General features: G+C 68.8%; 58 protein-coding genes and 2 pseudogenes (2 of these 60 running past the window's edge). 41 read left to right on the plus strand and 19 right to left on the minus strand.

The annotated features are described in order from the left end of the window. From ACZ5BU_RS21315 to ACZ5BU_RS21355, 9 genes are all read left to right on the plus strand, one after another. Window positions 1-847, plus strand: partial view of an ADP-ribosylglycohydrolase family protein gene (locus tag ACZ5BU_RS21315; protein WP_465701310.1) — the 3' portion only. 290 nt of this gene lie to the left of the window's left edge; the window shows 847 of its 1,137 coding nt (coding positions 291-1,137); its start codon lies off the left edge, out of view; the stop codon is at window positions 845-847. Beyond that, entirely contained in the window at window positions 844-2,142 is a 1,299-nt protein-coding gene (locus tag ACZ5BU_RS21320) for an ADP-ribosylglycohydrolase family protein (RefSeq protein WP_465701312.1), read from the plus strand. Before ACZ5BU_RS21315 ends, ACZ5BU_RS21320 begins: the two co-directional genes overlap by 4 nt. Further along, window positions 2,132-3,025, plus strand: coding sequence for a ribokinase (locus ACZ5BU_RS21325; RefSeq protein WP_465701314.1), 894 nt, complete (start codon window positions 2,132-2,134; stop codon window positions 3,023-3,025). The genes ACZ5BU_RS21320 and ACZ5BU_RS21325 overlap by 11 nt, the downstream gene beginning before the upstream one ends. Then, window positions 3,022-5,010, plus strand: a complete 1,989-nt coding sequence (locus ACZ5BU_RS21330; protein ID WP_465701316.1) for an SUMF1/EgtB/PvdO family nonheme iron enzyme — start codon at window positions 3,022-3,024, stop codon at window positions 5,008-5,010. Before ACZ5BU_RS21325 ends, ACZ5BU_RS21330 begins: the two co-directional genes overlap by 4 nt. Beyond that, entirely contained in the window at window positions 5,007-6,194 is a 1,188-nt protein-coding gene (locus tag ACZ5BU_RS21335; RefSeq protein WP_465701318.1) for a CaiB/BaiF CoA transferase family protein, read from the plus strand. Before ACZ5BU_RS21330 ends, ACZ5BU_RS21335 begins: the two co-directional genes overlap by 4 nt. Before the next feature lie 14 nt (window positions 6,195-6,208). Continuing rightward, a complete protein-coding gene (locus ACZ5BU_RS21340; RefSeq protein ID WP_465701320.1) occupies window positions 6,209-7,036 on the plus strand; it encodes an HpcH/HpaI aldolase/citrate lyase family protein in 828 nt (275 codons plus the stop codon). Between the two features lie 10 nt (window positions 7,037-7,046). Beyond that, complete coding sequence (locus tag ACZ5BU_RS21345; protein WP_465701322.1) at window positions 7,047-8,639, plus strand: phytoene desaturase family protein; 1,593 nt, start codon at window positions 7,047-7,049, stop codon at window positions 8,637-8,639. Next, complete coding sequence (locus ACZ5BU_RS21350) at window positions 8,636-9,043, plus strand: TIGR03668 family PPOX class F420-dependent oxidoreductase (RefSeq protein WP_465701324.1); 408 nt, start codon at window positions 8,636-8,638, stop codon at window positions 9,041-9,043. Before ACZ5BU_RS21345 ends, ACZ5BU_RS21350 begins: the two co-directional genes overlap by 4 nt. Window positions 9,044-9,158: 115 nt before the next feature. Then, complete coding sequence (locus ACZ5BU_RS21355) at window positions 9,159-10,391, plus strand: RNA polymerase sigma factor (RefSeq protein WP_465701326.1); 1,233 nt, start codon at window positions 9,159-9,161, stop codon at window positions 10,389-10,391. Here the strand turns inward: ACZ5BU_RS21355 and ACZ5BU_RS21360 are convergent. Then, complete coding sequence (locus ACZ5BU_RS21360; protein ID WP_465701328.1) at window positions 10,381-11,442, minus strand: class I SAM-dependent methyltransferase; 1,062 nt, start codon at window positions 11,440-11,442, stop codon at window positions 10,381-10,383. The genes ACZ5BU_RS21355 and ACZ5BU_RS21360 overlap by 11 nt on opposite strands. 104 nt (window positions 11,443-11,546) lie before the next feature. On the opposite strand from ACZ5BU_RS21360, the gene ACZ5BU_RS21365 reads away from it, so the two are divergent. After that, the gene (locus tag ACZ5BU_RS21365; RefSeq protein WP_465701330.1) at window positions 11,547-12,851 is read left to right on the plus strand and encodes an acyl-CoA dehydrogenase family protein; all 1,305 of its coding nucleotides are present in this window, start codon (window positions 11,547-11,549) and stop codon (window positions 12,849-12,851) included. Then, on the plus strand, window positions 12,851-14,053 hold the full coding sequence (locus ACZ5BU_RS21370) for an acyl-CoA dehydrogenase family protein (RefSeq protein ID WP_465701331.1): 1,203 nt from the start codon (window positions 12,851-12,853) through the stop codon (window positions 14,051-14,053). Before ACZ5BU_RS21365 ends, ACZ5BU_RS21370 begins: the two co-directional genes overlap by 1 nt. Window positions 14,054-14,092: 39 nt before the next feature. Here the strand turns inward: ACZ5BU_RS21370 and ACZ5BU_RS21375 are convergent, their stop codons facing one another. Then, window positions 14,093-14,929 (minus strand): tyrosine-type recombinase/integrase, encoded by an 837-nt coding sequence (locus ACZ5BU_RS21375; RefSeq protein WP_465701333.1) that lies wholly within the window; start codon window positions 14,927-14,929, stop codon window positions 14,093-14,095. Between the two features lie 444 nt (window positions 14,930-15,373). Here ACZ5BU_RS21375 and ACZ5BU_RS21380 point away from each other — a divergent pair. Then, window positions 15,374-15,595: pseudogene (locus ACZ5BU_RS21380) on the plus strand (fumarylacetoacetate hydrolase family protein); the annotation flags it as partial. Between the two features lie 60 nt (window positions 15,596-15,655). On the opposite strand, the gene ACZ5BU_RS21385 reads toward ACZ5BU_RS21380, so the two are convergent. The 3 genes from ACZ5BU_RS21385 to ACZ5BU_RS21395 form a co-directional block, all read right to left on the minus strand. Continuing rightward, window positions 15,656-16,270 (minus strand): TetR/AcrR family transcriptional regulator, encoded by a 615-nt coding sequence (locus tag ACZ5BU_RS21385; RefSeq protein ID WP_465701334.1) that lies wholly within the window; start codon window positions 16,268-16,270, stop codon window positions 15,656-15,658. 108 nt (window positions 16,271-16,378) lie between these two features. Continuing rightward, complete coding sequence (locus ACZ5BU_RS21390; protein ID WP_465701336.1) at window positions 16,379-17,239, minus strand: short-chain dehydrogenase/reductase; 861 nt, start codon at window positions 17,237-17,239, stop codon at window positions 16,379-16,381. A 37-nt stretch (window positions 17,240-17,276) separates the two neighbouring features. Further along, on the minus strand, window positions 17,277-18,170 hold the full coding sequence (locus tag ACZ5BU_RS21395; protein WP_465701337.1) for an alpha/beta hydrolase: 894 nt from the start codon (window positions 18,168-18,170) through the stop codon (window positions 17,277-17,279). A gap of 271 nt (window positions 18,171-18,441) precedes the next feature. On the opposite strand from ACZ5BU_RS21395, the gene ACZ5BU_RS21400 reads away from it, so the two are divergent. The 3 genes from ACZ5BU_RS21400 to ACZ5BU_RS21410 are packed head-to-tail and all read left to right on the plus strand — an operon-like array spanning window position 18,442 to window position 20,616. Next, window positions 18,442-19,149, plus strand: coding sequence for an SDR family NAD(P)-dependent oxidoreductase (locus tag ACZ5BU_RS21400; protein ID WP_465701338.1), 708 nt, complete (start codon window positions 18,442-18,444; stop codon window positions 19,147-19,149). A 5-nt stretch (window positions 19,150-19,154) separates the two neighbouring features. Continuing rightward, a complete protein-coding gene (locus ACZ5BU_RS21405) occupies window positions 19,155-19,994 on the plus strand; it encodes an NAD(P)-dependent oxidoreductase (protein WP_465701340.1) in 840 nt (279 codons plus the stop codon). A gap of 22 nt (window positions 19,995-20,016) precedes the next feature. Then, window positions 20,017-20,616, plus strand: a complete 600-nt coding sequence (locus tag ACZ5BU_RS21410; protein WP_465701342.1) for a TetR/AcrR family transcriptional regulator — start codon at window positions 20,017-20,019, stop codon at window positions 20,614-20,616. A gap of 59 nt (window positions 20,617-20,675) precedes the next feature. Here the strand turns inward: ACZ5BU_RS21410 and ACZ5BU_RS21415 are convergent, their stop codons facing one another. The 3 genes from ACZ5BU_RS21415 to ACZ5BU_RS21425 all read right to left on the minus strand — a co-directional run bounded on the left by ACZ5BU_RS21415 (window position 20,676) and on the right by ACZ5BU_RS21425 (window position 23,258). Then, a complete protein-coding gene (locus ACZ5BU_RS21415; RefSeq protein WP_465701343.1) occupies window positions 20,676-21,074 on the minus strand; it encodes an ATP-dependent DNA ligase in 399 nt (132 codons plus the stop codon). A 153-nt stretch (window positions 21,075-21,227) separates the two neighbouring features. Continuing rightward, window positions 21,228-22,601: a hypothetical protein gene (locus ACZ5BU_RS21420; RefSeq protein ID WP_465701344.1), complete on the minus strand. Its 1,374-nt coding sequence runs from the start codon at window positions 22,599-22,601 to the stop codon at window positions 21,228-21,230. Between the two features lie 441 nt (window positions 22,602-23,042). Then, window positions 23,043-23,258 carry a hypothetical protein gene (locus tag ACZ5BU_RS21425; RefSeq protein ID WP_465701345.1) on the minus strand — a complete coding sequence of 72 codons (216 nt, stop codon included), beginning with the start codon at window positions 23,256-23,258 and terminating at the stop codon, window positions 23,043-23,045. A 159-nt stretch (window positions 23,259-23,417) separates the two neighbouring features. On the opposite strand from ACZ5BU_RS21425, the gene ACZ5BU_RS21430 reads away from it, so the two are divergent. Beyond that, entirely contained in the window at window positions 23,418-23,693 is a 276-nt protein-coding gene (locus ACZ5BU_RS21430) for a DUF1876 domain-containing protein (protein ID WP_465701347.1), read from the plus strand. Between the two features lie 27 nt (window positions 23,694-23,720). On the opposite strand, the gene ACZ5BU_RS21435 is transcribed toward ACZ5BU_RS21430, so the two are convergent. The 3 genes from ACZ5BU_RS21435 to ACZ5BU_RS21445 are packed head-to-tail and all read right to left on the minus strand — an operon-like array spanning window position 23,721 to window position 26,955. Then, a complete protein-coding gene (locus tag ACZ5BU_RS21435) occupies window positions 23,721-26,267 on the minus strand; it encodes a cation-translocating P-type ATPase (protein ID WP_465701348.1) in 2,547 nt (848 codons plus the stop codon). Next, window positions 26,264-26,617 carry a hypothetical protein gene (locus tag ACZ5BU_RS21440; RefSeq protein ID WP_465701349.1) on the minus strand — a complete coding sequence of 118 codons (354 nt, stop codon included), beginning with the start codon at window positions 26,615-26,617 and terminating at the stop codon, window positions 26,264-26,266. The genes ACZ5BU_RS21435 and ACZ5BU_RS21440 overlap by 4 nt, the downstream gene beginning before the upstream one ends. A gap of 5 nt (window positions 26,618-26,622) precedes the next feature. Then, entirely contained in the window at window positions 26,623-26,955 is a 333-nt protein-coding gene (locus ACZ5BU_RS21445; RefSeq protein ID WP_465701351.1) for a hypothetical protein, read from the minus strand. A gap of 330 nt (window positions 26,956-27,285) precedes the next feature. Here ACZ5BU_RS21445 and ACZ5BU_RS21450 point away from each other — a divergent pair, with 330 nt between their 5' ends. From ACZ5BU_RS21450 to ACZ5BU_RS21465, 4 genes are read left to right on the plus strand one after another with little or no spacing between them, the layout of a single operon-like run. Further along, the gene (locus ACZ5BU_RS21450) at window positions 27,286-27,711 is read left to right on the plus strand and encodes an Hsp20/alpha crystallin family protein (protein WP_465701353.1); all 426 of its coding nucleotides are present in this window, start codon (window positions 27,286-27,288) and stop codon (window positions 27,709-27,711) included. A 57-nt stretch (window positions 27,712-27,768) separates the two neighbouring features. Next, window positions 27,769-29,007 (plus strand): type III sulfide quinone reductase, selenoprotein subtype, encoded by a 1,239-nt coding sequence (gene sqr, locus ACZ5BU_RS21455; RefSeq protein WP_465701354.1) that lies wholly within the window; start codon window positions 27,769-27,771, stop codon window positions 29,005-29,007. Then, window positions 29,004-29,297: a TusE/DsrC/DsvC family sulfur relay protein gene (locus tag ACZ5BU_RS21460; RefSeq protein ID WP_465701356.1), complete on the plus strand. Its 294-nt coding sequence runs from the start codon at window positions 29,004-29,006 to the stop codon at window positions 29,295-29,297. Before sqr ends, ACZ5BU_RS21460 begins: the two co-directional genes overlap by 4 nt. 13 nt (window positions 29,298-29,310) lie before the next feature. After that, window positions 29,311-29,820 (plus strand): DsrE/DsrF/DrsH-like family protein, encoded by a 510-nt coding sequence (locus ACZ5BU_RS21465; RefSeq protein ID WP_465701358.1) that lies wholly within the window; start codon window positions 29,311-29,313, stop codon window positions 29,818-29,820. Between the two features lie 198 nt (window positions 29,821-30,018). On the opposite strand, the gene ACZ5BU_RS21470 is transcribed toward ACZ5BU_RS21465, so the two are convergent. Next, window positions 30,019-30,216 carry a hypothetical protein gene (locus ACZ5BU_RS21470; RefSeq protein WP_465701359.1) on the minus strand — a complete coding sequence of 66 codons (198 nt, stop codon included), beginning with the start codon at window positions 30,214-30,216 and terminating at the stop codon, window positions 30,019-30,021. Window positions 30,217-30,445: 229 nt separating this feature from the next. Between ACZ5BU_RS21470 and ACZ5BU_RS21475 the strand changes: the two genes are divergently transcribed. The 6 genes from ACZ5BU_RS21475 to ACZ5BU_RS21500 all read left to right on the plus strand — a co-directional run bounded on the left by ACZ5BU_RS21475 (window position 30,446) and on the right by ACZ5BU_RS21500 (window position 35,976). Next, entirely contained in the window at window positions 30,446-31,969 is a 1,524-nt protein-coding gene (locus tag ACZ5BU_RS21475; protein ID WP_465702666.1) for an aldehyde dehydrogenase family protein, read from the plus strand. 4 nt (window positions 31,970-31,973) lie between these two features. Further along, window positions 31,974-32,357, plus strand: a complete 384-nt coding sequence (locus tag ACZ5BU_RS21480; protein ID WP_465701361.1) for a DUF779 domain-containing protein — start codon at window positions 31,974-31,976, stop codon at window positions 32,355-32,357. Continuing rightward, window positions 32,357-33,439, plus strand: a complete 1,083-nt coding sequence (locus ACZ5BU_RS21485) for an NAD(P) transhydrogenase subunit alpha (RefSeq protein WP_465701362.1) — start codon at window positions 32,357-32,359, stop codon at window positions 33,437-33,439. Before ACZ5BU_RS21480 ends, ACZ5BU_RS21485 begins: the two co-directional genes overlap by 1 nt. Beyond that, entirely contained in the window at window positions 33,436-33,732 is a 297-nt protein-coding gene (locus tag ACZ5BU_RS21490; protein WP_465701364.1) for an NAD(P) transhydrogenase subunit alpha part 2, read from the plus strand. The genes ACZ5BU_RS21485 and ACZ5BU_RS21490 overlap by 4 nt, the downstream gene beginning before the upstream one ends. Further along, entirely contained in the window at window positions 33,729-35,126 is a 1,398-nt protein-coding gene (locus ACZ5BU_RS21495) for an NAD(P)(+) transhydrogenase (Re/Si-specific) subunit beta (protein ID WP_465701366.1), read from the plus strand. The genes ACZ5BU_RS21490 and ACZ5BU_RS21495 overlap by 4 nt, the downstream gene beginning before the upstream one ends. Before the next feature lie 235 nt (window positions 35,127-35,361). After that, a complete protein-coding gene (locus tag ACZ5BU_RS21500) occupies window positions 35,362-35,976 on the plus strand; it encodes an Rv1733c family protein (RefSeq protein WP_465701368.1) in 615 nt (204 codons plus the stop codon). A gap of 36 nt (window positions 35,977-36,012) precedes the next feature. Here the strand turns inward: ACZ5BU_RS21500 and ACZ5BU_RS21505 are convergent, their stop codons facing one another. Further along, window positions 36,013-36,327 (minus strand): 2TM domain-containing protein, encoded by a 315-nt coding sequence (locus ACZ5BU_RS21505; RefSeq protein ID WP_465701370.1) that lies wholly within the window; start codon window positions 36,325-36,327, stop codon window positions 36,013-36,015. Between the two features lie 157 nt (window positions 36,328-36,484). Here ACZ5BU_RS21505 and gap point away from each other — a divergent pair, with 157 nt between their 5' ends. From gap to ACZ5BU_RS21570, 13 genes are all read left to right on the plus strand, one after another. Further along, on the plus strand, window positions 36,485-37,495 hold the full coding sequence (gene gap / locus ACZ5BU_RS21510; protein ID WP_465701372.1) for a type I glyceraldehyde-3-phosphate dehydrogenase: 1,011 nt from the start codon (window positions 36,485-36,487) through the stop codon (window positions 37,493-37,495). A gap of 112 nt (window positions 37,496-37,607) precedes the next feature. Further along, window positions 37,608-38,177, plus strand: coding sequence for a 2-oxoacid:acceptor oxidoreductase family protein (locus tag ACZ5BU_RS21515; protein ID WP_465701374.1), 570 nt, complete (start codon window positions 37,608-37,610; stop codon window positions 38,175-38,177). Beyond that, entirely contained in the window at window positions 38,161-39,321 is a 1,161-nt protein-coding gene (locus ACZ5BU_RS21520) for a transketolase C-terminal domain-containing protein (protein ID WP_465701376.1), read from the plus strand. The genes ACZ5BU_RS21515 and ACZ5BU_RS21520 overlap by 17 nt, the downstream gene beginning before the upstream one ends. A gap of 2 nt (window positions 39,322-39,323) precedes the next feature. After that, window positions 39,324-40,298: a thiamine pyrophosphate-dependent enzyme gene (locus ACZ5BU_RS21525; RefSeq protein WP_465701377.1), complete on the plus strand. Its 975-nt coding sequence runs from the start codon at window positions 39,324-39,326 to the stop codon at window positions 40,296-40,298. Further along, on the plus strand, window positions 40,291-41,925 hold the full coding sequence (locus ACZ5BU_RS21530; RefSeq protein WP_465701379.1) for an NAD(P)-binding protein: 1,635 nt from the start codon (window positions 40,291-40,293) through the stop codon (window positions 41,923-41,925). Before ACZ5BU_RS21525 ends, ACZ5BU_RS21530 begins: the two co-directional genes overlap by 8 nt. Window positions 41,926-41,945: 20 nt before the next feature. Continuing rightward, complete coding sequence (locus ACZ5BU_RS21535; RefSeq protein WP_465702668.1) at window positions 41,946-42,008, plus strand: hypothetical protein; 63 nt, start codon at window positions 41,946-41,948, stop codon at window positions 42,006-42,008. Window positions 42,009-42,082: 74 nt separating this feature from the next. Next, window positions 42,083-43,045, plus strand: coding sequence for a DUF2157 domain-containing protein (locus ACZ5BU_RS21540; protein WP_465701381.1), 963 nt, complete (start codon window positions 42,083-42,085; stop codon window positions 43,043-43,045). Further along, entirely contained in the window at window positions 43,042-43,869 is an 828-nt protein-coding gene (locus ACZ5BU_RS21545; protein ID WP_465701383.1) for a hypothetical protein, read from the plus strand. Before ACZ5BU_RS21540 ends, ACZ5BU_RS21545 begins: the two co-directional genes overlap by 4 nt. Before the next feature lie 100 nt (window positions 43,870-43,969). Further along, on the plus strand, window positions 43,970-44,863 hold the full coding sequence (locus ACZ5BU_RS21550; RefSeq protein WP_465701385.1) for a class I fructose-bisphosphate aldolase: 894 nt from the start codon (window positions 43,970-43,972) through the stop codon (window positions 44,861-44,863). 11 nt (window positions 44,864-44,874) lie between these two features. Continuing rightward, window positions 44,875-45,726, plus strand: a complete 852-nt coding sequence (locus ACZ5BU_RS21555; protein ID WP_465701387.1) for a universal stress protein — start codon at window positions 44,875-44,877, stop codon at window positions 45,724-45,726. Continuing rightward, the gene (locus ACZ5BU_RS21560) at window positions 45,723-46,394 is read left to right on the plus strand and encodes a CBS domain-containing protein (protein ID WP_465701389.1); all 672 of its coding nucleotides are present in this window, start codon (window positions 45,723-45,725) and stop codon (window positions 46,392-46,394) included. The genes ACZ5BU_RS21555 and ACZ5BU_RS21560 overlap by 4 nt, the downstream gene beginning before the upstream one ends. Window positions 46,395-46,464: 70 nt before the next feature. Further along, window positions 46,465-47,076: a DedA family protein gene (locus tag ACZ5BU_RS21565; RefSeq protein WP_465701391.1), complete on the plus strand. Its 612-nt coding sequence runs from the start codon at window positions 46,465-46,467 to the stop codon at window positions 47,074-47,076. Window positions 47,077-47,174: 98 nt separating this feature from the next. Further along, window positions 47,175-47,666, plus strand: coding sequence for a DUF2231 domain-containing protein (locus tag ACZ5BU_RS21570; protein ID WP_465701393.1), 492 nt, complete (start codon window positions 47,175-47,177; stop codon window positions 47,664-47,666). 66 nt (window positions 47,667-47,732) lie between these two features. Here ACZ5BU_RS21570 and ACZ5BU_RS21575 read toward each other — a convergent pair whose 3' ends face one another. Beyond that, the gene (locus ACZ5BU_RS21575; protein WP_465701395.1) at window positions 47,733-48,536 is read right to left on the minus strand and encodes an ABC transporter permease subunit; all 804 of its coding nucleotides are present in this window, start codon (window positions 48,534-48,536) and stop codon (window positions 47,733-47,735) included. Between the two features lie 4 nt (window positions 48,537-48,540). Beyond that, on the minus strand, window positions 48,541-49,425 hold the full coding sequence (locus ACZ5BU_RS21580) for an ABC transporter ATP-binding protein (RefSeq protein WP_465701397.1): 885 nt from the start codon (window positions 49,423-49,425) through the stop codon (window positions 48,541-48,543). A 303-nt stretch (window positions 49,426-49,728) separates the two neighbouring features. Here ACZ5BU_RS21580 and ACZ5BU_RS21585 point away from each other — a divergent pair, with 303 nt between their 5' ends. Continuing rightward, window positions 49,729-50,382 carry a response regulator gene (locus tag ACZ5BU_RS21585; RefSeq protein ID WP_465701399.1) on the plus strand — a complete coding sequence of 218 codons (654 nt, stop codon included), beginning with the start codon at window positions 49,729-49,731 and terminating at the stop codon, window positions 50,380-50,382. 49 nt (window positions 50,383-50,431) lie between these two features. Here ACZ5BU_RS21585 and ACZ5BU_RS21590 read toward each other — a convergent pair whose 3' ends face one another. The 4 genes and pseudogenes from ACZ5BU_RS21590 to ACZ5BU_RS21605 form a co-directional block, all read right to left on the minus strand. After that, window positions 50,432-51,250: a universal stress protein gene (locus tag ACZ5BU_RS21590; RefSeq protein ID WP_465702669.1), complete on the minus strand. Its 819-nt coding sequence runs from the start codon at window positions 51,248-51,250 to the stop codon at window positions 50,432-50,434. A 25-nt stretch (window positions 51,251-51,275) separates the two neighbouring features. Further along, window positions 51,276-51,698: an MBL fold metallo-hydrolase RNA specificity domain-containing protein gene (locus ACZ5BU_RS21595; RefSeq protein ID WP_465702670.1), complete on the minus strand. Its 423-nt coding sequence runs from the start codon at window positions 51,696-51,698 to the stop codon at window positions 51,276-51,278. After that, window positions 51,593-52,639: pseudogene (locus tag ACZ5BU_RS21600) on the minus strand (MBL fold metallo-hydrolase); the annotation flags it as partial. The gene ACZ5BU_RS21595 and the pseudogene ACZ5BU_RS21600, both read right to left, overlap by 106 nt. Continuing rightward, window positions 52,636-52,794 carry a hypothetical protein gene (locus tag ACZ5BU_RS21605; protein WP_465701401.1) on the minus strand — a complete coding sequence of 53 codons (159 nt, stop codon included), beginning with the start codon at window positions 52,792-52,794 and terminating at the stop codon, window positions 52,636-52,638. The pseudogene ACZ5BU_RS21600 and the gene ACZ5BU_RS21605, both read right to left, overlap by 4 nt. Window positions 52,795-52,955: 161 nt before the next feature. On the opposite strand from ACZ5BU_RS21605, the gene ACZ5BU_RS21610 reads away from it, so the two are divergent. Next, a protein-coding gene (locus ACZ5BU_RS21610) for a CBS domain-containing protein (protein ID WP_465701403.1) crosses the window boundary here: on the plus strand, window positions 52,956-53,599 show its 5' portion. It continues 52 nt past the right edge of the window; only the first 644 of its 696 coding nucleotides appear in the window; its start codon is at window positions 52,956-52,958; its stop codon lies off the right edge, out of view.

Raw genomic sequence — 53,599 nt, forward strand, 5'->3', positions numbered from 1 at the left:
GCTGGTGCCGAAGATGCTGAACGGGACCCGCTGGGTCCCGGAGCTCGAGGCGGACGCGTTGCTGCTGCAGCGGGTGTTCCTGGCCGAGAAGTGGCTGGTCGCCCGCCTGCACTACGGGCACGTCGACCCGCGCGAGGCCGGCGTCGGCAACATCGTGAACTGCGGCGCCGCGATGTACATGGCGCCGGTCGGGATCGCCAACGCGGGCGATCCCGAGGGTGCGTACGCCGAGGCGCTCGACGTCGCGGGTGCGCACCAGTCGAGCTACGGGCGGGAGGCGGCCGGCGTGTTCGCGGCCGCCGTCGCCGCCGCGATGGCGCCCGGCGCGACGCCCGCGTCCGCGGTCGAGGCGGGGCTGCGGCTGGCCAAGGACGGCACTCGGAGGGCCGTCGAGGCGGTCGCCGAAGCAGCTGGCGGCATCACTGACTGGGAGCAGGCGATTCCGGTACTGCGGAAGGCGATCGAGCCGTACGACACCGTGGGGCCGAACTACCGCGAGCTGTCGATGGACGCGCGACGACCGAGCCGGACGAAGGCGATCGAGGAGCTGCCGGTCGCGCTCGGGTTCGTACTGGTCTCCGAGGGTGACGTACGGCGGGCCGTCCTGGGCGGGACGAACTACGGGCGGGACGCGGACTCGATCGCGTCCATGGCCGGCGCGATTGCCGGCGCGTTGAACGGACTGCGTGGCGTGCCCGAGGAATGGGTAACAGATATTGCTGAGGCGAGCAGAACGGATCTCGTCCAACCGGGGCGGGTGATGGCGGGGGTCGCGCGGGACATCCATGCTGCAGACGCCGAACGCTGGGCCCGACGGAGCGAAGTACTGGAGAAGTTGACGCGATGAGATTGACGTGGGTGCAGCCGGAGGATCTGTTGCCGCATCAGTTGGTGCAGGCGCGGTCCGAGGGGATCGACGTCACCGACGTGCAGGCGCGCTGGATCGCCGCCGGCGGTACGACGGATGCGCCGGTCTCGGGCGCGTCCGACGAGCCGGCGCCACCCGCGCTGCGGGCGCTCGCCAAGGAGCTGCTGGAGGTGCTCGACGCCAGGGCAGGGGGCTGGCGTGCGCCCACCATCCCTGAGCTCCCGTCACTCGGCGAGCCGGCAGATCTTGAGGCCCGTACGTTGAACGCGTGGCTCGGGCGCTGCGCCGGCAACCTGCTCGGCAAGCCGGTCGAGAAGATCCCGCGCGAGGGCATCCGGGAGATTCTGGTCAGCTCGGACCAGTGGCCGTTGACGCAGTACATCACCGCCGTCGGCGTACCGGACGAGGTCCAGCAGCGCTGGCCGTGGAACCGGCGCTCCAAGCCGACCAGCCTGCGTGAGGTCATCGACGGGATGCCCGAGGACGACGACATCAACTTCGCGATCCTCGCGCTGCTGATGATGGAGCGCTTCGGTCCCGCGATGACCACCGAGGACGTCGCAGAGAGCTGGCTCGCAGACCTGCCGGCCGGTCGCGTGTTCACCGCCGAACGTGTTGCCTACCGCAACCTTCTCGAAGGGGTCGAGCCGGCCCGCGCGGCCGTGGTCGGGAACCCGTTCCGGGAGTGGATCGGCGCGCAGATCCGCACCGACGCGTACGGCTGGGCGCATCCCGGTGACCGTACGGCGGCCGCTCGCCTCGCGCTGGTCGACGCCCGGTTGAGCCACACCGGCGCGGGCGTCGACGGTGCCCTCTGGGTCGCCGCGATGTCGGCCGCGGCCCTCGTCCTCGACGACCCGGTCGAGGCCGCGACCGCCGGTCTGGCGGTGGTCGACGAGCAGAGCGCGATCGCCCGCGCGGTCCGGTTCGGGCTGACGTTGGCCGACGCGAAGCTCGACGAGGCGCTCGACGCCTTGCACGCGGAGTACGGCGATCTGCACTGGGTGCACGCGGTGAACAACACGGCGCTGACCGCCTATGCGCTGACGGCTCTGGATTTCGGTGCCGCGATCGGCCGGGCCGTGATGGGCGGCTGGGACACCGACTCGGCCGGTGCCACCGTGGGCGCGGTTTTTGGCGCGACGCGCGGGGTTCCGGCAGAGTGGTCCACACCACTGGACAACCGGGTGACCACGAGTCTCCCGGGGATGAACCAGATCGCGATCGACGAGCTGGCGCGGCGGACTGTGGAGGTGGCCCGGGGTGGAGCCTGAGGTTGTAGTAGTAGGTAGCGCGAACGTGGACCTGGTCCTGCCGGTCCAGCGGATCCCGCGTCCGGGCGAGACGGTCCTGGCCGGCCCGATGACTCGCGGCCCGGGCGGCAAGGGCGCGAACCAGGCGGTCGCTTCCGCCCGCGCGGGCGCCCGTACGGCGATGGTCGTTGCGCTGGGCGACGACGAGGGCGGCGCTCTGTTGCGCGAGGCGCTCGACGGCGTCGACCTGTCGCTCGCGACCACCAGCGACGCCCCGACCGGTACGGCGATCATCACGGTGGAGGAGAGCGGCGAGAACTCGATCGTCGTCGCGCCCGGCGCCAACGGCGAGCTGACCTTGGCCGCGGACTCCCTGGCCGCCATCGGGCAAGCGAAAGTCGTACTTTCCCAACTGGAGATCCCGTTCGCGACCGTGCAAGCCGCGGCGGAAGCCTCGGCGTACTTCATCCTGAACGCAGCACCGGCCGCTGAGCTCCCGGACGAACTGCTCGCCGAGGTCGACCTGCTGGTGGTGAACGAGACCGAGGCCGAGGCGATCGCCGGGCCGGACCGGTCCGCGCTGCTGAAGAAGGTGCCGGCCGCGGTGGTGACGCTGGGCGGGGCCGGTGCGGTGATCCTCACGCGAGACGCCGAAGAGATCGAGGTTCCCGGCGTACTGGTAGACGTGGTGGACACGACCGCCGCGGGGGACACATTCTGTGGAGTACTGGCGGCGACTCTCGTTGCCGCGTCAGCTAACGACTCGATCACGGCAAGCGACCTGACGAACGCGGTCCGACGCGCTAACGTTGCTGCTTCATTGAGTGTTCAGGCGGCGGGGGCGATTCCTTCGGTGCCTCACGGGGATGTCATCGACGCGCGTTATGCGGAGGTATACCTGTGAATCCGCTCGAACCGCGGCCCATCGACCTTCCGGCGACGGTCGAACTCGGGCTCGGGGCCGACCTGTCCTTCCTGGACGACGCCAAGATCCTCGGCGCTCCGGAGGACCCGGCCGAGCTGCCACGCTGGCGCGCCCGGCTGGCCGAGTGGCGGTACGGCGCCTTCGAACGGACCCGGTACGACGGCTCGCACTACGACGAGCCCGGTCGTGAGTGGACTCAGACCGCGTACTCGGTGGCGCTCGTCTGGCTCTGGGACGACCTGCTCTACAACGTTGAGACCGGCAGGTTCACGCCGGAGAGGTTCGTCGAGCACGGGGTCGCGGAGTTCGGCGGGTACGACGCGATCGTGCTCTGGCACGCGTACCCGGTGATCGGGATCGACGACCGGAACCAGTTCGACTTCTACCGCGACGTACCGGGTCTGCGTGCGTTGATCGACGACCTGCACCGGCTCGGCCTGAAGGTGTTCTTCGACTACAACCCGTGGGACGTCGGCACCCGCCGGGCGGCGCGTTCGGACGCGGACGAGTTCGCCGCCCTCGTCACCGACTACGCGGTCGACGGCGTGTTCCTGGACACCCTGAAGGAAGGCGATCCGGCCTTCACCCGGGCGATCCGGCAGGCGAATCCGGCGATCGCGCTCGAAGGCGAGTCGCGGTTGCCGATGGCAAGGATCGGCGACCACGCGCTGTCCTGGGCGCAGTGGTTCGCGGACACACACGCTCCCGGCGTACTGCGGGCGCACCTGTTCGAACGCCGGCACATGATGCACCACACCCGCCGCTGGAACCGCGACCACAGCGACGAGCTGCAGTCCGCCTGGGTGAACGGCGTCGGCATGCTGGTCTGGGAGTCGGTGTTCTCGGCCTGGGTCGGCTGGAACGCCCGCGACCGCGCGACGCTGCGCCGGATGGTCGCCGCCCAGCGTGCTTTCGCGCCGGTACTGATCGACGGCGACTGGATCCAGCTGACGCCGGAGATCCCGGAGAAGGCCCGCGACCACGGCGTGTACGGGTCCCGCTTCGACCTCGCCGACATCACGTTCTGGACGTTGATCAACCGCGACGAGGAGGACTTCGAGGGCATCGTGCTGCGCTCGGAGGACCAGGTCGGGGACTGGTACGACGTGACGTCAGGCGTCCCGATCACCGCGGACGACGACGGCGTGCATCTGGTCGTACCGGGTCGTGGCGTCGCCGGGATCGTCCGGGTCGGCGCGACCGCCGGCGGGTCCTGCCGGACTACGGCCCGGCGGCTCGGAACGATGCCGCGGGCACACGTCGCCGAGTCGGCGTTCCCGATGCTCCCGGCGTCGCTGGTCGCCGTACCGCCGGTCTCGGGCGACGCACAGATCGGCCCGGTCGTTGAGGTGCCTGCGGGCGAGCGCACGTTGACGGTGAAGCATCGGCGGCGTGAGACGGGGTTGTACGACACCGCGCCGTACGTCGAGGAGTGGAAGCCGCTGCCGCCCCGCCTGCACGACCTCCAGACGGTGACGCGTGAGGTGTCGCTGCCGGGGATCTCCGTGGCTGTTGCCGAGGTCACCAACGCGGAGTACTACGAGTTTGTGACGGCGACTGGGTACCAACCGTTGGTGGCGAACCGGTTCCTCGAGCACTGGGTCGACGGCGCGCCCGCACCCGGGACGGAGGACCAGCCGGTGACGTACGTCGACCTGCCGGACGCACGGGCCTACGCCGCCTGGCGTGGGGGTCGGCTGCCGACCGAGGACGAGTGGCAGGTCGCGGCCTCGGCCGAGGGGTTCGTACGGCGTGAGCCGTTGGTGTGGAACCTGACCGAGAGCGAGTACCGCGACGGCCGCAGCCGGTTCTGCATCCTCAAGGGCGGTTCGCACTACAAGGCTGAGGGGTCGGACTGGTACGCCGACGGGGGGCCGCAGGAGCCGGACGTCAGCTTCAAACTGGTTCTCACCGGCGGCGGCCTGGACCGCTCGGCGAACATCGGCTTCAGGTGTGCCGGATGAGACCTGCCGCCCTTGAGGGTGTGAGGGTGCTGGAGGCGGCGACGCTGTTCGCGGGGCCGCTGGCGGCGACCTTCCTCGGTGACTTCGGTGCCGACGTGACGAAGATCGAGCACCCGTCCCGGCCGGATGCGGCGCGCACGCACGGTACCTCGAAGGACGGGGTCGGGCTGTGGTTCAAAACCCTCGGCCGTAACAAGCGGCTCGCGACGCTGGACCTGTCGCGGGGGCGCGACGTGTTCCTCTCCTTGGTCGCGCAGAACGACGTACTGGTGGAGAACTTCCGGCCGGGGACGCTCGAGCGCTGGGGTCTCGGGCCTGACGTCTTGCTCGCGGCGAACCCGCGGCTGGTGATCGCGCGGGTGACGGCGTTCGGTCAGGTCGGGCCGTGGTCCCGGCGTCCCGGGTTCGGCTCGCTGGCCGAGGCGATGAGCGGTTTCGCCGCCGTCACCGGTGAGCCGGACGGTCCGCCGACGCTGCCGCCGTTCGGACTCGCGGACGGGATCACCGCACTCGCCACCGCGTACGCCGTCCTGGTCGCGCTGCGCGAACGGGACCGCTCCGGGGCGGGCCAGGTGATCGACATGGCGATCATCGAGCCGATCCTGATGATGCTCGGCGGCGGCATCACCGCGTACCAGCAGACCGGGTACGTGCAGCCGCGGCTCGGGAACCGGTCGTCGAACAACGCGCCGCGGAACGTGTACAAGACTCTCGACGGCCGGTGGGTGGCGGTGTCGACGAGTTCGCAGAGCATCGCCGAGCGGGTGGTGACGCTGGTCGGGCGCGCGGACCTGGTCGCACAGCCGTGGTTCGCGACCGGCCGGGAGCGGGCCCAGCACGCCGACGAGCTGGACGAGGCGGTCGGGTCGTGGATCGCGGCGCGGCCGTTGGAGCTTGTGATGGCAGAGTTCGAGAAGGCGGAGGCCGCGGTCGGGCCGGTGCACGATATCCGCGGGATCGTCAGCGATCCGCAGTACGCCGCGCTCGGGACGATCGTCAGCGTGGACGACGACGAGCTCGGCGGACCGGTCGAGATGCAGAACGTGTTGTTCCGGCTGTCGGAGTCGCCGGGGGAGATCAAGTGGGCCGGGCGGCCGCACGGCGCGAACACCGACGAGGTGCTCGCCGAGATCGGGGTCACCCCTGACCAGCTCGCGGCGCTGCGGGCAGCAGGAGTTGTCTGAGGGGGAGGTCTGAGGTGCTGACCGCACTGTACGTGCCGGCGAATCGGCCGGACCGGTTCGCGAAGGCTGTTGCCGCGGGCCCTGATCTGGTGGTGTTCGACCTGGAGGACGCGGTACCGGTCGCCGACAAGGCAGATGCCCGGAGCTGGGCGGTGGCGTGGGTGGCCGCGAACGCGTCGGGTCCGGTCGAGGTTCGGGTGAACGCGTTGGGGTCGCCGTGGATCGCGGACGACCTGGCCGCGATCTCTGTCGTACCTTCCGTCCGGTTGCGGGTGCCGAAGGTGGAGAGCGCCGCCGACGTGCACGCCGTACTGGAGAAGGTGCCGTCGGCAAGGATCACGGCGCTGATCGAGTCGCCGCTGGGAGTGGAGCGCGCCTTCGAGATCGCGACCGCGGATCCGCGGGTGATCGCGGTCGCCCTCGGCGAGGCGGACCTGTCCAGCGCACTGGGAGTCGACGGCCCGGAAGGCCTCGCCTGGTCGCGCGCACGGCTCGTGTCCGCATCCCGCGCCGCGGGCCTGGGCGCGCCGATGATGTCGGTCTACCCCAACGTGCACGATCTCGACGGTCTTCGTCGCACTTCCGCCGAGGGGCGCGCGCTGGGGTTCGTCGGGCGTACGGCGATCCATCCGCGGCAGCTGTCGACGATCGTCAAGGCATTCACGCCGGGCGCTGCCGAGGTCGCGGCGGCGGAGGAGTTGCTAGAGGCGGTCGAAAAGGCCGACGTGACGAACGGCGGGGTACTGGTGCTGCCGGACGGCCGGATGGTCGACCCTGCGATGATCGGCCGCGCCCGCGAGGTCACGGCCCTGATGCGGGAGATCGAGTCCAAGCAGAGCTAAGGTCGTAGGCATGCTGCCGCGCAGTGTTGATGCCGTGGTGATCGGTTCGGGGCCGAACGGGCTGGTGAGCGCGATCACGCTCGCGGACGCCGGCTGGGACGTGCTGGTCCTGGAGGCCGCCGAGACGTTCGGGGGTGCTGTCCGGTCGACCGAGGACGGCGGCTGGATCAGCGATCGTTTCAGTTCGAACTACCCGCTCGGTGTGGCGTCGCCGGTGATCCGCGCGCTGGAGCTGGAGAAGTTCGGGCTGACGTGGTCGAACGCCTCGCTCCCGCTGGTGCATCTGCTCGACGAGGACGGCGCCGCGGCCGCGATCCACCCGGATCCGGAGGACACCGCGAAGTCGCTCGGCGCGGAGCATCCTGGCGACGGTGACGCGTGGTTGCGGCTGTACCAGCAGTACGTGGCGGTCCGTGAGCCGTTGCTGAACGCGCTGCTGACCAGTTGGCCGCCGGTCGTTCCGGGGCTGAAGCTGGCGCGGAAGCTCGGGTCGGCGGGGGAGTTGCTGCGGTTCGCGCGGTTCATGGCGATGCCGATGCACCGGATGGGCCAGGAGCTGTTCGACGGGCGGCACGGGCCCGCGATCCTCGCCGGCAACGCGTTGCACGCCGACGCGTCGTTGTCGGGCAGCGTGAGCGGCACGATGGGCTGGCTGCTCGCGATGATGGCGCAGGACGTCGGGTACCCGGTCGCGACCGGCGGCTCGTCCGCATTCTCGGGCGCCCTGGTACGGCGGGCCGAGCGAGCCGGGGCGCTCCTGGTGCCGGGCATGCCGGTCACCGGCGTCGACGTGTCCGGCGGCCGCGTGACCGGTGTACGGACCGCATCCGGCGAGGTCGTGACGGTGGAACGGGCCGTGATCGCGGATACGTCCGCCCCGGCGTTGTACGGCGAACTGTTGCCGGAGGCACTCGTTCCGGCCGGGCTGCGGCGGGACCTGGACGAGCGGTTCGAGTGGGACTACCCGACGGTCAAGCTGAACTTCCGGCTGAGCGGGCCGATCCCGTGGAAGGCGGTCGAGGCGCGCTCGGCGGGCGTCGTACACCTCGGTGGTACGGCGGACGAGCTGGTGCACCTGTCCGCGGACCTGGACACCGGGCGGGTGCCGTCGCAGCCGTTCCTGCTGATCGGGCAGACCACCAAGTCGGACCCGTCGCGGTCGCCGGCCGGCACCGAGGCGGTCTGGGCGTATGCGCACCTGCCCCGCGGGATCGCGGACGACGCGTCGGCGGAGAAACTGGCCGGCCGGATGGAGCGCGCGATCGAGCGGTTCGCGCCCGGGTTCGGCGACCTCGTCGTCGACCGCGACCTGCAGCGGCCGTCGTCGCTGGAATCCGGGAACGCCGCGCTCGGTCTCGGCGCTCTGGGCGGCGGGACGATGCAGCTGCACCAGCAGCTGGTGTTCCGGCCGACGATCGGGCTGGGCAGCGCCCGTACGTTCGTCGACGGCCTGTACCTCGGCAGCTCGGCGATCCACCCCGGCGGCGGCGTCCACGGTGCCTGCGGTCACCTCGCCGCCCGTACTGCGCTGCGCGACGCCTCTCTGCTCGGTCCGTTGACCCGCAAGCTGCCGACCGCGGCCCTTCGCCACCTGCAGCGGTGAGGCTCGACGAGGCGGCGTGCAGGGCCCGGGTGGCGGCCGCCCGAGTCGGACGGTTGGCGACGGTCGGGGCTGATCTGCGGCCGCATCTCGTGCCGGTGACGTACGCCGTACACGGTGACGAGCTGTTCGTCGCCGTCGACCAGAAGCCGAAGTCGACGACCGCGCTGAAGCGGCTACGGAACATCGAGGCGCACCCGGACGTCGCGCTACTCGTGGACGAGTACGACGAGGACTGGACGCATCTGTGGTGGGTCCGTGTGGACGGGGCGGCGCACGTGGTGCCGGAGCACGCGGCGGCGATCGGGCTGCTGGTGGGGAAGTACCCGCAGTACGAGGCGGATCCGCCGCAGGGGCCTGTGATTGTGATCCGGGCCGGTGGGTGGTCGGGGTGGTCGTTCAGATGACTGCAGCTCGACAGGAGGTGTCGGGTCCGCGCGGCTTCACGCACGCTCGGGGCTCCGGCCGATCGGTGCCGGTGGGCGTATACGTCCTGTCGAGCTGCAGATTAGGGTGGGCCGGGTGAACGTGGAGGCGCTGCTGCGGGAGCTCGCGCCGCAGGTGCTGGGGTTCCTGGCGCGGCGGCACGGGCAGTTCGACCTGTGCGAGGACGCCGTACAGGAGGCGTTGCTGGCGGCGGCGACGCAGTGGCCGGTGGACGGCGTACCGGCGAATCCCCGCGGGTGGCTGATCACGGTCGCGACGCGGCGGCTGACGGACGTGTTCCGGAGCGAGAGTGCGCGGCGGCGGCGCGAGGACAACCTGGCGGCGATGGCCGGGCCGGACGAACTGGTTGCCCCGGGCGCCGATGTGGACGAGGCACCGGACGCCGACGACACGTTGACGCTGCTGTTCCTGTGCTGTCATCCCGCGGTCACGCCGGCATCCCAGGTGGCGTTGACGTTGCGGGCCGTCGGCGGTCTGACGACGGCCGAGATCGCGGCGGCGTTCATGGTGCCGGAGGCAACGATGGCGCCGCGGATCAGCCGGGCGAAGAAGAGCATCAAGGCGGCCGGCAGCCGGTTCGAGCTGCCGCCCGCCGCGGAGCAGGCCGACCGGCTGCGCGTTGTGTTGCAGGTGCTCTACCTGATCTTCAACGAGGGGTACACGGCCAGCTCGGGGGAGGAGCTGCAGCGCGTCGAGCTGACCGCGGAGGCGATCCGGCTGGCCCGGATGTTGCGTACGGCGCTACCGGACGACGGCGAGGTCGCGGGCCTGCTCGCGTTGATGCTGCTGACCGATTCGCGCCGGGCCGCCCGGACGACGGCCGACGGCGGGCTGGTCCCGATCGACGAGCAGGACCGCTCGCTGTGGGACCGCGCGCAGATCACGGAAGGCGCCGAGCTGATCCTGCGCACCTTGCAGCAAGGCACGGTCGGCCCGTACCAGTTGCAGGCTGCGATCGCCGCCGTCCATGCCGAGGCCGCCAGCGCGGACGAGACCGACTGGCGGCAGATCCACGCGCTGTACGTCGTCCTCGAGAAGTTCGCCCCGAACCCGATGGTCACGCTCAACCGCGCGATCGCCCTCGCCCAGGTGGAGGGCCCGCAGGCCGGCCTCGACCTGCTGGACACGATCGCCGACGACAAGAACATCAGCGAAACCCACCGCCTCGACGCCGTCCGCGCCCACCTCTACGAACGGCTCGGCGAACCCTCGAAGGCCCAACAGCACTACCTGGCCGCAGCCCGCCGCACTACCAGCCTCCCCGAACAGCGTTACCTCCAGGCGAAGGCCGACGCGATCACGGGATGAGCCGGTAGAACGCGAACAGCGGCGTACGGAACGGGAGTACCTGCGTCTCGGTGAAGCCCGCCTCGGTGGCGAAGCCGCGCAGCATGTCCGGGCGCATCACGGCACCCACCGCGGCTGACTCCGGATCGCCCATCGCCTCGGGCAGACAGGACATCAGGCTCCAGCCGTAGTGGTACTGCTCCAGCTGGGATGCCGGAGCGGTGAACTTCTCCTCGACCAGTTCGTCGATGACCAGCACCGAACCGCCGTCGGCCAGCATGCCGCGGGCGGTCTTCAAGGCCTCGACGGGCCGCGACATGTCGTGCAGAGCTTCGAGGACGGTCACCAGGTCGAACTGGCCCGCCTGCGGTGCGGATGCGTTGGCGACGGAGAAGGTGACCCGATCGGCCAGGCCTGCCTCGGTGGCGTGCTGAGTTGCGGCGGCGATGGCGTCCTCGTCGAGGTCGACGCCGTGGACGGTGATGTTCGGGTACGACTGCGCCATCGCGATCGACGACCAGCCGGTGCCGCAGGCGAAGTCGGCGACCCGGGCCGGCGGATCCGCCCGGAGGCGTTCGTCGACCTCCGGGATACTCGGCAGCCACTCCTTGCCGAGCCGGTTCAGGTACGTCGCCCGGTTGAACTCGGCCCGTCCTTCCGGTTCCCACGGTTGCGGCGGCGGCGCGTCGCCGGTGCGGTACGCCTCGACCAGGTCCGGCAGCATCCGGATTGCCCGCGCGAGCTCGACGCCTTTGTACGCCTGGTAGTTCACGTCGTCGTCGTCCGCGAGGACCGGGATGTGTTCGGCCGGGAGGTGGTACCGGCGTACGGTCGGCGCGTCGTCGGCGTCGTCGACCTCGATCAGCCCGCTGACGGCTTGCTGCTCGAGCCATTCGCGGGCGTACCGCTCGTTGAGCCGCGCCAGTTCGGCCAGCTCGGCCGACGTCGCCGGGCCGTGCTCGACCAGCGACCGGTACAGACCGAGTCGGTCGCCGAGGTAGACGGAGCAGAGTTCGAGCGCCGCACCGGCGTCCCGGAAGAGTCGTTCGACGAGGGCGTTGGTTCGATCCATGGTGCTGATGCTACGAAGTGCTGACGACCCCACCGTGCCCGGTTGCGTCAGGTTGTCGGCGCGAACGCGTGACCTGGGTTGTAACTTCGGTTTACAGTAGCGGCATGAGTGTTCAGGAGCGGACCAGGGGACGGCGGGACGCGATCGGCGTCGGCGTCGCCCTGCTGAACCGGCTGGCCCAGTGGCGGGCGATCGACCGGCTGAGGCTGCGGAAACCGGCCGAGCGGGCGGTGTTCGAGGCGACCAAGACCGGATTCCGGACGGCCGGTGCGCTGTCCCGGCGGTTCACCGCCGCGTCCAAGCTGGCGTCCCCGTCCCGGCTGCCCGCCGCCCGGGGGACCGGGCGGTTCGACCTGACGCCGACCGAGGACCAGCAGCTGATGGTCGAGGTGGTCCGCGAGTTCGCCGCCGACGTACTGCGACCCGCTGCCGCCGCGGCCGACACCGCCTGTACGACGGACGCCAAGATCCTCGACGCGTCCGCGGAACTCGGGCTGAGCCTGATCGAAGTACCGGAGGAACTCGGCGGCATCGTCACCGAGCGTTCCGCGATGACCGGCGTCCTCGTCGCCGAGGCCCTTGCGCACGGCGACCTGGGCCAGGCGGTCGCGTGCCTCGCGCCGTCCGCGGTCAGTACGGCGATCTCGTTGTGGGGTGACGAGACCCAGCAGGCGACGTACCTGCCGGCTTTCACCGGTTCGTCCGTTCCGGCCGCCGCGTTGGCGCTGCTCGAACCGCGGGCGCTGTTCGACCCGTTCGAGCTGCGGACGCGGTCCACGGGCGGGCTGCTGAACGGCGTGAAGTCGCTGGTACCGCGAGCCGCCGAGGCGGAGCTGTTCGTGATCGGCGCGCAGACCGACGCCGGGCCGCGGTTGTTCGTCGTCGAGCCGGACCATCCGGGTGTGACGATCGAGGCCGAACCGTCGATGGGGTTGCGGGCGGCATCGCTCAGCCGGGTGATCCTGACCGACGTACCGGCGGTGCCGTTGGGGAGCGTGGACGACTATCGCGAGTGCGTGCGGCTGTCGCGGCTGGGGTGGTGTGCGTTGGCCCTGGGTACGGCGCGGGCGGTGCTCGACTACGTCACGCCGTACGTGAACTCTCGGGAAGCTTTCGGTGAGCCGATCAGCCATCGGCAGTCGGTGGCGTTCATGATCGCGAACATCGGGATCGAGCTCGAGGGCATGAAGCTGGTGACGTACCGGGCCGGATCGCGTGCATCCCAAGGGCTTCCGTTTGCGCGCGAGGTGGCGCTCGCGCGGCGGCTGTGCGCGGAGAAGGGCATGCAGATCGGGACGGACGGCGTACAACTGCTCGGCGGGCACGGGTTCGTGAAGGAACATCCGGTCGAACGCTGGTACCGCGACCTGCGGGCCATCGGCATCATGGAAGGCGTGGTACTGGTCTGATGATCAACCTCGAGACGCCCCGCAAGTTCCGGGCCTTCGTCAACCAGGCCCATCAGGTCGCCGCCGAGATGCTCCGGCCGAACTCGCGCCGCTACGACCTGGCCGAGCACGAGTACCCGGTCGAGCTCGACATGCTCGCCGCGATGGTCGACGGGTTAGGGGCCTCAGGCACCGGTTCGGGCGCGGGCGCGGGCGGTGTACGCCGTACCGCTGCTTCGGAGGACGGAGTGGTGAACGGGTCGAACCTGTCGTCCGTACTGTCGATCATGGAGATGTGCTGGGGCGACGTCGGCCTGCTGCTGTCGATGCCCCGCCAGGGCCTCGGCAACTCGGCGATCGCCTCGGTCGCGTCCGACGAACAACTGAAGCGCTTCGAGGGTGTCTGGGCCGCGATGGCGATCACCGAACCCGGCTGCGGCTCGGACTCCGCCAACATCCAGACCACCGCCCGCCTCGACGGCGACGCCTACGTACTGAACGGCGAGAAGATCTTCGTCACCGCCGGCGGCCGCTGCGACGCGGTCGTCGTCTGGGCCACCCTCGACAAGTCCCTGGGCCGCGCCGCGATCAAGTCCTTCGTGGTCATGAAGGACACGCCCGGCATGACGGTTGAGCGCCTGGAACACAAACTCGGCATCCGCGCCTCGGACACCGCCACCATCCGTTTCGACAACTGCCGCGTCCCGGTGTCGAACCTCTTGGGCACAGCCGACATCGACAAAGGCTTCGCCGGCGTCATGCAAACCTTCGACAACACCCGCCCCCTGGTAGCCGCGATGGCCGTCGGGTGCGCTCGGGCCTCGCTGGAACTGACCCGGGACCTGCTCGCCGAAGCCGGCGTACAAGTCGACTATGACCGCCCCGCTCACCAGCAATCCGCCGCAGCCGCCAGCTACCTGGCGATGGAAGCCGACTGGGAGGCCGCCTACCTCCTGACCCTCCAAGCAGCCTGGATGGCGGACAACGCCCAACCCAACTCCCTCCAAGCCTCCATGGCCAAAGCCAAAGCCGGCCGCTCCGCCAACGAAATAACCCTCCGCTGCGTAGAACTGACCAGCACCCTCGGCTACTCCGAACACCACCTCTTAGAGAAATGGTCCCGAGACAGCAAAATCCTCGACATCTTCGAAGGCACCCAGCAAATCCAACAGCTGATCGTCGCGCGGCGCCTACTGGGAAAGACGTCTGCGGAGCTCAAATAGCCTTGATTGAAAGGGCTTGCGCCATTCCTCGACCTGCGGCTAGAGCAATCCAGGGCTGGCGTCCGGAGGCTCGTGCTCTGGCCCGATTTCGCTCCTGGTCCGTGACTGGTCCGTCAGCCGCTGCGTGAGTCGCGTCAGCCGCCGATCGACGGCCTGCCGAGCACGGTCGTAAGACGACGGCAGCATATGGGTGTACATCTGCAGCGTGAAGCCCGGATCGTGGTGCCCGAGATACTCGGACAGCTCTTTGATGTTGACCCCGTCCGCGAGCGTGATGCTGGCGAAGTAGTGACGTAACGCGTGCACTCCGGTCGTGCGGTCGGTCTTGAACCGCCGGCGGCCACGGCTGTCTTTGTACGGCGGCGGAATCACGCCGGCCGCCGCAAGCGCAGGCTTCCAGACAAGCTCGTCATGCAGGCGCGCATTGAGGTGCCGGCCGTCCGGCCAGCTGAAGATGAGCGCGTGCTCCTGAACCTCGCCGTTGAGGCGCTCCCACGGCAGCGAGACGGCAGTAGTCCCGAAACGCTCGATGTGGCTCTGGACCACTTTCGCCAGCACGGGTGCCATCGGCACGAAACGCTCCTTGTCGTTCTTTGGCAGCGCGAACACGAACTCCTTACCGAGCCGCTCCACCGTGTCGTCCGACCAGGCAACGACCTGGGAGAACCGTCTACTGGGCTTCTTGACGATCTTCGACTGCCCTGGGTTGCGCTTGATGAGCTCGTCGGCCACCGCGAGTTCAAGGCACCCGTTGAGCACGAGGAACGCGCTCCTGGCCGTCGATGGCCCATACGCCCCCATGATGTCGGTCAGCCAGACCGCAACCTCCGACGGCAGGATGCTCTTGACCATCCGCCGCCCGAACACCGGCTCCACGTGAAGCCGCCACTTCGACTCGTACTGAATCTCGCTCGCAGGATCGATGGTCCGAGACCCCATCCACGTCGCCCTGCCGGACAGGGCGCCCTCTGTCGACAACGCGGTCGCGGCGGTCCCGCCGTACTGGAGGCTGTCAAGGCCTCGGTACGGCGGGCCGAGGTGCGTCCGCTCGACGAGGTGCGGCTGCTCGCGCCGCTCAGCCGGTTCAACCGCGACGTGCTCTGCACGGGGTGGAACTACTGGGACCATTTCGAGCAGTCGAAGGGCAAACGCGAGGGGCAGGACCCGGCGCGCCGACGTTGTTCACCAAGGGACCGGACACGGTGATCGGTCCGTACGACGACATCGCATACGACCCGGCCGTGTCGCAGAAATGGGACTACGAGGCCGAGGTTGCGATCGTGATCGGCCGCGACGGGCGCTCGATCCCGGAGGAAGCGCGCGCTCGAGCACGTACTCGGCTACTGCGTGGCGAACGATGTCTCGCAGCGGGATCTGCAGCGGCGACACGGTGGCCAGGTCGCGTTCACCTTCGAGTGGATCATCGCCGAGCTGAGCTGGGGCATGACGGTGCGCGCCGGAGACATCATCCGCACCGGCACCCCGAGCGGAATCGGGAACGCCCGCGACCCGCAGATCTTCCTCTCCGACGGCGACCGCGTCGTGACCCGCGTTGTTCACAGATGCCCGCCGGGCTCATGGAGGGCACGGGCCGAACGGACCTCAGCGGGCGAGCAGTCCGCTGAAAACCACCCTTTCCACAGCTGCGACGAGTTCCGTCAAATGGGAGGCGTCAGCCCGGAGTCGGTCCGCGCGCCAGGAGAGGCCGAGCACGCCGTTCATGGCAGCCCACAACGCGGTGGCGGTGGTGACGGGATCGAGGTCGGCGGCGAGCGAGCCATCGGCCACCCCGTCGGCCAGGGCGGCGGCGAGTTTGGCGTTCTGCTCGTCGACAAGCGCGGCGACCCGTTCCAGGGCCGCGGGTTCGTCCGGCGGCTCGGCCAGCAGGCGGAACTGGTGCGGGCGCTCGGCGGCGAAGCGGACGTACGCGGCCGAGGCGGCCCTGATGCGTTCCACCGGGGTGCCGGGGGCAGCATAGGCGTCGTCCATGTAGGTCCGGTTGTCCTCGAGCGCCCGCTCGGCAACCGCGATGAGAACGGCCGCGCGGCCGCCCACGCGGTTGTACACCGTCTGCACGGCGACATCCGCGCGTTCGGCGATGCCTTCCAAGGTGATCGCGTCGGGGCCTCCGGAGGCCAGCAGATCCTCGGCGGCGTCGACGATGGCCGCACGGGTTGCGGCGGCCCGACGTGTCGTGCGTGTGACCTTGATTGTCATGGTCACCGCAACTCTACGAGGTGCTCGAACGGCCGGACCCCCTGGGCCGCTTCCTTCAGCCCGGAGTTCAGCGGGGAACCGGGCTGCCCGGCGGGGTGCGCGGCCACGTCATGCCTCCTGGGCGGGGGCTGGTGATCGGTCGTCGATTCGGCGGAGCAGATTCTGCATCCGCTTGTGCCGGTCGATGAGTGCGTCGGAGGCAATGCCGAACGCCCCGCGCGCGACGAAGAACGGAACCCAGAGGCGCGGTGCGATGACCCGCGGCCTGCGCTTCTCGATGCCACGCACGACGGCGGCCGCGATCACCTCGGGCGAAACAGGCTTGCCGAGGATTCCTGGGCTACCGAGGCGAATGAGCTCCTTGGTGACCTCGTCGTCGTGGGATGCCCGAATGATGGGAGTGTCGACCCAACCCGGGAACAGGACGCCGGCGGTGGTGCCGGTGCCGGCGAGTTCGCCGCGCAGGGAGCGGCCGAATGCCTCGACACCAGCCTTCGATGCCGCGTACGGGGCGTTGCCGCTCCCGTTGTAGAACGCGTACACGGAAGCGGTCATGAGGATGTGGCCCCGGGCTTCGGTGACGGCGGGCAGGCAAGCCCGTACGGTGCGCCACACGCCAAGAAGATCCACCTCGACGATGCGTTCGAACTCCTCAACGCTGCTGCCCTTGATCGTGGCCGGCTTCTTTGCCGCGATGCCCGCGTTCGCGAAGCACACATCGAGGGCACCGAACCGGTCCACGACCTTGGCCACCACGGTGTGCATGGCGGCAAGGTCAGTGACGTCGGCGGCCACCGGGAATGCGCGGGAGCCGAGCTCGGAAGCAACAGCATCAACGGCTTCCTGGCGGAGGTCGACGAGCGCAACGTTGGCGCCTGCCTTGATGAGGGCTCGGGTCGTAGCTGCGCCGATACCGGATGCTGCACCGGTCACAAGGACGGTCGCGCCTGCGAGGTTCAGGGTGGGCATGGTGTCTCCTGGTGGGCTTGTTGTCGGTCGGGAGTGGTCAGCCGGCGATCGGGACGTGGGCGGCCAGGAATGCCAGCTGGTCGTGGAGGACGCGCTCGAAGGGCTCACCGCGGTAGATGTCGAAGTGACCGTCCGGATAGCGACGGATCTCGCCGCGGGGCGCCTTGCGGGCATACCTGAGCGTCGGCCCCGATGGGGCCACGCTGTCCGTCTCGCACACGCAGAACAGCACCGGGCAGACGATTCCCCGGGTCCTGCGACCGGGCCGGTACCGGACGATGTCGAGCGCGAAACGCGCTGCCACCCGGTTCTCGAACGGGACATCGCCGGGCACGAGAGCGAGGTAACCCGGCTCGGCGTCCGGTGCGGTCATCAGCGCCGCCGAGCCGGGGCGTGCGGCGGTCGCGACCAGGACGGGTGCACGCCCCAGACACATGCCGGCGACATCGCGTACTGCGCGAGCCATGACCTTCACCGAGCTGATCGGACGCATTGCGAGAGCGGACGCCACACCGTCGGTGAACGGCCCCTGAGTGATGACCGCGGCGACATCCGCGTCCTGCGCGGCGGTCGTGAGGACATGGCCTCCGCTGAAGGACGTGCCCCACAGGACCACGCGCCGGGGATCGGACTCCGGCCGGGAGCGCGCGTACGCCACGGCGGCCCGCCAATCCTGGAGCTGTCGTCTGATGCTCAGGAGCTGTCGCGGCTGACCTCCACTGGCCCCGAAGTGCCGGTAGTCGAACACCAGGCATGCGTAGCCGACGGCAGCGAAACGCTCGGCGTAGGCGTCCAGCCGCATCTCGCGGATCCCACCGAGACCGTGTGCCATGACCACCACGGGACGCCGACCTCCGCCCTCGGGCAGGTACAGCCAGGCGTGGCACTCGTCCGGCCCCGAAGGAAACGTCACGTTCAATCGGTCGGTCATCGGACCTCCGTAACACGGCTCGCATCGTTGGGTTCGCGGAAACTTGGAACTGCTTCCAATGTTGGAAGTTAATCCAATATTGCGAGGGTGTAAAGCAGTCGACGGCAACGAGCCCGTCACGTCTCCGCCCCGCGGCGGAAGGCGGATCGGCAGCGCTGTCTGGGGTGGTGCCCGCCCGGCTCCCTACTAAGTAACTAACTATTGACTTAAGTCCTGGACCGCGCCATGCTGTATATATCCAGTTAGTTACTTCCTTCGAGGAGAGAGCATCATGTCCACAGTCCTGATCACCGGCGCGAACAAGGGCATCGGCTACGAGACCGCCCGGCAGCTTGTCGCCGCCGGCCACACCGTGTACGTCGGAGCGCGCGACGCCGACCGTGGTCGCGCCGCCGCCGACACGCTGGGCGCCCGCTTCGTCCAGCTCGACGTCTCCGACGACGCCTCGGTCGAGGCCGCGGCCAAGGCCATCGAGGCCGACGGCGGCCTGGACGTCCTGGTCAACAACGCCGGTGTCGAGCCGCGCGCGGCCGACGGCGGCTTCGTCCCGGTCGCCGAGGTCACCGCGGACAGCATGCGCAGCGTGTTCGAGACCAACGTGTTCGGCCAGATCCGCACCCTGCACGCGTTTCTGCCGCTCCTGCAGCGCTCCGAGGCGCCGGTCGTGGTCAACGTCAGCAGTGGCCTGTCGCTGGTGCGGGGGATTGCCGATCCGGAGTCCCCGGCCCGCTTCTACCCGGCCGTCGAGTACCCGGCGTCGAAGGCGGCAGTCAACGTAATCACCGTGCAGTACGCGAAGGCGTACCCGGGTGTCCGGATCAACGCGGCCGACCCTGGTTTCACCAAGACCGACCTGAACCACAACTCCGGGACGCAGACCGTCGAGGAGGGCGCGGAGGTCATCGTCCGGCTGGCACAGCTCGGCCCGGACGGACCGACCGGCCAGTTCTTCGACGCCGCCGGCCGGCTGGCGTGGTGACCGTCATGTCCGATACCAAGCCCAGGGTCGGTTTCATCGGCCTCGGTGACCAGGGCGCCCCGATCGCCCAAGCGATCGCTGACGGCGGCTACCCGCTGCACGTCTGGGCCCGGCGCCCCGAGTCGCTGGCTGTCCTCGACGGCAATGCCTTCACCGCCCAGCCGAGCATCGCCGAACTGGCCGCCGCCGTCGACATCGTCGGACTCTGTCTGCGCCATGACGCCGACAATCTGCAGGTCGCGGTCGACGGCGGCCTGCTGGCGAACCTGCGACGCGGCTCGGTGCTGGTCAATCACGGCACCGGCCTGCCAAAGGCCGCGCGCGAGCTGGCCCGGCTCGCCGAGCCGTACGGCGTCGAGGTGGTGGATGCCCCGGTCAGCGGCGGCCACGCGGTCGCCCTGGCCCGGCAGCTGACCACGATCGCCGGCGGCGACGCGCGGGTCGTCGAGCGGCTCACGCCGATCTTCCGGACCTTCTCCAAGGAGGTCATCCACGTCGGCCCGGCCGGATCGGGTCAGTACGGCAAGCTGTTCAACAACACCCTGATGATGATGAACCACCGGAACGTCCTCGAGGTGATGCACTTGGCGCAGGCGCTGGAGTTGCCGATCCAGCCGCTGCTCGACGTACTGCGCTCCGGGTCGGCGAGCAGCTTCGCGTTGCAGGCGATCGGGCCGTCGATCACGTCCGCGAACGTGCATCACCTGCAGCCGCTGGAGCTCATCGACATGCAGCTGTTCAGCGGAGCGGTCGACGCGCTGGGCGACCAGGCGCACGAGGTGATCGAGCGGGCCGTGGGCGGCGCGCGGGGGCTGGACGAGCTGACCGCGATCGTCGGTGCGTGACAGAGATGAGAAGGTGAACGGCATGGCCGAGCCGACCGCTGAGCGTAAACGGCGTCCCCGCGATTCCGAGGCGACCAAAGCGCTGCTGCTGCAAGCCGCGACCGAGGAATTCGCGGAGTACGGACTCGCCGGTGCCCGAATCGACCGCATCGCCGAGCGCGCGGGAGCCAACAAGAGGCTCATCTACGTGTACTTCGGGGACAAGGACGCGCTGTTCGACGCGGTCGTGGACGAGCAGGCGCGTACAGTGGTCAAGGCCATTCCGCTGGGCGAAGGGGATCTGACCGCGTTCGCGGCCAGCCGGTTCGACTACGTCCTGGCCAATCCGGCGGCTCGGCGGATCGCCATCTGGCGTGGGTTCGAACGAGCCGAGCCGACCGAGGCGGAGTTGGCGAGTTATCGCGAGCGGGTCGAGCTGGTCGAGACCGCGCAGCGCGAAGGGCGGCTGCGGGCCGACATCCGGGCGGTGGACCTGTTCGCGATCGTGCTGCGGATGACCGAGAGCTGGTTGAGTGCGCCGGCGGGTCTGCGGGCGGTGGCCGGCGAGGACACCGATCGCCTGAGTGAGCATCGGGCCGCACTGCTGGCCGCCGTTCGGAGTGTGGTCGAGCCGCGTGGGTGACAAGAGTGTCACGGCCGGCTGACGGCAACTCGCCCAGGGTGTCACCATCGGCTACCTGGTCAGCCGCGGCCTGGCCAAGTCCGGCAGCCGCCACTCGGACTACTGGTCCGGCTGCAATCCTGCGCCGGGGCAGGCGACCGGTGAGGCGTCAGGACCTGCCGCGCCGGGCACCGCCGAAGCCCGCGCAGGTCGACCCCGCCGATCGGGAGCAGACCGAACGGGATGTACCCCGCCGGTACGGCGGCGACCAGCTGCCTGGCCTTGGCCGGCGAGGTGACCAGGCGGCGCTGCAGTGCGTCGAAGCTGAGTCGCCCGTCGACCATGATCACCAGCTCGCCGTCGAGTACACAGTCGACCTCGATCTGCGCCGCGATCGCTGCTTGGACGTCGGGGAACTTCGCCGTGAAGTCCTTGCCGTTGCGCGACCACAGCCGCACCTCGCCGGCCACGTGCACCACGCCGGCCCGGTTAGTTGGCTGAACTCTTCAGCGCACCAATTGGCGCGACGAGATTTGGCTCGAGGATGGTCGGTCTTGCAGGTGGCTCGGTAGCGCGGTGCGAGTTATGACTACCGACACTTGGCTTCGCCCCCTTGTACCGACTCACCGCTGTCAGGTCGCGAGGCGACGGGTGAGAGTGGCCTCGGTGTTGGCACTCAGATCAGTCCAGGAATCGAGTGCAGTCCGATAGGACGTCGGGTCGTTGGTGAGGCGTCCGCGGGCGCGGGCAAGGCAGGCAGCTACCCATTTGTTGTGTTCGGCAGCTTCGGCCGCGATCGTCAGCCGTGGGGCGGCATCGGGCAGGTTGGCCATGACGGCGAGTTCAGCGCCGGCCGCGCGGGCGTACGGGATGGGCCAACCGAAGACGTAGTCGTCGAAGGCGCGGTCGACCAAGTCGGAGGCGTTGTCGAGGGAGCGAGTGTGGACAGCGGCCAGCGCCTCCGCGAAGGCGAGTGCGGCCAGCCGGTCGGTTCCGGCGAGCTCGATCAGCGTGTCCTTCCAACGGCGAGCGCCGACGGCGTCACCCAGCAGCCGGCTGGCCAGGAAGGCCATCGCGAAGACCGGTGGCAGCAAGCCACTTGGAGTCCGTCCGGAGCGTTGCCAGGTAGCGATGACCCGCTCGGCCCCGCTCAGCGCGGTTGACAGCTCGCCGGTCAGTACGAGTGGCGCGATCTCCAGACCCGTTGCAACGTACGAGCCCGCGCCGTACAGGCCGCCCACCGGCAGCGCTCGGGCCGCTGCCAGTGCAGCTGGGAGGTCGCCGGTGAACATCATGTCGACGCACCGGCTGAGGTAGATGTCACCGATCTCCGCGGCGGACCGCGGGTCATTGGGGTCCAGAACACCGACCAACGAAGAGCGCTCACGATTCCACTCGACGGCCTCGGTAGTACGGCCGGTCCGGTGCAGTTCGTATCCGACCGCGTCGATCGCCGAGCTGATCAGGACCGGATCTCCCGATCGGCGCGCGACGGCCAACGCGGTGCGGGCGCGCTCGGCGGGGTCGATCCAGGCGCCGGCCACCGCGACCGCGGCGTTCAGTTCTGAATCATCGGACGCCGATGCATACGCGACGGCTTCGCCATACGCGGCAAGGACCTGCGGGTCGATGATCCCGTCGCTTCGGACCACTTGGTGACGGCCAGCGGACTCGACCGCACGAGACAGGGCCAGGATCCGTGTCCGGGCATCGCGGGCTCGCTCAGCGGCGGACAACAGCAACTGATGCGCATCACCTCCGGAGGCTGCGCCGACGAAAGCGCAGTCCGCGGCCGACATCAGATGTTCTGCGGCGTGCTCGGGCGCCAACTGAGCAGCGGCCCGGAAGTGATCAGCCGCCTCTCGCAAGAACCGTCGCCGGAAAGTCAGACGCCCTAGCGAGACGACAAGGTCGTACGACGCGGATCCGTACCCCGCGGCGGCCCGCAGATCGGCCGCGACCGTGTCGAAGTCCAGGTGAGATGCGCCCTCCAGGTGCCGGCTCACTGCGGTTGCCCACCGCAAGCGCCTAGCCAGCTGAGGGTTGGTCGATGTCCGCGGCGGTGCGAGGCCGTGGTCCTATTGACCAGGTCCGTCACTGGTCCGTGGAGTGCTGCGAACTGTCGATTAGAGGCGGGTGTCGATGAGCAGCGAATCCCCAGGTCAGACGCCATCTGGGCGCACTCTGGCCGCTCGTGGCGCTGAGCGCCACAGAGATCCTCGACATCTTCGAAGGCACCCAACAAATCCAGCAGTTGATCGTCGCCCGAAGGTTGTTGGGCAAGACGTCAGCTGAACTCAAATAGCCTTACCTACAAGGCATCCGAGCTGTTTCGCGTGACTGAACGGCTCGCGGACTGCCTGATCGTGGTGCCGGTGGGTCAACGGAGCAGGTGCAGGACGGTCAGCGCGAGTCTGCCTGTACATCTGCAGCTGCCTAGGCGGAAGTCAGTGATCGGTCGAGTCGTCTGGCGACGGTTCCCCCTTGGGGTCGTCGTGGCCCACAGGCCCGTGCTGGTTCTCTGTTCGATGCTGTTCGCGGTACAGCTGGATGCCGAGGTGGCGCAGGATCGCCTGCTCGGGTGCTGTCGAGCCGCCGGTACGACGGCGCGCGACGGTGCGTTGTGCGTCTTTCTGGATGCGGCTCTTGTCGAGGTCGCTCATGGCCGACTCCCTTCTTACGTCTACAGCACACGCTCTGTCGTGTGTGCCCGGCAGGGTAGAAGTTCCCGCTCTTCGGGGTCCGGACGGCCCTGGTCCATGGCCGGCGGAACTCGGACGATGGCAGCGACAGCGGACAAGTCGTGCGAAAGGACGAGACCCATGATCACCAGCAGGCGGTGGCGCGTCGACGTGTACGTCGATGAGCACGACGACGACCGGACCACGCATGCGGAGGCCCGGCTGCACACCAGCGACAAGACTGAGCTGGTCGGCCAGGGCTCCGCGCACCGGAATCCCGACGACGCCGAGATCGCCGAGATCGGCGACGAGTTGGCCGTGGCACGGGCCTTGTCGGATCTCGCGCACAAGCTGCTGCACGCCGCAGCGTCGGACATCGAGGCGATCACCCATCAGCGCGTCCACCTGCACAGCTGAGCGACGTCAGGCGACCAGCGCCGGCGTCTAGCGCAATCTCCGGCGGGTCCGCCTGCCGAGCCGGCCGACCGCTGTGACCAGGCCTGGCACCGAGGCCAGTGCGAGCGCGCACAGGACCTCGGTGCCGGTCATGGCTTGCAGGCCGAGAAGATCGCGCAGTGGAGCAAGCGCGAGCGGGAGCACTTGGGCGGCCAGCGCCCCGGCTACGGCGAGGTCGAGGAACCGGATGCGCCGACCGTACCGCGGGTCCGGTCGGCGGAGCGCCAGCGCGACACCGAGCTGGGCAAGACCCAGTATCAGGTACGTCATGCTCTGCCACGGTGCTCCGACGCTTTGCGCCCAAGCTGCAGCCGCCAAGGTCACGGCCGCGATCAAGGTGCCGGTGCCGGCGATTCGTTGCCAGAGGCCCGCACCGAGGATCTGCTCCTGTGGTGAGCGCGGTGGTTGCTGCATGGTCTTCGGGTCGGCCGGTTCGGCGCCGATGGCGACGCCGGGAAGGCCGTGGGTGAGCATGTTGATCCAGAGAATCTGACCGGGCAGCAGCGGTACGGCGAACCCCAGCAGCGGACCGATCAGCATCACCAGGATTTCGGCGAGGCCGCCGCTCAGGGCGTACCGGAGGAAGGTGCGGATGTTGGTGTAGATCCGGCGGCCTTCCTCGATGGCGGCCGCGACGGTGCCGAGGTTGTCGTCGGTCAGGACGAGATCGGCGGCCTGACGTGCGACTTCGGTACCGCCCTGGCCCATCGCGACGCCGATGTCGGCGCGACGCAGTGCGGGGGCGTCGTTCACGCCGTCGCCGGTCATCGCGACGACGTGACCGGCGTCCTGCCAGGTGCGGACGATGTCGAGCTTCTGCGCGGGGTGGATGCGGGCGAACACGTGCGCGGTGGTCGGGTCGCGGCCGTTGTCGATGTCGGCGCCGGTGACGACGGTGCCGTCGCGGAGTCCGATCCGGTGCGCGACCGCGAGCGCGGTACCCGGTGCGTCGCCGGTGATCAGCAGCAGACCGACACCTGCTCGGCCGAACGAGGACACGACGTCGACGGCGTTGCGCCGGATCGGGTCGGTGATCGCGACCAGGCCGGCGAGTCGCAGACCGTTCTCGGTGCGAGGTGCGCTCGGCGGCAGGAGGGTGTCGGCCACGGCCAGTACGCGGTACCCGGCGGCCGACAGTTCGGCGGCGATGGCCTTCGCGTGGTCGATGTCGCCGTACGGCGTGACGTCCCGAGTGAGCATGATCTCGGGCGCGCCCTTGCCGATGACGAGGACTTCGTCACGGCCGGGTTGTTCGTGGAAGGTGGTCATGCGTTTGCGGGTGCTGTCGAAGGGCAGTTCGTGGATCCGTGGGTACGCTGCCCGTACGTAGTCGGGGTCGACCGATCCGCGGTGAGCGAGTGTGAGCAGCGCAGCCTCGGTCGGATCGCCGATCGCCTGCCAGACCGGGTCGTCGTCGGTAGGTGCGCGCAGCGCCGCATCGTTGCACAGGGCAACGTCACGCAGCAGCCGCCGGACATCGGCCGAGGTGGACGGGGAGGCGGCGGGTGCCGAGGTCGAGCGGGTCTCGAGACTCCCGGCGGGGTCGTATCCGGTGCCAGTGGCCTGCGCCCAGCCGGACTCGGTCCACAAGCGTTCGGCCTGCATGATGCCCTCGGTGAGGGTGCCGGTCTTGTCGGTGGCGACCATGGTGACCGCGCCGAGCGTCTCGACCGCGGGCAGCTTGCGGACGACCGCGGAGCGTTGTGCCATCCGGTGGGCTCCGATCGCGAGGGCGAGCGTCACGACCGCGGGGAGCGACTCGGGTACGGCGGCCACCGTCAGGCTGACCGCGGTCACGATCATGCTGGGCAATGGCAGCCCGCGGACCAGACCGGCGACGGCGACGATCCCGGAGACGGCCACGGCGATGATGCTCAGCATTCGGCTGAGTACGCCGAGCCTGCGCTGCAGCGGTGTGGCTCGTGGTCGCTGGCCGGACAGCAGCGCGGCGATCTTCCCGAGCGCACTGCGCGATCCGGTTCGCGTAACGACGGCAGTCCCGCGACCACGGGTGACAACGGTTCCGGCGTACAGCTCGTCCGTTGTCTCCTTCTCGACCGGTACGGACTCGCCGGTCAGCGCGGACTCGTCAGCCTGTAGGCGGATGGCGTCGAACAATCGCAGATCGGCGGGTACGACGTCGCCGGCCTGGAGCAGTACGACGTCGTCCGGGACCACGTCGGCCGATGGGATGACGGTCGTGCGCTCGCCACGTCGTACGGTCGCGTGCGGCGCCGCCAACCGGTTCAGCGCAGCCAGTGCGTGCTCCGCCCGGATCTCCTGGGCGACGCCGACGGTCGTGTTGAGTACGACGACGACCAGGATGACCGTGAGGTCGGTCAGGTCACGCAGGCTCGCGGTGAGTACGGCGGCCGCGATCAGCAGCAGGATCATCGGATCCCGCAGTTGGACCAGGACCCGCCGCCAGGCAGACGGCGGACGCGGAGCTGGGATTGTGTTCGGCCCATGCTCGAGCAGCGCGAGCGCGGCATGCTCCGTGGAGAGTCCTCGCGGAGTTGTCTGTTGAACGGTCATGGGTGAGAGCGGTCTCGTTCGAGTAGGTCAAGAGCGAAGACGAGCATCAGGCTGCAGATGAACGCGGCGAGCAGGAGTTCGGCTGCGGCGGTCTCGGCGAGGGCGACGCTCAGGACATACAGGACCAGGGCGAGCGCCGCGGAACCGCCCTCGGCCCGTCCGAGTCGCATCGGGCGCCCGCCGCCCCGGATCACCCAGAAGGCCACTGCGCCGAGGAAGAACCCGGTGGAGGCCATGGCACGTGGTTCCTGGATCAGCGGCATGTCCCCGTTGATCAGGTAGCCGACGTACGGCACCAGAACCGCGAGGAGCAGCAGCAACGCCAAGACGTCGCGGACGCGGAGTCGCATCGTGCTCACTTCCGGCCGGACGGCCTCGACCGAGGGATCGAGATCAGCATCCAGAAGGTGGTGAACAGCACCACGAGCGTGATCCGGAGACCCTCGGACCAGCCGCTGTTCCAGACGGTCGTGGCCAGCACCCACGGGAAGAACACAAGCCAGACCAGGATCTCGACCAGCACCGGTAGGTCGCGGATCCAGGCCGCGAGATCGTCCAGCCGGCCTTGGTGCATGAGGACGAAGAAGGCGATCCAGAGTCCGGTCATCCAGACGAACCAGCCGTTCCCCGTCCTGGCGGATCGACGCACCTCCTCGGGTGCGGCGCTACCCAGCGGCGACTTGGACATGACGACTCCCTTCGACAGACTTCCCGGCGGCAGCCGCGCGGGACGACGCCGTCCTCAGTTCGAGCATCTGTCGCGCCGCGGCTCAGCGCACGGGCCGTTGGCCCTGCTTGGCCTGGGCCGTTGCGCTCCCGACTTCGAGAGCCACCGCGGTCATCAGCCAGATCGGCCCCTCCCAGCGGTCGCACCGCCTCCCTGCTGCACCATCGCCCTGCCGATCGGCGCGCGGACAGGGCCGAAGGTCCATGCAGAGCGGTGCGTTGGCCCCTCCTGCGCTGACCGGGCGCGAGGTCTGGTGGAGGTGCAAGGGAAGGACGACAGGAAGGAGAAGCGATGGCGAGCACGCTGCAGCACCGGGACAGCCGGCGGCAGTGGGTGGACTTGTTCGACTGGGCCGAAGGCCTGCCGAGCCTGTTCACGACGCCGGCCGCGATGCGCGGTGTCCGGATCGAGGAGTTCACCGACGCGGACAAGTACGTCGTACGGGCGGAGCTGCCGGGTCTGGATCCGGAGAAGGACGTCAAGGTCGAGGTCGCGAACGGGATGCTGACCATCTCCGCGACCCGTCAGCAGGAGGAGCACGACGGTGCCCGCTCCGAGTTCCACTACGGCACCCTCGCCCGTCGGGTGTTGCTGCCGGACGGAGCCGACGAGCAGGCGGTCGTCGCGAAGTACGCGGCCGGGATCCTCGAGGTGACCGTGCCGATCTCGGCGAAGGCGGCCGAGGCACGCACGATCCCGATCGAGCACACCGACTGAACACCCTGGCCCGGCCGGGCCTCATCCGGCCGGGCCATGTCCTGGAAGGACACGAAGATGAAGCGGTTGGTGATCCTGGGTGGCGGCACGGCCGGCACGATGGTGGCCAACAAACTGCGGCGCCGGCTGCCGCTGAGCGAGTGGCGGATCACGGTCATCGACCGCGACAGTCAGCACCTGTACCAGCCGGGCCTGTTGTTCGTCCCGTTCGGCGGCCGCGAAGACCTGCTGAAACCGCGTCGTAGGCTCTTGCGCAACGGCATCCAGTTGCTGACGGGCGACATTGCGACGGTCGACCCGGAACGGAAGACCGTCCGACTGGCCGACGGTGATGTCGTGGGATACGACTACCTGGTCATTGCCACGGGCACCAGTCCGCGGCCGGACCAGACCCCAGGGATGCTCGGGTCCGAGTGGCACAGTGTGGCACCCGGGGGCATTCACGACTTCTACACCTACGACGGTGCCTTCGCTCTCCGGGAGGCGCTGCAGGGCTTCACCGGCGGCCGGCTTGTCGTTCACGTGGTGGAGCAGCCGATCAAGTGCCCGGTCGCGCCGCTGGAGTTCACCTTCCTGGCGGAGTCGTTCTTCCGCCGCCGGGAGATGCGCGACCAGGTCGAGCTCGTGTACGTCACACCGCTGGACGGAGCGTTCACCAAACCGATCGCGTCGCGGTACCTCGGCCGGTTGCTCGACGAGCGGAAGATCGCGGTCGAGACGGACTTCCTGGTCGAGCGGATCGACGCGGAGCGCAAGATGCTGGTCAGCTACGACGAACGCGAGATCGGCTACGACCTGCTGGTCACGGTGCCGCTGAACATGGGCGCCGATTTCGTCGCGGCGTCCGGTCTTGGCGACGAGCTGAACTACGTGCCGGTCGACAAACACACGCTGCAGTCGACGGCGTACCCGGACATCTTTGCCGTTGGGGACGCCAACGACCTACCGACCTCGAAGGCCGGCTCGGTGGCGCACTTCTCCAGCGAGGTGTTCGTCGAGAACTTCCTGCAGTACATCGACGGCCGGGCGATGACGCACCGCTTCGACGGGCACGCGAACTGCTTCGTCGAGACCGGCGACGGCAAGGGCCTGTTGATCGACTTCAACTACGACACCGAACCGCTGCCCGGACGCTTCCCGCTCGGTCGGCTCGGTCCGCTGTCCCTGCTCCGGCCGACGAAGGCGAACCACTGGGGCAAGGTCGCGTTCCGCTGGATCTACTGGAACCTGCTGCTGCCGGGCCGCCGTCTTCCGGTGCCCACCCGGATGTCGATGAGAGGAAAGGTGCAACCATGACGACCGTTCAGGTCGACGCCGAAGGTTTCATGACCGAGTACGGCGAATGGACCGAAGAGCTCGCGGTGGAGCTCGCGGCCCGGATCGGGATCGAGCTCACCGACGAGCACTGGAAGGCGATCCGGTTCCTGCGCGCCGACTACCCGACGCACGGCGAGACCGCCACGCTGCGCCGGGTCTCGACGCTGGCCGGAATCCCGGTCAAGCAGTTGTTCGTCCTGTTCCCCGGCAAGCCGGCCAAGAAGATGGCGTACGTCGCCGGCCTGCCGAAACCCCGCGGTTGTGTGTGAGAGAGGCACCGAAATGACCACCACGATGCCACTGACCGTCCCCGACTTCGGCGACGAGGCAACGGAAGGCCGCAAGCTGGCCATCATCTGCTCGAAGGGCAACCTGGACATGGCCTACCCGGGCCTGATCCTGGCCAATGCCGCCCTGGGCGAAGGTGTGGAGACGCACCTGTTCTTCACGTTCTGGGGTTTCGACATGATCACCAAGTCGCGGATGCACGACCTGAAGTTCACCATGCTCGGCAACACCGCCACGCATCTGCCGCAGGGCCTCGGCGGCCTGCCCGGGATGACCGCGATGGCCACCCACCAGATGAAGAAGCAGATCGAGGAGATCGGCGTCCCCGACGTACCCGACTTCCTCGAGCAGATCGTCGCCTCCGGCGGCCACCTGTGGGCGTGCCGAATGTCCGCCGACATGATGCACCTCGACGAGTCCGACCTCTACGAGGAAGTCGAAGCCATCATCAGCGCCGCCGACTTCATCGAAAAGACCGAAGGAGCCCAACTCCTCTTCATCTGATCCGTGGCGCCGGGGGGCTTCTCGCAGGAGCGCGGTGCGGCGCCGACAACCGGGCCAGTCGGCCTCCAGGCCGACTGCCCGAATCGGCCGATCGGTCCGCTCGACCCAGAACCTTGAGCCCGCTCCGTCAGTTGCGGCGCGGGCGAAGATCTCGTGCGGGAGAGATTGATTGCTCCGGGGGTCGGCTCTTGGCGGTGGTCAGCTTCCGAAGGGGTGGGTGGAGACGTGTTGGTGGTCTCCGGGTTCGTAGTGCGCTGCGGTTTCGCCGCTGCCGTGGCGTCGGGTCGAGCGGGCGAAGGTGATCCCTTCGACAACGACGACGTACAGACTCCACAGCGCGAAGGCGAGCGAAACCAGGACGATGGTGATCAGCGGAATTGCGATGACGGCACCCATGGCGAACCTCCAAATCGGTTCCTGTCGTCACGAGCATCCGTCCCCGGTGTGTCGCTGGGCAGAGACGGAAGGCCTGTCAGCACAGCCAAAGGTCCCTCCGAGCCTGCAGCCGGGGCGGCTGTCGTGCAGATCACAGCGGTCAACGGCCCGATGGGTCTTTCGGCCCTACGAGCGGCGCCCGGTCCGCAGTTCGCTCGAAGGGCATGGACTCGTCGAGTGAAGGAGATGGATCATGCAGTACGTTGCACCCGGGAAGCCCGGGAGTCCGGTCGAGGTCAAGCCGCGGTACGAGAACTTCATCGGCGGCCGGTGGGTGGAGCCGGTGAAGGGCGATCATCGCGTCGACCTGAGTCCGGCCACGGCCGAGCCGATCACCGAGGTCGCGCACTCGACGCCGGAGGACGTCGAGCTGGCGCTGGACGCCGCGCATGCTGCCAAGGACGCCTGGGGTGAGAAGTCCGCGGCCGAGCGCGCCGAGGTCCTGAACGCGGTCGCCGACGCGGTCGAGGCGAACAAGGAGATGCTGGCGGTCGCGGAGAGCTGGGAGAACGGCAAGCCGGTCCGGGAGACGCTGAACGCCGACATTCCGCTGGTCGTCGACCACTTCCGGTATTTCGCCGGCGCCGTACGGGCCGAGGAAGGCCGGACGACGGAGATCGACAAGGACCTGGTCGCGTACCACTTCCGTGAGCCGCTGGGCGTCGTCGGGCAGATCATCCCGTTCAACTTCCCGCTGCTGATGGCGGCGTGGAAGCTGGCACCGGCGTGGGCCGCGGGCAACTGCTCGGTGATGAAGCCGGCCTCGCCGACGCCGTGGTCGATCCTCAAGCTGGCCGAGGTGATCGGCGACGTGGTCCCGCCGGGCGTGTTCAACGTCATCACCGGTCCCGGCGCCGAGATCGGCAGGGCGCTGGCGACGAGTCCGCGGATCGCGAAGATCGGCTTCACCGGTGAGACCGTCACCGGTCGGCTGATCATGCAGTACGCCGCGCAGAACTTGATCCCGTCGACGGTGGAGCTCGGCGGCAAGAGCCCGAACATCTTCTTCGAGGACGTGATGGCGCGCCCGGACAAGTTCCTCGACAAGGCGATCGAGGGTCTCGTGCTGTACGCGTTCAACAAGGGCGAGGTCTGCACCTGCCCGTCCCGGGCGCTGATCCAGGAGGACATCTACGACGCGTTCATGGAGCGTGCCCTGGACCGGATCGCCTCGATCAAGCAGGGTAACCCGCTGGACACCGAGACCCAGATCGGCGCTCAGGTGTCTCAGGCGCAGCTCGACAAGATCGCGTCGTACGTTGCGATCGGCCGTGAGGAAGGCGCCGAGGTGCTGATCGGAGGCGAGCGGGCGAAGATCGCCGGCGAGTTCGAGCACGGCTATTACTTCGAGCCGACCGTACTGCGCGGGCACAACAAGATGCGGGTCTTCCAGGAGGAGATCTTCGGTCCGGTGCTGGCGGTCACGACCTTCAAGGACGAGGCCGAGGCGCTGGAGATCGCCAACGACACGCTGTACGGCCTGGGCGCCGGTGTCTGGACCCGCGACGGCACCCGCGCGTACCGGATGGGCCGGGGGATCAAGGCAGGGCGGGTGTGGACGAACTGCTACCACCAGTACCCGGCGGGAGCGGCGTTCGGCGGTTACAAGATCTCCGGCATCGGCCGCGAGAACCACCGGATGATGCTCGACCACTACAGCCAGACCAAGAACCTGCTCGTCAGCTACAGCGACGAACCGCTCGGTCTGTTCTGATCCCATGTCCGTCAACCGCATCACGGCTACCGAGGCCGCGCACCAGGCGATCCGTCGCCTGTGCGCGGACCGCGGTGCGCCGGTCATGTTCGTCCAGTCCGGCGGCTGCTGCGCCGGCAGTACGCCGATGTGCTACCCGGCGGGCGAGTTCCTCGTCGGTGCGGGCGACGTACTCCTCGGCGACATCGAGGGTTGCCCGTTCTACATCGACTACGCCCTGGACCAGGCCTGGGGCGAATCCACCTTCCAGCTCGACGTCGCTCCCGGCGAGCCGGAGGGGTTCTCCCTGGCTGCGGGACCCGGTACCCATTTCGTCACCCGATCTACTTCGTGCTCCGCCGAAAGGACCGCAATGAAAGCCGCAGTTGTGACCGACTTCGAGTTCTGATGAACACGCTCATCGGCTGCCAGGCAGAGACCGAGTGGCACGAGAACCGGGTGGCGATCACACCCGAGGTGGTGCCGCGGCTGCGCAAGTCCGGCCTCGACGTGGTCGTCGAGACCGGCGCGGGCCGCAGCGCCCACTTCCCGGACGAGGCGTACGTCGCGGCCGGCGCACGGATCGCCGAACGATCAGAGGTCTACGCACAGGCGGACATCCTGACGGTCATCCACCGCCCGGACTGCGCGCGGCTACGGGTCGGTCAGATCGTGATCGGTCTGCTGCGCCCGTACGACGATCCCGACGAGCTGGCCGCGGTCACGGCGCTCAGCTTCGAAGGACTGCCGCGGACGCTCAGCCGGGCGCAGTCGATGGACGTGCTCACCTCGCAGGCCAACGTGGCCGGCTACAAGGCCGCAGTACTGGCTGCTGACACGTTCGGCGGGTTCTTCCCGATGATGATGACCGCGGCCGGGACCGTACGTCCGGCCAAGGTCCTGGTCCTCGGCGGGGGAGTGGCAGGCCTCCAGGCGATGGGTACGGCGCGACGCCTCGGCGCACTCGTCACCGGGTACGACGTCCGCGCGGCAGCCCGCGCCGACATCGCGTCGACCGGTGCCGCCGTACTGGATCTGGGCGTGACCGCCGAGGGAGCGGGAGGCTACGCGCGGGCGCTGACCGAGGACGAGCAAGCGGCGCAGCAACAGGCGCTGGTCGACGCGATCCGGGACTTCGACGTGGTGATCACGACCGCGCAGGTGCCGGGACATCGTCCGCCCGAGCTCGTGCCGGCCGCGGCGCTCGCCGCGATGGCTCCTGGCTCGGTCGTGGTTGACCTCGGCGCTGGTCCGTTCGGCGGCAACGTGGCGGGGTCCGTGCCGGACGGCCGGATCGGGACCGAGAACGGGGTGGTCGTTCTCGGCGCCGGCAACCTCCCCGCGCAGGTACCGCGAGCCGCGTCCTCGGCCTGGGCGCGAAACGTCGCCGCGCTGCTCGAACACCTGACCCACGACGGCTCGGTCGTACTCGATCCCGAGGACGACATCATCGCCGGGCTGCTGGTGCGTTCGAAGGAGACAGCGTCATGACTGCTGTACTGCTCGCCGACATCACGGTCTTCGTGCTCAGTGTGCTCGTCGGCTTCGAGGTCATCTCGAAGGTTCCGGCCACCCTGCACACCCCGTTGATGTCCGGCGCCAACGCCATCCACGGCGTGGTCGTGGTCGGTGTGATGATCGTTGCCGCGAGCATCGACACCACAGTCGGCTATCTGCTCCTGTTCGTGGCCGCCGCCTTTGCTGCCGCCAATGTGGTCGGCGGGTACGTCGTCACAGACAGGATGCTCGAGATGTTCCGGGCGAAGCCGAGGGACAAGTCATGAACACGACGACCCACCTGCTGTACCTGGGTACGGCGATCTGTTTCGTGCTCGGTCTGCACCTGATGAACTCGCCCGCGACTGCGCGACGGGGCAACCAGCTGTCCGCGTTCGGCATGGCCGTGGCGGTTGCGCTAACCGTCGTTGTGCTGATCGACGACGGCGTGATCACCGCGACCGCGGCCGTCGTGCTGGCCGTCGGTGTGGCGGCCGGGTCCGGTGCCGGACTGGTTGCTGCGCGGCGGGTGAAGATGACCGCGATGCCGCAGCTGGTCAGTCTGTTCAACGCGGTGGGCGGTGGGGCGGCGGCTCTGATCGCGTTCAGCGATGCGCTGCCGGGTTCGGCGGATCAGCCGATCAGTACGACTCTCACCACCTTCCTCGACATCTTGATCGGAGCGTTGACGTTCTCGGGGTCGCTCGTTGCGGCGGGCAAGCTGGCGGGCCTGGTGCCCGGGAGGCCGTTGACGTTCACCGGCGGGCGGTTGCTCAACCTCCTCCTGGCTGTCACCGCGGTGCTGGCGGGTGTCCTCTACACCGCGCACGTCGGTGGCCTCGGAACCCTGGGGCTGCTGACCGGTGCCGCGTTGGGTCTCGGCGTACTGATGACCTTGCCGATCGGCGGTGCCGACATGCCGGTGGTGATCTCGCTGCTGAACGCGTGCACCGGTACGGCGGTGGCGATGGCCGGCTTCGTGATCGGCAGTACGCCGCTGATCATCGCGGGCGCCCTGGTCGGAGCGGCCGGTGGCATTCTGACGAAGCTGATGGCGGTCGCGATGAACCGCTCGCTGCTGAACATCATCGCTGGAGGCTTCGGAACCGGTGACGAGCAGTCCCAGCCGGCGATCGCGGCAACGGGCACGGTCCGGTCGGTGACCGCCGACGACGCCGCATTGCAGTTGGCGTACGCCGGGAAGGTCGTCATCGTGCCCGGATACGGACTGGCGGCGGCCCAGGCCCAGCACGAGGTGGTCGAGCTCGCGCAGGCACTGACCGAGCACGGGGTCGACGTCAGCTACGGCATCCACCCCGTCGCCGGCCGGATGCCCGGTCACATGAACGTACTGCTGGCGGAAGCGAATGCGCCGTACCCGCAGCTGAAGGACCTGGACGAGATCAACCCGCAGTTCTCGGCGACCGACGTCGTGCTCGTCGTCGGCGCCAACGACGTGACGAACCCGGCCGCACGCCGACCGGGCAACGCGGTGTCCGGGATGCCGATCCTGGACGTCGACAAGGCCCGCAGCGTGATCGTGGTCAAACGCTCGCTCGGCCACGGCTACGCGGGCATCGACAACGAGCTGTACACCAACCCCCGCACCGCGATGCTGTTCGGCGATGCGAAGACGGTGCTGGCTGCACTGATCAGCGAGCTCCAGGTCTACGTGCATTAGGTGATGACGAGGTTGGAGGCCGATCGGGACACCTTCCGGCGCGGACGGGACTTTGGACCCTAACCACGCGGGGGCCGCTGCGCGAGTCTGGTGTTGCAGGGGGGTTGACCGGCTTGCCGGAAGCGGACCCAACAAGAGGTGGCCAGTGGCCACAAGACTCACCGTCGTCAAGACGGAACCGGTCCGGCGAGCCGGTCCCCTGCGTCCAAGCGAGCGGACTCCAGGGGAGGTTGTCATGAGCACCGGAACGCAGCGTGCTGGGGAGCTCTGGGTGCTCATGCAGGCCCGCCGGCTGGGGATCGGCCGGAAGAACCCGATGCGACGCTGGTCCGACCAGGCCGAGACAGTGCTGCTGTGGTGCGTACTCGTCGCGGCGTTGTTCATGGTGCCGGCCGCAGCGGCGATCGGGACGAGCGTTTCGAACGCCCTCGAGGCGTCGGCCGCGCGGCAGCGAGCTGTCCTGCACGAGGTGCAGGCCAAGACCCTGGTGGGCACGGAGCACTCGGTTTCCAGCGCGCCTGGGAGCGCGCTGTCGTTGACACAGGTCTCGTACGTCGACTCGCAAGGCGCTTCGCATCAGCGTCTCGCGACTGTCGTGATCGGCACCCCAGCGAACACTGAGGTGACCATCTGGCTGGATCGCGGCGGAAACATCGTCGCCGCACCGCGTTCTCTCTCCGACAACAAAGCGTTCGGTGCCACCACCGGATTCTTCGCCGGCTTCGGCTCATGGCTCGTGCTCTGGGGCCTGTTCCGCCTCACCTGCCTGCCGCTGAACCGCCGCCGGCTCGAGGCGTGGGACGCCGAGTGGCAAGACATCGCTCCACGCTGGCTGCACGGCCAGAAATAGCCGGTCCCCTGGTGGGGACCGGCTCTGCGGAGTTCGTCACCGGCGACGCGCGATGCGGTCCATCGTGGACCGGATCGAGGTCTCGGTGGGTTGGGGCCACAGGACGTCCCAGGTGTGGAAGACGATGCCGATGCCCCAGGCGAAGATCGGGAAGACCGGCCAGAAGAAGCCGGCTCCGCTGACGTACCAGATGATCACCACGAAGGTGTTGATCAGGACGAACGCCATCAGGTGACCGGCGAGCTCACGCCGCTTGCGTAGCTCGGTCACCGCCTGCTCGCGCAACTCGTCGTCGGATCGCGCCGGACCGCTGCGCTCCGTCTGCCGGTCGGTGAGTGTCTTGTCGTCCATGACTGCCTCCTTACTCCTCACTTCCACCGTCCCCCCGTGTCGCCGAGCTGGTCAGGGCAGCAAGACGTGACCGGAGGAGGACCTTCGGCCCTGCAAGTACCTCGGCGTCAGCCAGTGGAATGAGAACGACGGCATACCACCGACTGAAGGGTCGATCATGAGCGTACGGGTTGGGATCAACGGGTTCGGGCGGATCGGGCGGGACTACCTGCGCTGTGTGCTCGAACGCGGATCCGACGGTGTCGAGGTGGTCGCGATCAACGACGTCGCGCCGCCGGCGACGCTCGCACACCTGCTGCGCTACGACTCGACGTACGGGCCGCTTCACCACGAAGTCGGGCACACGGACACCTCGATCACCGTGGCCGGCCGAGTCATCCGGGCGACGGCTGAGCGTGATCCGGCGAAGCTCGACTGGGCAGCGGTCGGTGCCGACATCGTGATCGAGTCGACCGGCAAGTTCCGTACCCGCGACGCCGCCGGCGCGCACCTGGCCGCGGGCGCCCGCAAGGTGATCCTGTCGGTGCCGGGCAAGGACGTCGACGCGACCGTCGTACTCGGGGTGAACGAGGACGACTACGACCCGGCGCGGCATCACGTGATCTCGAACGCCTCGTGTACGACGAACTGCGTCGCGCCCATGGTGTCGGTGCTGCACCGGGCGTTCGGGATCGAGCGTGGGCTGATGACCACGATCCACAGCTACACCAACGACCAGGTGCTGCTGGACTCCCCGCACAAGGATCTGCGGCGCGGTCGTTCCGGTGCGGCCAACCTGATCCCGACGAGCACCGGTGCGGCCCGCGCGGTCGGTCTGGTGATCCCCGAGCTGGCGGGAAAGATCGACGGCGTGGCGGTGCGGGTCCCGATCGAGGACGGATCGCTCACCGACCTGTCGGTGCAGCTGCACGAGGCGGTCACGGTGGAACTCGTCAACGAGGCGTTCGCCGAGGCCGCGGCCGGACCGCTGAAGGGGATCCTGCGCTACACGACCGATCCGATCGTGTCCCGCGACATCGTCGGCGACCCCTCGTCATGCATCTTCGACGCGCCGCTCACCCAGGTCCAGAACCACCTGGTCAAGGTATTCGGTTGGTACGACAACGAGTGGGGCTACACGAGCCGCCTGGTCGACCTGACCGAACTTGTCGCCGCCTCGCTGCGGTAGGAGACGTCATGAGCAGCGAGTACGTCGTACCGCTCGATGGCACGGTCGATCTGATGCAGGCCGGCCTGGTGCTGTCCGACCCGGATCTCGAGACGCAGGACGGGTGATCGCGATGTTCGAGGTGCGGATCCATGGCCGCGGTGGTCAGGGTGTGGTGACGACGGCCGAGTTGCTGTCGGTCGCGGCGTTCGGGGAAGGCAGGCACGCGCAGGCGTTCCCGACGTTCGGGTCGGAGCGCACCGGTGCGCCCGTGGTCGGGTTCTGCCGGATCGACGACCGCCCGATCCGGTCGCACGAGCCGATCGCGGAGCCGGACGCGGTGATCGTTCAGGACGCCACGTTGATTCATCAGCCGGACGTCCTGGCCGGCTTGCGCGCCGACAGCTATCTCCTCGTCAACACGTCGCAGTCGCTGTCCGAGCTGGGCTTGTCCTCGCGCCGGACCGATCGGGTGCTCACCATACCGGCGACCGAGCTGGCGTTGACCCATCTGGGCCGGCCGTTGCCCGGCGCGGTGCTGCTGGGTGCCTTCGCGGCGCTGACGGGGCAGGTGAGTATCGAGTCGGTCGTGGCCGCCGTGCAGGACCGGTTCTCCGGAGCAGTTGCCGCCGGCAACGTTGCCGCCGTTCGTGACGCGTACGACCTGGCCCTGGAGGGGACTGCTCATGCGATCGCAGATTGAAGGCTCCCGGGCGGTCGCGCAGACCGTCGCGCGGTGCCGGCCCGAAGTGGTCTGTGCGTACCCGATCTCACCGCAGACTCATATCGTCGAGGCGCTCAGCGTGCTGGTGGCGTCGGGCGAGCTGGCGCCGTGTGAGTTCGTGAACGTCGAGTCGGAGTTCGGCGCGATGTCGGTCGCGATCGGAGCCTCCGCCACCGGCGCCCGCACCTACACGGCCACTGCGAGCCAAGGACTGCTCTACATGGCCGAGGCGCTGTACAACGCCTCCGGGCTCGGCCTGCCGATTGTCATGACAGTGGCTAACCGGGCGATCGGGGCCCCGATCAACATCTGGAACGACCAGAGCGACTCGATGTCGCAGCGGGACTCCGGCTGGATCCAGCTGTACGCCGAGAGCAACCAGGAGGCGGCCGACCTGCACGTGCAGGCGTTCCGGATCGCCGAGGAGTTGTCGTTGCCGGTGATGGTGTGCATGGACGGATTCGTTCTGACGCACGCGGTCGAAGGCATCGACGTGCCGTCCCAGGAACAGGTCGACGCGTTCCTGCCGCCTTATCAGCCGCGGCAGCTGCTCGATCCGGATGCACCGGTCACCATCGGCGCTATGGTCGGCCCGGACGCGTTCACGGAAGTCCGCTATTTGGCACATGCCAAACATCTGCGGGCTCTCGACGTCATCCCGCAGACAGCCGACGCCTTCACCCGGGAGTTCCTGCGGCCGTCGGGCGGGCTGGTCCGGCCTTATGGGTGCCAGGATGCCGAGACCGTCGTGATCGCGCTCGGCTCGGTGCTCGGCACCCTCAAGGACACCGTCGACGACCTGCGCGCCGATGGTGTGAGTGTCGGCGTACTGGGACTGACGACATTCCGGCCGTTCCCGTACGACGCCGTGCGAGCAGCGCTCCGCGACGCGCGGCACGTGATCGTGCTGGAGCGGGCAGTCGGGATCGGCATGGGTGGGATCGTCACGGCCGACGTCCGGGGGAGTGTGCCGGGACTGCGGATCTCGACGGTCGTGGCAGGACTGGGTGGCCGTCCGGTCACGAAGAGGTCGCTGCGGGCGCTGCTCACCGACGCCGATGGGCTCGAGCCACTGACCTTTCTGGACCTCAAACGCGATGTCGTCGAGCGGGAGATGACCTAGTCATGCCAGTGCAACGGATCAAGTTCTACCAAACGGGCAGTTTCGCGGTCGGCAACCGTCTGCTCGATCCGGATCAGCGGTCCGTGCAGGCCGACGTCGCTCGGACGAATTCGCTGACAACGGGACACCGGGCCTGCCAGGGCTGCGGCGAGGCGCTCGGCGCCCGCTACGTCCTCGACGCGGTGATGCGGGCCACGGGCAACCGTGCGATGACCGTCAACGCGACCGGTTGCCTGGAGGTCTTCTCGACGCCCTTTCCCGAGTCGTCGTGGCGGGTGCCATGGCTGCATTCGCTGTTCGGCAACGCGCCGGCCGTCGCGACCGGTGTTGCCGCGGCCCTGAAGGCGAAGGGGCGGACCGACGTCCGCGTGGTCGGCCAGGGCGGTGACGGCGGTACGGTCGACATCGGCCTTGCCTGCCTGTCGGGCATGTTCGAGCGCAACGACGACGTGCTGTACGTCTGCTACGACAACGGTGGCTACATGAACACCGGCGTTCAGCGGTCCGGCGCGACGCCGCACGGCGCGGTGACCACCACGACACCGGCCGGGAACTCGTTCGGGCAGGGCAAGAGCCTGCCACTGATCGCGATGGCGCACCGGATCCCGTACGTCGCCACGGCAACCGTCGCGGACCTGCGCGATCTCGAGTACAAGGCGGCGCGGGCGATGGAGTTCCACGGCGCCCGGTACCTGCACGTCCTGGTGCCCTGCCCGCTGGGCTGGCGAACGGCTTCGGACAAGACCATTGAGGTGGCCCGGCTGGCCACGGAGAGCGGCATGTTCCCGGTCTTCGAGGCGATCGACGGCGAGGTGACCGAGGTGACGCCGATCCGCCGGCTCCGTCCGGTCGTCGAGTACCTGAGCATGCAAGGGCGTTTCGGTGCCACTCCGCGCGAGGACGTCGTCAGCAAACTCCAGGCGGAGGCAGACAGGAACATCCGGACCTTTGGATTGATGGGTGAGTCAGATGCCTGAGGCAAGCACACCGCACCCGTACGCGATCACGCTCGACGTCGGCTCCAGCCTGGCGAACAAGACGGGCTCGTGGCGGACCGAGCGGCCGGTGTACCTGGACCGGATGCCGCCGTGCAACGACGCCTGCCCGGCCGGCGAGAACGTGCAGGAGTGGCTGGCGCGCGCGGAGGAAGGCGACTACGAGGCTGCCTGGCGGCAGATCATGCGCGACAACCCGTTCCCGGCGATCATGGGACGGGTCTGCTACCGGCCGTGCGAGACCGCCTGCAACCGCGCGACCTTGGACCAGCCGGTCGGGATCAACTCGGTCGAGCGATTCCTCGGCGACGAGGCGATCAGGCAGGGCTGGTCGGTGACCGTCGACGCTCCACCGAGTGGCAAGCGGGTGCTGATCGTCGGCGCCGGCCCGTCCGGGTTGTCGGCGGCGTACCACCTCGCGCGGCTCGGCCACGAGGTCACCGTGCGGGACGATTCGCCGCAGGCCGGCGGCATGATGCGCTACGGCATCCCCTCGTACCGCCTGCCACGGGACGTGGTCGACGCCGAGATCCAGCGGATCGCCGACCTCGGCGTACAGCTTGAACTCGGTACGCCGGTCACCTCGCTGGACGGCGCGCTCGTCGAGTTCGACGCGGTGTTCCTGGCCGTCGGGGCCCACATCGGGCGACGCGCGGACATCCCGGCCGGCGACTCTGCACGGATCGTGGACGCGGTCTCGCTGCTCGCCGGCCTGGAGAAGGGCGAGCAACCGCTGCTCGGGCGGCGGGTCGCGGTGTACGGCGGGGGCAACACGGCGATGGATGTCGCCCGGACGGCGCGCCGGCTGGGCGCCTCGGACGCGGTCGTCGTCTACCGCCGTACCCGGGAACGGATGCCGGCGCACGACATCGAGGTCCGGGAGGCGCTGGACGAGGGCATCCGGATGCGGTGGCTGTCGACCATCGTGTACGCCGGCGCCGACCGGGTCCGGATCGAGAAGATGCGGCTCGACGAGACCGGCTTCCCGCAGCCGACCGGCGAGTTCGAGGAACTCGACGCGGACTCGGTGGTGTTGGCGCTCGGGCAGCAGGCGGACCTCGCGTTGGTGGAGGACCTCCCGGAGGTAACCGTCGCCGATGGAGTGGTGCAGGTGAACGCCGCGATGATGACGGGGCGGCCCGGCCTGTTCGCGGGCGGCGACATGGTGCCGGGGGAGCGCACCGTCACAGTTGCCGTCGGCCACGGAAAGCAGGCGGCGCGGAACATCGACGGCTGGCTTCGCGGTACGGCGTACGAGCACCCGGAGCGTCCGGAGCTCGCGACGTACGACCGGCTGAACACCTGGTACTACGCGGATGCGCCGGCGACCGTACGGCCGCAACTGGACGTCGCGCGGCGGATCACGTCGTTCGACGAGGTGACCGGTGGGCTGACCGCCGAGACCGCGCTGTTCGAGGCCCGGCGGTGCATGTCCTGCGGCAACTGCCTCGAGTGCGACAACTGCTTCGGGGTCTGTCCGGACAACGCGATCATCAAACTAGGCCCCGGCCAGCGCTACGAGATCGACCTCGACTTCTGCAAAGGCTGCGGCCTCTGCGCCGCCGAATGCCCCAGCGGCGCGATCACCATGTTCCGCGAGCGCTCTTGACGGCTCCGGCTACCCGTTGACTGTCTTCGGTCAGTCGCGCGGTCCTCCACCACGCACGCTGCCCGGTGGCAGTAGTGCGCTGACCCGGCCGTCGGCCCCATCAGGTACAGGTCGTTCGGCCCTGCTCACCCGCCTCGGCACGACCGATGGTGGAGACATGAGGGCATCGACCGACAATCGATCGTCTGTGCCGAACCTGATCGACCACTGGCTGGCCGAAGGCCTGATCACGCCTGCCCAGGCTGACCGGATGCGCGAAGATCTCACGACTCCGGCTGGTCCTGCTCCGGCTCGCAACCCGGACAGGGCCAACCGTACGTCGTTGGTGGTGGAGGCACTCGCCTACCTCGGTGGCGTGATCGTATTGGTCGCCGCGGGCCTGATCGGCGCTCAGTACTGGAGCACGCTGGGCGAGGTCGGGCAACTCGCCGTGGTCGGTGGCGCCGCGGCGGTCATGCTCCTGGCCGGCATCGCCGTGCGGAAACCTCGCAGCGCCGTCCAGGTGCGGCTGAGGTCGGTGCTGTGGGTGCTCGCCACAGCCGGCGCCGGCGCGTTCCTTGCACTCTTCGCCGACCGGGTACTCGAGCTCGACGGCGACGCGATCGCGCTGACGGCGAGCTCGGGAGCGGCGGTGCTGGCGGCGGTGCTGTGGTGGCGCCTGCCGGTTCTCACGCAGCAATCGGTCTTCTTCGTCGCGATGATGGTGGCGGTCGGGGCGGCTGTCGCACAGCTGACCACCGGTCCAGATCTTCCAGGGCTGGCCGTCTGGGGAACAGGCCTGATCTGGTTCCTGCTCGGTGCGGGCGGGATGGTGAAGCCGCGACGGCCTGTGCTGGCCCTCGCGGGTACCGGCGCCTTGGTCGGTGCGGCGATGACGTTGCCAGCCGATGCCGGCATGGTTCTCGCACTCTGCACGGTCGTGGCTGTCGTGGTGGTGGCTGTTGCCGTCCGCGACCTGCTGCTGCTCGCGGTCGGCGCCATCGGTGCGCTCAACATCCTGCCGACCGTGGTCAGCCGGTGGTTCCCCGGACAACTGGCGGCGCCCCTGGTGCTGCTCGTGGTGGGTGCGTTGCTGGTCGCGACCGCGGTCTACGCGGCGACAGTCAGGGGGAAGTCGTGAAAGTGCGAGCGCGGTGGGCGATTGCGGTTGCCTGTTTGGCGATCGTCGCGCTTGCGGTGGCGATGGTTGTCGTGGTCAACGATTCTGACAAGTCCGGTACGTCGTCGGCGCCGGGGCCGACGGCGACGCGGACGGGTCCCACCGTGACGGTCACCGCCACGCCGAAGCCGACGACGACACCGACGACGGCACCTACGGGTACGCCGAGCCGGCGGACCTTCCGGTACCAGGCGTTGTGGCCGTTCACGTCCGAGGCTGCCGCGGCGGTCTGGCAGCAGGCGTATCGCAGTGGCGGCAAGCAGCCCTGGCATCTCGACCCCGCGCGAACCGCGCTGTCGTTCACGAACGGATTCCTGCAGTTCGGCGAGATCGACCTCGTGGTGTCGAGCTCGGTGAAGGGCGACGAAGCGCTCGTGTCGGTCGGTTACCGCGCTGAGAAGAATCCGCCGTCGGTCGCCGCCGTCATCCACCTGGCCCGGCTGGGTCAGGGCGACGACGCGCCCTGGGAGGTCGTCGGGACACACGACACCAGTCTGACGCTGACCCAGCCGCGGTACGGCGCTCCGGCACAGTCACCGCTCACGGTTGGCGGACGGATCACCGGCGTCGACGAGGCGATCCGCGTCGACGTACGGCAGGCGTCCACGGGCGATCGGCTCGGGACGTTGTGCTGCGTGGCCGCGGGCGGGCAGTCGCAGCCGTGGTCGACGCGGGTGACGTTCCAGGGTGCGACGGATCCGGCCGTGGTGATCGTCGCCTCGACCGGCGGTCACTACCAGGGCGTCGAGGCCTTCGCGGTCACGGCGATCCGCAGTACTGACTGAGAGCCGGAGCGATGACCCGAAGGTCCCGGCGGGTCAAGGACCGACGGCACTGCCCTGGGCAGGGCTGATGGGCGAGGTTGGTAGTGGGGAGATGATCGTTATGCAGAAGCGTGCGGCGTTGAACGAGCTCGGTCTCAGTACCGGCAAGAAGGCCCGGTTGCGCAGGATCCTCTTCGACTACGGGTTGAAGAACGGCACGGCGTTGTTCCTGCCGTACGACCAGGGACTGGAGCACGGGCCGCGGGACTTCTTCGCGAACCCGAAGGCTTCGGAGCCGGCGTACATCCTGAAGCTGGCGAAGGCGGGAGAGTTCAACGGGGTCGTGCTGCAGATCGGGCTGGCGGAGAAGTTCTTCTGGGAGTACGCGGGCGAGATCCCGCTGATTCTCAAGCTGAACGGCAAGACCGACATCCCGTCGGACGCGGCGGCGTTGTCGCCGGTGCACGCGAGCGTCGAGGACGCCGTACGGCTGGGCGCGGACGCGGTCGGTTACACGTTGTACGTCGGATCCCCCGCACAGGAGACCGACTTCACGCAGTACCGGACGATCCGCGCCGACGCACAGCGGCTGGGGATGCCGGTGATCGTGTGGGCGTACCCGCGGGGTGCGGCGATCGAAGCGAAGGGCGGCAAGGACTCCTTCTACGCCGTCGACTACGCCGCGCGCGTCGCCTGTGAGCTCGGCGCGGACGTGGTGAAGGTGAACTTCCCGCAGCCGAGCAAGCGCGACAACGTGAAGCCGCCGTACGAGGAGATCTTCACCCCGCAGCAGGCGATCGACGGCGTTGTCCGGTCGGCGAACCGGACGCTGGTGCTGGTCTCCGGTGGCGAGCGAGCCGGCGACGACGCGATGTACCGCAAGGCCGAACAGGCGATGGACGCCGGCGGTCTCGGGCTGATCTTCGGACGGAACGTTTGGCAGCGCGGGTACGACGAATCGCTCGCCTTCGTCGACGGGCTCAAGGAAATCCTCGTCGAGCATCCCAGCAACTGAAGGGAATTCCAGTGACGACCAAGTACATCCTCGTGGGTGTGGACGATACGCCCGAGGCGCAGATCGCGTTGCGCTGGGCGATCGACGCGGCGGGGCAGCGGGACCTGGCGGTCCGGGTGGTGCATGCCTATCTGAACGAGCTGGACCAGTGGCCGGCGATCGGGATGCCGGGGTACGTGCCGCCGCCGGTGCCGTTGGACAAGTTCCAGCACGAGGTCGACGAAGCGGTGCGGATCGTCCGGGACCGGCTCGGTTACGAGCGCGGATCGGGTTGGCTGGCCGCTCTGGATCCGGCGCACGCGATCCTGACGGAGTCCGGCGACGCCGAGCTGGTCGTGGTCGGGACCCGGTCGCGGAACAAGATGTCGGCCGCGGTGCTCGGCTCGGTGGCGACATCGGTCGCTGCGAAGGCGCCGTGCCCGGTCGTCGTGGTCCGCGGCGAGCGGCGGACCGGACCGGTCGTCGTCGGCACGGACGGTTCGCCGGACTCGGAGCAGGCCGTCGCCTTCGCGTTCGACGAGGCTGCCCGGACCGATCAGCCGCTGGAAGTCGTGTACTGCTGGCAACCGCAGGCCGACCACCTGGCACCGGCTGCGACCACGCATGACCTACTGACGGACTGGCTCGCCGAGAGCCTGTTGGCGTACCGGGACAAGTACCCGCAGGTGAAGGTACGTGCTGACGTCCTCGAAGGCCGGCCGAGTGCCCAGCTGATCGCGCTGTCGGACAACGCCTCGCTGGTGGTCGTCGGCTCGCGCGGCCGGGGCGGCGTCAAGGGCCTGCTGCTGGGCTCGGTGAGTCAGAGCCTTCTCCACCACGCGGACTCGCCCATCGCGATCGTCCGCCGGCCCAAGGAGTCATGATGCGTCACTTACTGACTGTTTCCGACGTGATGACAAAGGACGTTGTCACCGTCGCTGAGGACACGCCGTTCAAGGCAGTGGCCACTACGTTGGCCGAACACCACATCAGCGCGGTGCCGGTGTGCGGCGCGTACGGCGGTGTTGCGGGTGTGGTGTCCGAGACGGACTTGCTGCGCAAAGAGGAATTCCAGCGCAAGCCGCAGCGGCCCTGGACGCTGCGCAAGACGCGGACGAAGGCTGATGCGCTCACCGCTCACGTGCTGATGTCCGCTCCGGCGATCACCGTCGACGGCGACTGCACGCTGGACGAGGCCGCCCGGCTGATGGCGTCGCGTGGAATCACCCGGCTGGTGGTGATGGACGGCGACTCGCTGATCGGCATCGTGACGCGTTCCGACCTGCTGAAGGCTTTCGTCGCGCCGGATCAGGAGATCCTGGCGCGGGTGCACCGCGACGTCGTCGACCGGCATCTGTGGGACGACCCCGCAGCCGTGCAGGTCTCCGTCCGCGAAGGCGTCGTGACACTCGCAGGCCAGGTCGAGAGGCGCACCACAGTCGCGTTCGCCGAGGAGCTGGTCGCTGGTGTGGACGGCGTCGTCGGAGTACGCAACGAGCTGACCTGGAGGGTCGACGACACCACCCGCGCCACCGGCGCGACCTTCTACTAGGAGACCCGGCCGGTGACCGCGAGCTGTGGCGTCTGTGGCGCCGCAGGGTCGCGGGAGGAAGGTTCTGACCGTGAACGCTGTCTTCGAATGGTTGGCGATCCTGCCGCCCTGGCTCGTGATCACGATCGCCTGCCTGTTGCCGGCGCTCGAGGCATCGACCTTCCTCGGCCTGGTCGTTCCGGGCGAGACAGCGGTCATCATCGGCGGCGTGGTTGCTCATGCCGGTGCGCTGCCGCTGTGGGTCGTGATGGTGGCTGCCGCGGTCGGCGCGGTCGTCGGGGACCAGGTGGGTTTCGTCGTCGGCCGACGGTACGGCCCGGCGCTGCTCGGACGGTTACCGGGTCGGCTCCGCCGCGCCGAGCAGATCGACCGTACGCTGAGGCTGATCGCCCGCCGCGGCGCCGTCGCCGTGATCCTCGGCCGCTGGACCGCAGCCTTCAGAGCATTGATGCCCGGCATCGCGGGTATGAGCCGGATGCGCCGCTCACACTTCACCGTCGCGAACGTCGTCGGCGGCGTGACCTGGGCCGTGCTGGTCGCCGGCGGCGGCTACCTCGCCGGAGCGTCGTACCGAGTCCTCGAGCAACGCCTCGGCCTCGTGAGCGGCCTCCTGCTCGGAATGTTCGCGGCTGCCGTAATCACGGCACTGGTCGTCCGGCGCCGGCGGCGGCGCGTCCGGTGATTGCGCCGGGATCGACTCGGTGTCGGGGGTTCCAAGAATTTCCCAAGAACTCGATGGAAGCGTGGGCGCTTCGAACCGGATCGACTCGAAGGAACGTGATGCAGACAGTCAACGGTCTCCCCGCCCACGTGTTGCTCGTGCACGCCATCGTCGTACTGCTGCCGCTCTCGGCTGCTCTGCTGGCTCTGACCGCGCTCTGGCCGGCCGCCAGGCGGCGGCTCGCCGGTCCCAATATGGTGCTGTCGCTGGTCGTCGTCGTGCTGGTGCCGATCACCACGAGCGCGGGGGAGTGGCTGGAGCATCGGCTCACGCCGAACCCGTTGATCCACAAGCACACCGAGCTGGGCGACACGGCGATTTACGCGGCTGTCGGCGTCGCGGTGCTGGCGGCAATCGTGTGGTGGCGTCAACGGGAGAGCACCGGGCGTACGCCGGTCAAGCGCACGTTCCTCGCGCCCGCGTCGAGTGCTGTCACCGCTGCGCTCACGGTGGTTGCCGTCTTGGTCGCGGGCGCGGCTGTGTACGACGTGGTTCGGATCGGCGACTCCGGCGCCAAGGCGAGCTGGAGCGACTGGGCCGCCCAGCCCTGATCCGCGCTCGCCGGAGGGCGGTGAGTGGGATCGCGGCGGCGAGACGGCGGCCGGCGGGCATGGCTGTCAGGCGCCGTGGGCGGTGGAGATGTCGCGGCCGTCGAGTGTTGGCAGGGCGAGGAGTGTGACTGCGACCGCGCCGGCGAGGAGCCAGAGGTAGCTGAGCTGGAGACCGGCGCCGAGCGGGCCGCCGTGGAAGGCCTGGTGGATGGGCGAGTACGGCTGCCAGGACTCGAACCGCGGGAGCACCAGGCCGATCGCGTAGACGACGTACGCCGCGGTGGCAGCTGCCGCCGATCCGGCGACGGCGACGGTACGACGGCCGGTGAGCGCACCGATGGCCAGAGAGAGTACGCCGAACTCGAGGCCGAGCAGCGTCATCGCCAGGGCCCCACTGGCCGCACCGGACGCGGAGATGCCGAGTCCGAAGATCAGGCTGCCGAGCGACGTGGCGGCGAACAGCACGAGTCCGAGAACCGCGATGGACGACGCCAGGGCGAGTGCCTTGTCGACGATGACGCGGGAGCCGGAGACCGGTGTGACCAGCAGCAGTTCGAGGGTTCCGCGTTCTTCCTCGCCGGCCAGGGTACGGGCGCCGTGCCCGATCCCGTAGACGAGGAACAGTGCGGGCAGCAGGAGCGTGAACAGCTCGGCGTTGAGGAAGCCGGCGCCGGTGGTCATCGCGTCCAGGTTGAAGAACTTGCGCAGTTCCTCGGGGAACGACTGGTAGAGCTGCTGCAGGTCGGGCATGTCGCGGATCGAGGGCCACAGTGCGGACTCCAGCAGTACGAGCGCCGCGATCGCGATCGACCAGCCGATCAGTCCGCGGCGAGCGTCGTACAACGACTTGAGATAGACATTGCGGAACATGGCTTCACCCGTCGTAGTAGTCGAGGAACGCCGCTTCGAGGTCGGCCTCGTGGCTGAGGATGTTGGTCACGTCGTACGGCGCGACGACCTTGAGCAGCTCGGCTGTCGATCCGGTGATCACGATGTGCGCGACCCGGCCGTCGATCGAGAGCTGCTGCACACCTGGTACGGCGTGGATGCGGTCGGCCGGTGGGGTGCCGGCGAAGGTGAGATCCAGCCGCCGGCGGGCATTGTCGCGCAGCGCCTGTACGGACTGGACCGTCACCAGGCGGCCGGCCCGCAGGATCGCGACAGTGTCGGCGACGGCCTCGACCTCGGACAGCACGTGTGAGGAGAGGAAGACCGTCCGGCCGGCGTCCCGGGTCTCGCGCAGCAGCTCCCGGAACTCCCGCTGCATCAACGGGTCCAAGCCGGTCGTCGGTTCGTCGAGGATCAGCAGGTCTGGGTCGTGCATGAAGGCCTGCAGGATGCCGACCTTCTGCCGGTTGCCGCGGGAGAGCGTGCCGATCCGGACGCCGAGGTCCAGGTCGAACCGTTTGGCCAGCAGCTCGATCCGGCTTCGTTCGACGCCGCCGTACAGGTGGGAGAAGTAGTCCAGGTACTGCGATCCGGTGAGGTCGGGATACGCGACGAAGTCGCCCGGCAGATAGCCGATCCGGCGCTGCAGTGCGTCGTACTGGTCGGCCGCGTCGAAACCGAACACGACGGCGGATCCGGCCGTCGGGCGAATGAGCCCGGCGAGCAGCCGGATCGTGGTCGTCTTCCCGGCCCCGTTCGGTCCGAGGTAGCCGACGATGACGCCGGCCGGTACGTCGAGGTCGAGCCTGTCGAGCGCGGTACGACGCCCGAAGCGCTTCGTCAGCCCCCGCGTCTTGATGACGGTGTTCATGTCAGCGCTCCTGGTGGTGTACGACGGCTACCGGGGACATGGCGCCTCCTCGGGGCACTTCCAGTCAACGTCTCCGAGGCCCAGCGAGGCAGGGCGGAAGGTCCCAGACCGCAGCACCAGAGGTCCCGGGTGGACGGGTGTTCTGCGGTCGACTGCAGCTGCCGAGTTCAAAGCCAAGAAGTTCCGTCGCCGAAGGTCCCGGTCGGGGCGGGACCGTGGTCCCTGGTGAGTTGCGTGGATGGGCGAGATGCTGGGCGGGGCGCCCTATCGGTGGGCCTGGCTCGAACGGTCGAGGAGATGGTGATGACGATCAAGGTGTTCCTGCTCGACGACCACGAGGTGGTCCGGCTCGGACTCCACCAGCTGCTCGACGCGGAGCCGGACATCGAGGTGGTCGGTGACGCGGGTACCGCGGCGGAGGCGATCGCCCGGATCCCGGCCGTACGCCCCGATGTCGCTGTGCTCGACGTACGGCTGCCCGACGGCGACGGCATCACCGTGTGCCGCGAGGTCCGGTCACAGATGGACGAGCCGCCGTCGTGCCTGATGCTGACGTCGTTCTCCGACGACGAGGCGCTGTTCACCGCGATCATGGCCGGCGCTGCCGGCTACCTGCTCAAGCAGATCAACGGCCTGGCCCTGGTGGACGCCGTCCGCCGCCTTGCCCGCGGCGAGTCGCTTCTCGATCCGAGCATGACCGCCAAGGTCCTGGAACGCCTCCGGCATCCTGCCGAGGTCGAGGATCCCCGCTATGCGTCCCTGACCGAGCAGGAACGCCGCATTCTCGCCGAAATCGCCGAGGGCAAGACCAACCGCCAGATCGCGCAGTCGCTCTACCTCGCTGAAAAGACGGTCAAGAACTACGTCTCGTCCCTGCTCCGCAAGCTCAACCTCGAACGCCGCACCGAAGCCGCCGTCTTCGCCATCGAACACACGAAGAAGCCACACCGCGCCTAGAACACCGGCCCTGGTTCTTGTCAGGCCCACCGAGCCGCTGTGGGCCCTTCTACGCGGGACCTTGGATCGACGCCTGCGGGATGACGGCGACCGGGCACGGTGACTGGTGCAGCATGGTCTGGCTGACCGAGCCGAGCAGCAGGCCGGCGAATCCGCCCCGGCCACGGGATCCGACGACCAGCAGTTGTGCGTCGGCGGACCATTGGAGCAGGAGCTCCGACGAATGACCGCTGACCTCGATCAGCTCGGTGTCGGAGGCCAGCGGATGTGCGCGGACCCCGGCAAGGAGATCGTGGTCGTCATCCTCGTCGTCTTCCAGAACCGTGACGATCCGGGCGGGCAGGCCGTGCCGGTGCGCGTGGTCGAGACCGAAGTCGACTGCCGCGTCGGCGGCCGGCGAACCGTCGTACCCGATGACGACCCGGCTGCCGGGCGGCGAGTCATCGGACGGCCGTACGACGACCACCGGGCAGTGCGCGTGCGCAGACAACTCGACGCCGGCCGAGCTGACGAGGAGGCCAAGCAGCGGACCGGTGATCCGGCTGCCGATCACGATCAGGTCGGCGGTCTGCGACTCCGCCAGCAGTACGGCAGACGGGAAGCCGTCGACTCGCCGCCCCGTCACGGGCACGCCGGGTTCGAACTTTCGCGCCAAGTCGACTGCGTCGGCGACGATCCGGTCGGCCTGAGCCCGAAGGCCCGGCGCCAGGTCGCTCGGTCCGAGTGGCACGTGGAACTCTGGCCACACGAAGGCGTGCACCAGTTGTAATGCGGCCGCGCGGGAGGCTGCTTCGGCCGCACCCCAACGGATCGCGTTCTCGCAGTCAGGCCTTCCGTCGATGCCTACGACAACAGTCCTGTGGTTCATGCCGGCCTCCTTCGTCAGTGCCAACTCACAGACGTACGCGTTCGAGATGGGCTGGGGTGGCCGCGGTCCAGTCGAGTTCGTCGTGGATCCTCCGGGCGAGTTCGGCGCGGGCGTGGTCTTCGCCGTGTACGACGTAGACGGTCTCGGGGGCGCGTGGTGCCGAGGACAGCCAGGCGAGCAGTTCGTCGGAGTCCGCATGGGCGGAGAACTCGGACAGGCCGACGACTTGGGCTCGGACCGGGATGTAGCGGCCGTGGATCTTGAGCGCCGGGAGCCATCGAGCAGCGCGCGGCCGCGGGTGCCGGGGACCTGGAAGCCGGGGAGGATGACGGTGTTGCGCTTGCCGGGCAGGAGCCGGGCGAGGTGGTAGAGGACGCGGCCGCCGGTGGCCATGCCGGACGCGGAGATCACAATGGACGGGCGACCGGGGTCGCTGATCCGCATCGATTCCTCGACGGAGTGGACCAGGCGCAGGGTGCCGGGATCGAACGGGTCCGGGCCGCCGAGGATCTCGGGGCGGAGCTCGGGCGACTTGTTGGTGACGGCGGCGCGGTAGACGTTCAGCGCGGCCAGCGCCATCGGGCTGTTGACGTACACGGGCAGGTGCGGGATCAGCCCGTCCCGCATCAGACCGGTGAGCTCGTGCAGGAGGACCGCCGTACGGTCGATCGCGAACGCCGGCATGAGAACGACGCCGCCGCGGGCTGCTGTCGTGCTGATCAGCCGGGCGAGCTGGGCGTGGTCGAGTGGCTGGTGGTGGCGGTCGCCGTACGTCGACTCGACCAGGGCTGTGTCGACGGCCGGCGGAGCCTCTGGCGGGAGGAGCAGCGGGTGTTCCTGCCGGCCGAGATCGCCGCTGACCAGGAGACGTCGTCCGTCGAATTCGAGTACTGCGAACGCGGAACCGAGGATGTGTCCGGCCCGGTGGAGTGTCACGGTGGTGTCGTCGAGTTGGACGCGGCCGTCGGCGGGGCGGAACAAGCGGATCGCGCGTTCGGCGTCTTCGGTGTCGAACAGGGGCTGCGGCGGATCGTGCCGGGAATAGCCGCCGGCACGGGCGTGCTGGGCGTCCTCGACCTGGAGGTGGGCGGCGTCTCGGAGCACGATGGCTGCGACTTCCGCCGTACCTGGGCTGCAGATCACCGGTCCGTGAAAGCCCTGCCGGACCAGGCTGGGCAGGTAGCCGCAGTGGTCGAGATGCGCGTGGGTCAGGACAACGGCGTCCAACGTCGCCGGGTCGATCGGGAACGGGTCCCAGTTACGCCGGCGCCACTGAGCCTCGCCTTGGAACATGCCGCAGTCGAGCAGGATCCGCTGCCGGTCGTGTTCGAGCAGGAACTTGCTGCCGGTGACCGTCCCGGCGGCGCCCAGGAAGGTGAGCGTGCTCATCGGGCGTCTTCGAGCTCAAGGCGCAATGCTGCCTGCTGCTGCGCCTCGGCCAGTCGGCGTTCGTCGAGGTACCAGTCGTCCGACGTCCTGGTGTTCGCGATGTCGTCGAGCTGGCCTTCCCAGCGTTCGACCTCCTGCTGCAGCGGAGTGGTCATGGCAGGCTCCTTCGGTTCGTCTTCAGAATCGCCGACGAAGCTTGCAGACGCTGCGGACAAGAGTCCCGACCTGAGGGACCTTCGGTCCTCCGATTCGAGGACTCAGGCCCTGTCCGGCCGATCTCGCCTGCGGTTCGGTAGAGGTGAGAAGGAGGGCCCAGATGAGGCATCCGCTGAAGGTTTCGGACGTGATGACGCGGGACGTGGTCACCGTGACTGAGGACACGCCGTACAAGGACATCGTCTCCGTGCTCGCGACTCATCACATCACCGCGGTCCCGGTGGTGAACGGGTACGGCGGCATCGGTGGGGTGGTGTCGGAGACCGATCTGATCCGGAAGGAAGAGTTCCAGCGCCGGCGCTCGACGAGGTTGCGGGGGCGTACGGCGCGGACCAAGGCGGCGGGAGTGCGGGCCGGCGACGTGATGTCGCATCCCGCGATCACCGTCGCGCAGACCGCGACGATTCCCGAGGCGGCCCGGTTGATGGCGGCCCGCGGTATCACCCGGCTGGTCGTCACCACCGATGACGACGAGGAACTCGCGGGAATCGTCACCAGGTCGGATCTGCTGAAAGCGTTCCTGGAACCGGACGACCGGATCCTGCAGCGGATCCGGCGAGACGTGGTCGTGCACGCGCTCTGGGACGACCCGTTCGCGATCGAGATCGGAGTACAGGACGGTGTCGTGACGCTGACCGGCGAGGTCGACCACCGCAGTACAGCGGATGTCGCCGGAAAGCTGACCCAGGACGTGGACGGCGTCGTTGCCGTCGACAACCGCTTGACCTGGGTGTACGACGACAT

It is taken from the genome of Kribbella sp. NPDC031520, from assembly GCF_055580825.1.

Bases quoted from the DNA above. Each gene is read 5' to 3' on its own strand.
- ACZ5BU_RS21320 (WP_465701312.1), top strand. From the start codon at position 844: ATGAGATTGACGTGGGTGCAGCCGGAGGATCTGTTGCCGCATCAGTTG.
- ACZ5BU_RS21335 (WP_465701318.1), top strand. From the start codon at position 5,007: ATGAGACCTGCCGCCCTTGAGGGTGTGAGGGTGCTGGAGGCGGCGACG.
- ACZ5BU_RS21345 (WP_465701322.1), top strand. From the start codon at position 7,047: ATGCTGCCGCGCAGTGTTGATGCCGTGGTGATCGGTTCGGGGCCGAAC.
- ACZ5BU_RS21360 (WP_465701328.1), bottom strand. From the start codon at position 11,442: ATGGATCGAACCAACGCCCTCGTCGAACGACTCTTCCGGGACGCCGGT.
- ACZ5BU_RS21365 (WP_465701330.1), top strand. From the start codon at position 11,547: ATGAGTGTTCAGGAGCGGACCAGGGGACGGCGGGACGCGATCGGCGTC.
- ACZ5BU_RS21370 (WP_465701331.1), top strand. From the start codon at position 12,851: ATGATCAACCTCGAGACGCCCCGCAAGTTCCGGGCCTTCGTCAACCAG.
- ACZ5BU_RS21385 (WP_465701334.1), bottom strand. From the start codon at position 16,270: ATGACAATCAAGGTCACACGCACGACACGTCGGGCCGCCGCAACCCGT.
- ACZ5BU_RS21390 (WP_465701336.1), bottom strand. From the start codon at position 17,239: ATGCCCACCCTGAACCTCGCAGGCGCGACCGTCCTTGTGACCGGTGCA.
- ACZ5BU_RS21395 (WP_465701337.1), bottom strand. From the start codon at position 18,170: ATGACCGACCGATTGAACGTGACGTTTCCTTCGGGGCCGGACGAGTGC.
- ACZ5BU_RS21400 (WP_465701338.1), top strand. From the start codon at position 18,442: ATGTCCACAGTCCTGATCACCGGCGCGAACAAGGGCATCGGCTACGAG.
- ACZ5BU_RS21405 (WP_465701340.1), top strand. From the start codon at position 19,155: ATGTCCGATACCAAGCCCAGGGTCGGTTTCATCGGCCTCGGTGACCAG.
- ACZ5BU_RS21410 (WP_465701342.1), top strand. From the start codon at position 20,017: ATGGCCGAGCCGACCGCTGAGCGTAAACGGCGTCCCCGCGATTCCGAG.
- ACZ5BU_RS21425 (WP_465701345.1), bottom strand. From the start codon at position 23,258: ATGAGCGACCTCGACAAGAGCCGCATCCAGAAAGACGCACAACGCACC.
- ACZ5BU_RS21430 (WP_465701347.1), top strand. From the start codon at position 23,418: ATGATCACCAGCAGGCGGTGGCGCGTCGACGTGTACGTCGATGAGCAC.
- ACZ5BU_RS21435 (WP_465701348.1), bottom strand. From the start codon at position 26,267: ATGACCGTTCAACAGACAACTCCGCGAGGACTCTCCACGGAGCATGCC.
- ACZ5BU_RS21440 (WP_465701349.1), bottom strand. From the start codon at position 26,617: ATGCGACTCCGCGTCCGCGACGTCTTGGCGTTGCTGCTGCTCCTCGCG.
- ACZ5BU_RS21445 (WP_465701351.1), bottom strand. From the start codon at position 26,955: ATGTCCAAGTCGCCGCTGGGTAGCGCCGCACCCGAGGAGGTGCGTCGA.
- ACZ5BU_RS21450 (WP_465701353.1), top strand. From the start codon at position 27,286: ATGGCGAGCACGCTGCAGCACCGGGACAGCCGGCGGCAGTGGGTGGAC.
- sqr (WP_465701354.1), top strand. From the start codon at position 27,769: ATGAAGCGGTTGGTGATCCTGGGTGGCGGCACGGCCGGCACGATGGTG.
- ACZ5BU_RS21460 (WP_465701356.1), top strand. From the start codon at position 29,004: ATGACGACCGTTCAGGTCGACGCCGAAGGTTTCATGACCGAGTACGGC.
- ACZ5BU_RS21465 (WP_465701358.1), top strand. From the start codon at position 29,311: ATGACCACCACGATGCCACTGACCGTCCCCGACTTCGGCGACGAGGCA.
- ACZ5BU_RS21470 (WP_465701359.1), bottom strand. From the start codon at position 30,216: ATGGGTGCCGTCATCGCAATTCCGCTGATCACCATCGTCCTGGTTTCG.
- ACZ5BU_RS21480 (WP_465701361.1), top strand. From the start codon at position 31,974: ATGTCCGTCAACCGCATCACGGCTACCGAGGCCGCGCACCAGGCGATC.
- ACZ5BU_RS21485 (WP_465701362.1), top strand. From the start codon at position 32,357: ATGAACACGCTCATCGGCTGCCAGGCAGAGACCGAGTGGCACGAGAAC.
- ACZ5BU_RS21490 (WP_465701364.1), top strand. From the start codon at position 33,436: ATGACTGCTGTACTGCTCGCCGACATCACGGTCTTCGTGCTCAGTGTG.
- ACZ5BU_RS21495 (WP_465701366.1), top strand. From the start codon at position 33,729: ATGAACACGACGACCCACCTGCTGTACCTGGGTACGGCGATCTGTTTC.
- ACZ5BU_RS21500 (WP_465701368.1), top strand. From the start codon at position 35,362: ATGAGCACCGGAACGCAGCGTGCTGGGGAGCTCTGGGTGCTCATGCAG.
- ACZ5BU_RS21505 (WP_465701370.1), bottom strand. From the start codon at position 36,327: ATGGACGACAAGACACTCACCGACCGGCAGACGGAGCGCAGCGGTCCG.
- gap (WP_465701372.1), top strand. From the start codon at position 36,485: ATGAGCGTACGGGTTGGGATCAACGGGTTCGGGCGGATCGGGCGGGAC.
- ACZ5BU_RS21515 (WP_465701374.1), top strand. From the start codon at position 37,608: ATGTTCGAGGTGCGGATCCATGGCCGCGGTGGTCAGGGTGTGGTGACG.
- ACZ5BU_RS21520 (WP_465701376.1), top strand. From the start codon at position 38,161: ATGCGATCGCAGATTGAAGGCTCCCGGGCGGTCGCGCAGACCGTCGCG.
- ACZ5BU_RS21525 (WP_465701377.1), top strand. From the start codon at position 39,324: ATGCCAGTGCAACGGATCAAGTTCTACCAAACGGGCAGTTTCGCGGTC.
- ACZ5BU_RS21530 (WP_465701379.1), top strand. From the start codon at position 40,291: ATGCCTGAGGCAAGCACACCGCACCCGTACGCGATCACGCTCGACGTC.
- ACZ5BU_RS21540 (WP_465701381.1), top strand. From the start codon at position 42,083: ATGAGGGCATCGACCGACAATCGATCGTCTGTGCCGAACCTGATCGAC.
- ACZ5BU_RS21550 (WP_465701385.1), top strand. From the start codon at position 43,970: ATGCAGAAGCGTGCGGCGTTGAACGAGCTCGGTCTCAGTACCGGCAAG.
- ACZ5BU_RS21560 (WP_465701389.1), top strand. From the start codon at position 45,723: ATGATGCGTCACTTACTGACTGTTTCCGACGTGATGACAAAGGACGTT.
- ACZ5BU_RS21570 (WP_465701393.1), top strand. From the start codon at position 47,175: ATGCAGACAGTCAACGGTCTCCCCGCCCACGTGTTGCTCGTGCACGCC.
- ACZ5BU_RS21575 (WP_465701395.1), bottom strand. From the start codon at position 48,536: ATGTTCCGCAATGTCTATCTCAAGTCGTTGTACGACGCTCGCCGCGGA.
- ACZ5BU_RS21580 (WP_465701397.1), bottom strand. From the start codon at position 49,425: ATGAACACCGTCATCAAGACGCGGGGGCTGACGAAGCGCTTCGGGCGT.
- ACZ5BU_RS21585 (WP_465701399.1), top strand. From the start codon at position 49,729: ATGACGATCAAGGTGTTCCTGCTCGACGACCACGAGGTGGTCCGGCTC.
- ACZ5BU_RS21590 (WP_465702669.1), bottom strand. From the start codon at position 51,250: ATGAACCACAGGACTGTTGTCGTAGGCATCGACGGAAGGCCTGACTGC.
- ACZ5BU_RS21605 (WP_465701401.1), bottom strand. From the start codon at position 52,794: ATGACCACTCCGCTGCAGCAGGAGGTCGAACGCTGGGAAGGCCAGCTC.